Here is a 41,942-nt window from a genome sequence, read left to right as displayed (position 1 = left end):
GTGTTCTTATGTAAAGTTAGCAACAACTCTATTCACGGCTTTTGCACATCGTGAGGTTCCGGGTAACAGCTCGAATGCTCCCCCAACCGACTCCTGACCTGCGCTTATCCTGCTCAGACCGCCGCAGGGCGACGTGCCGTGCGTGACGCGAATGGCGTCTGAACCACCATGTCCATTCGGCTTCTGGCCTGGACTTCTCCGGCGATGATTGCGCTGCACGCAATCTGTGTGCAAGGACCGCAACCGATGTCCGCGGCCTGAGGACAGTCGCATGGACCATGACGGCCACAACGTGCTGTTCGTTCCATTGGGTGGGCAAGCCCCCCATTCGGAGACCTTCCTGGCCAGTGTCTAGGACGGAGGACCCCTCAGCAGTGATCGAAGGACTTCTCGCCGGCGACGATCCTCACCCGGCGCGATTTCGTAACGACCCTCGTGGACTTCCCCTGAAACGCCGACTGCCCCTATGACCTGCGAACACCGTAAATCCGAATTACGCATTTCCCGATCAGAGGACACCACTCGCCCCTGTAACCGGTGTGCACGAACTGACCAGAGCCTGCACAGCAGCACCATTGCACCTCGACCGTGCCCGCCCAGCGGGCCAGTCAGATCGAATGTCGCCGATGGTGCGGCAGTTGGTTCCGGATGAATCCATAGTGGAATTACCGATGCAGGCCTTTTTGACTTATTGTGTCAGCGACTTTGTTGGCCAAATATTCAACGAACTTACCACGGAAGTATTCTACGTCGTCATACGACCCAGTGGACCATTCCGCGACGAAATCACTATCAACCCACGACACTTTGGTCAGCCCATATCCCCAGTAAACATAAGCGCCGCTCAAAACATTAAACAGCATTTCATCGAATAAGTGCTCGTAGTCCACAGGTTTTTCTTTGGGACGAGCGTTTGTCATGCCCGGCGCTAACAAGTAACCTTCTCCCCAAATTTCCACACTGGTCAAGTTATAGTACTTCTGCTCCGGCTGGAACAGTTCCAGTTTATTAAGGATTCCTCTATATTTTGGTTCCGAGTACCGAAAACTTATGGGAACACTAGCAGCACGCAATGCAGCAAATGCCTTCATGCCGATCTGGCGCAATCTAGCCTTGGCGATGGGCATCTGGGACTTGACCCACCGAACTCTGGCAGCTTCATTCTCCCGAACCTGCCGAGCCGCATCAGACATTTCGGTCTGCTTGCGCTTAACCAGGTCATCAAAGTCGCTCACATTTCACCACTCCTAAATTTTGAAAGTTTCAAGATACCGATAGCTAGCACAATCCCCGGGCCCGATGTGTCTTAGGTATGAACAAATCCAGTGACTGTGAGGATCTGTCTTTTCACAAGCGATCATAGGCGAGTAGTTTTCCGGGGCGTGTCATGGAATCCGGGTAGAGGCCAAGGCCTTCAGTATGGGGGGTGCCGGATCCAGCCGTCCTCGAAAGGAAGAATGGAGGGCGTTGCCCCTCCAGCTCCTTGGTCAGGCCAATAAGCAGGTCCGACTCGGAACGTATCGGGGAAAACTAACTAGCTCCCACCACGACACCAGCCTTTCACCGCGCAATACGTGCGAGGATCGTCGCGCGATGACATTGGTTATTTCCCCTGCTTCCGCTGGTGATGCAGCCGCCCGGCGTACCCGTCCTTGAGTCGCTCGACGAAGTCGATGCGTGTCTCAAAGCCGTTTATATCCATGTGCTCCATATACAACCCGGTGTCGTCCAGCTCCACGCGGTCCGGCAACCTATCGAGCAACCTCTCTCCCAACACCATGAGCTCCATGTCTCCGGGCGGATACTTTTTGTTACCCACATGGTCGACTTTCCACATCCAGCCCATGAGGTCAACTGCAACTCCGGGGACCACTTCCCAGCCGCGGCTACAGTAATCTTTTTTCGTGCCTTTGGGGAACACGGGGAAGTTACCTTCCAGCGGTGGATTATATTTGTAAAAGTTGTGGGGCTCGACGCCGGCGTCGATCAGTACATGACTGGCTTCTACGGCGATCTTTCGGACATTCTGGATTGCGCGCTGCACGGCAGCGGTACGGGCTGCTTGCTTGGTTGCCCGCTGTCTTGACTCACGGTCAGCATTTTCGTCCCAGGTGCGGATTCTGGCCAGCAGTTCGTCTTCAACCCCCACAGTTCTCTCCTTAGGCTCGTTGCAGCTGAGTCTATATGTGCATCTGCACACGAAGAAGGGTGACGCTGCGCAGCGCTACCGTGCCACCACCCGGTTACGGGAATTGGGGGTCAACGCTCGACGGCCGTGGCCACGTCCGGCTACTACTCATCGATCGTCTTGCGGTCCTCGTCGATGGTCGTCCCGGAACTGTGGAGGTCGACCAGCTGGACCGAGAACGAACCGGGCCAGTAGCCCTCCTCACCGCGGCGGTGGTGACCCAGTGCGGGACCTCGAGCGATACGTCCTGGACGGTCGCCGGTCCGTAGACCTGTGGCCGGTCGAACTCGTCGGCGGCTCGCCGGAGCCTGGAGAACGCCCGATCCAAGCGGGTCTGGTTGTGCTTGCCAGCCACCCTGAACACCCCAACTACACTCCCGATTCTGAAGAGCCGCCGAACATGCCCCGGGACGGGCAGTAGATGCCAGCGGTAACCGCACCACCCGCCTGGGGAGTGGGGCACGGTGATCCACCGTTGGGGATGCACACCGGGACTGCCCCGGGTTTCCTAGACTCCTTGCAATGGCTCTGCCGCCGACCCCAACCGAGATCCCGCTGGTCGAGGCGGTGGAGCGCTACCTGGAGACCTGCCGGAACAAGGTGCTGATCCGGCGACTGTCCGCGGCCACCGCGCACAACTACACGGTGGACCTGCACCGGCTCCTCGAACTCCTCCCGCAAGCCGGGGAGCACACCACCGAGTCGGTCACCGGCGCCCACGTCGATACGGAATAGGGCCAACGGCCGTCGCTACGCCCCCAAAAGAGGTGGACTATGCGTGGTGTACCATCGTAAACCCCAAGGACTGGTACGTTTCTGCTAAATCCGTGGGGGAATGAAGTGGGGAGGACGTCCGGTGTCGGATCAACCAGTCATGCCACACCAGGAGTTTGACGTGCCAACGTCAGAGTTCGAGCCGAGCAGCGGGGCGACAGCGGAGCCGCTACTCGAACCCAACCTTGAGCCGGCGGTGGTCCTGCCCTGGGAGGGCGAGAAGGCCGCTGAAACTGAACCAGCGGTTCCTGAGATCGAGGAAGAACGTCTTCAGAGCGCGCCTGAGCCCGCCGCACCAGCGTTCGCAGCGTCCATCGATCGGCTCACCGATGAGCTGCGGAAGCATCATGAACGAGCATCGCATCGTGAGAGAGTAATTGACTCTCTCCACACGGAAGTTGAGTCGCTGAGGCGAGGCGAGCGTCGCTCTCTGCTGCGGCCGATACTGACGGCGACGGCTCGCCTTCACGATGATCTCGTCCGTCAAGCCGAGTCTCTCCCTGAAAACTTCGATGCTCGCAGAGCCGCAAACCTGCTCCAGAGCTTCGCGGACTCGGTTGAGTTGATGCTTGATGACCACGGAGTGCGCATCGACGTTCCCGAACTCGGGAGCGACTTTGACGCGAGACGGCACAGGACGATCGGCAAGACGGGTACCCCGGAAGCAGGTTACGCCAGCAAGATCGCTGAGGTTCGACGCGGAAGCTACGTTGACAGCGAGACTGGCTCGATTCTGTCTCACGCCGAGGTCGTCGTCTTTGTCTATGAGCCAGAGGTAGCAGAGCCGGACGCTAACCCGACCGCAAACACCGCGGAAAAGCAACCGGCCATAGCAAGCGCTGAGGTACCACCCACGCCATACCCGAACGGAGTAGCTGAGTGACCGAGAGCAAATCAGGCGTATTTGGCATCGACCTGGGGACGACGTACTCCGCCATCGCCTATATCGATGAGAGCGGCAAGCCAATCGTTGTACACAGCGCGCTGCAGGGCACAGATACGACGCCATCAGTCGTGCTGTTCGAGAGCGAGACCAACACTGTGGTTGGTTCGACCGCCAAGGAGTCCGCTGAGCTCTACCCCAACCAGGTGGTATCGCTGGTGAAACGTGAGATGGGTAACGCCGACTTCTCTAGAGAGTTTTTCGGTAAGACTTACAGCGCACCGGCTATTTCCGCTTTCATCCTCAAGGCGCTGGCCCAGGATGCGGAGATGGAGACGGGTCGAAAAGTTGACAAAGTCGTCATCACAGTCCCTGCATACTTTGGAACCCTAGAGAAGACTGCAACGAGACAAGCGGGCGAAATCGCAGGTCTGGATGTCGTAGGGATCGTGCCCGAGCCTGTCGCCGCAGCTATTGCCTACGGTGTTGCTACTGAGCCAGGTGAGCGCACTTTGCTGGTGTATGACCTCGGCGGCGGCACCTTTGATGTCACCGTGATTCAGCTTACGGATGATTCGGTCGACACCGTTGCGGTGAGGGGCGACCACAAGCTGGGTGGGGCCGACTGGGACGCTGTTCTGTTCGAGCACCTCTCGCAGAGCGCGACAGAACAACTGGGCAGTGACTCGATCCTCGAAGACGCTCACTTTGTTCAGGACCTTTGGAAGCAGGCCGAGGAAGTCAAGAAGCGCCTCAGCCAGTCCGAGTCGCGTCCGATTTTGCTGCGCGCCGAAGGCGGCACAGCGAAGGTTACGGTGACTCGCGCGGAGCTCGAGGAGCGGACAGCTCACCTGGTTCAGGCGACCGTGGACATCACGAGGAAAGCGCTTGAGGATGCTGAAGGCGAGTCACCGGGGATCTCATCCAAGATCGATGATGTCATCCTCGTCGGTGGCGCCAGCCTCATGCCAGTCATTGCCGCAACGCTGCAGCGTGAGTTCGGGTGGAACCCCAGGCTCTCCGATCCCCACCTTGCCGTCGCCAAGGGGGCTGCCCTGTATGCAGCAGGTGCTTTGGTGCGAGAATTTGTCGACAAGAACTCCGCTAAGCAGCCCGCCGAGGCAGATGCATCTGGTACCGCTACCTCGGCAGGCGACCTTTCGACGGAAGCCGAGGTTGAGGCTGCGGCCGAAGAGGTCGCAGCGCAGGTGGGGATCGACGCCGATCGCCTCTTGGGCATCGCCAAGAAAGCCAGCACCCGAAACCGACTCCCGATGGCCATCGGGGTGGAGCTTGCCGACAAGACCGTGCCGGGCTGGCGCGAGATGGACCCGGTTCCCACGTACGTGGAGCACACGATCTCTGCACAAGCGGAACTCCCCTATGACGCCGCCGCTCTCGATGAGGTCTTCACCGCCGGTACTATCGCGGATCAACAAGAGGTAATTCGCATTGCCATCTACGAGCAGGCGAGCCCTGAACCCAGCAGAGAGCTTTCATCGAATCGCTACCTCTCAGCGGGCGAAATTACGGGGCTCTCCTCGTACAACCTGCCCGCAGGATCACCAATCCACCTCTATTTCCATGTCTCCGACGAAGGACATGTCACACTTCGCGCGGTCGAGCCCACCAGCGGCAAAGACCTTGAGGTGAAGGCACGCATCTCGCTGCTTAGCGAGGCTGAAGTCGAGCAGGCCAAGGCGACTTTCAACGGCATAACGGTGAGCATGTAGGGATGGCCTTCGACCCAGCCAGGTATCGTGAGGCGTATTTACTACCCAAGGCGCGTCTGAAGCTCACATCCCTTCCAGACGATCTGCTGGAGCGCTACGCGATCTCACTTCCTACGACTGACGCGGACATCGCTTCGACGGTGCGCGCAGTACGGGCTTCGTGGTCTTCTCAGCAGGCCGGGTCTCTGACAGCCAAGTTTGCCAAGCTGTGCATCGGTGCCGACCATGACTTGAAGTCCACCCATGGCGACCGGATGCTGTCCGCCAAGTGGTGGGAAGAACAAGCCGCAAAGCAGCAAAAGGCCGCAAGCCAGGCCGTCACCCAGCTCGCCGAACTCCTCAAGGAAAGTCATGGGGTGTTCGGCTATCTCACTCAGAGCTACCTTGACGGCTGCGCGACCACCCTGGGGATCGGGACCGAGCAAGCAGTACAAGCAGCAAGCCAAGCTGGGCTTGAGGTTCTGCCTAGCGATCTGCTCCCAGTCAAGGCTCCAATATCCGATGCCCAGTACGCCACCCTAGAGGGCCAGATGGCAATGGCAGGAGCATTTACTCTTGTCCACCTGCTACACCCCGAGGCTAAGAACTTCTCGATCGTTCGCGGCTTCTCGGTGCCCAGTAAAGCTGATGCGCGGCTCGACGGCGATGCTGTGGGCACCCAACTGGTGCGTGCGGAGAAGCTTCAGGTGTCTCCTGCGAACGATGCACGACGCGAGGCGCTTCGCTTCCTCAAGTCAGTGGCCAAAGACAAACACCTGCACCAATTGGCTCTACACAATCTCGCCCAGCTCGCCCGACGCAGCAGCAACCTTGGCATAGCAGGCGTTCGCCAGCAGCTCGTCAAGGTGGGACTAACGGCTACTGACGCTGCGGCTCTCGCCGTGCTGACCAGCGGAGCAGGTCCGTCGGACGCCGTGATTGGCCCCGCGCGCATTGAAACTCTGCTCGCCGAAGGTCGGCTCCGTGAAGCGACTCAAGCCGCGAACGAACTCCCGAGCACGTTCAAGGACGAGAGGGCTCGACTGATTGCTCGCGTAGAGACCGCCCGCGCTTGCTACGACCAGCTCATAAAGGAAGCTCTTGAGCTGCTCGCCATACCCGATGAGGTCACAGCACTGTCTCGTGTTCGGGACGCCGCAGCCATCAGCGCCGACGAGGCCGAGCAGGTACTAGCTACTATTCCGCTAGCGCCGCCGAGCGCTCCCATCGCCGGTGTCGAAGAAAACACTGCGCACATCCACTGGAAGCCCAACCTTGGTCATTCCGAAGACACGACCTATGTCGTGCGACGCGGCGAGAACGTCGCGCCCACGAGCGTTGTTGAGGGCATCGGAGTCTTCACAGGCAAATCGCACGAAGCCAGCGACCAGCAAGTTGCGGTCGCCCGTGTGCTCTACTACAGCGTCTTCGCAACGGCCCCCGGGCGCCCTGCGTCTCGCTCAGCCACAACCACGCTCATCGTCGCACCGCCAGTCGTGGATCTAAAGGCCGATATCGGGCCAGATCACGTCACATTCCGCTGGAGCGGGCATCCCCACGTCTACCGCTTCATCGCCACACAAAGACTCGCAGATGGTCAGCGATCCACCCGCGATGTCATCAACAACTCGGTGCGCCTCGTCGGTCTCCCGGAAGGGCAGCCAGTCTCCATCGAGGTTATCGCTGAGTATCAGGCCCCCGACGGCCGGCCCCTGCGTTCTGAGCCACGAGACATCTCAGCGATACCCCGATCTCGCGCCCGACCAATAGAAGCCATTCGCGCACGTCCCGCTGCCAGCGGTGGAGACTCCAACGTGGCGATCAATTGGGCGAGGGTTGACAACTCTGACGTCCGAATTCGGCGTTCTAAGTCGCCGAGTCCTTGGCCCCCTGGAACCTGGATCGAGTCGGATGATTTCACAGGCTTCGGTTGCGAGGTGTCCGGACGGATCACAAACCGCGGCAATGACGTCACGCTCGAAGCCTCGGTACCAGAGGGGCAAATCCACCACATCGTAGCTTTCTCGATCGGTGGAACCGGCATTGTGGTCGGAAGATCCACAGTTATAGGTGTCACAGAGCCCGTGAAGAGACTGGGAGTCCAGCAGTTCTCGGGCTATGCCAAGCTCACATGGATCTGGCCCGATGGATCCACCCTCGCCGAGGTGACTTGGGAGAGCGACGGCTCAGATAAAGACGCCGTTGGAGTCGAGAAGGTGAAGCTGTCAGAGTACGACCGGAACGGGGGCTTCAACGTTCCGCTCGGCCAAGGGGATACCGTGGTCGAGGTCCGATCCCTCATGGTTGTCGGCGACAGCGCCATCGGTTCGTCTCCTGTACAAGTTGTGGTAAAGGCTAGTCGGGCCTCGAAGGTTCAGTACTCCGTGGAGTCGTCCCCACGGCTTGGCCCACTTGGTGGGCGGACAAAGCGGTTCATTTTCGAGGCGGATACACCGATCACCGGAGCACGGCTACGAATCGTGGCTACCCAAGGACTCGTGATGCCGTCATCCGAGGATGGCTCAACGCTTCTGACGGAAATTGAACTCGCACTCCGCCCCGGCACAAAGCACGTCGAGACAGTCAGCATTCCGAAGTACATCGGACGGCCCTACTGGGTGCGCTGCTTCGCAGCCGATGACCGTCTCGAACTCCTTGATCCGCCCATCAACGCCCTGAAGGAGACGTAATGCCGATCGCCGCGTGTCCGTTCTGCTTCACTCGAGTCGATACCGCACGCCTTGCGTACCAATGCACCAACCGAGGCACTCAGCAGTGCTCTCAGGAGAAGGACGACAAGCGCATTGCGATGACCGGAAGCAGCGCGCTGTCGTATCCCACCTTCGAGGCGAGCCCGGATCGAGGTAAAGACGCAATGTGCCCGACTTGCGCCGGACCCGCCCGACGCCGGGCGTGTCCTACCTGTCACACCGCTGTCCCGGCCGACTTCATTGATTCGGATAGTCCGATGATCGCCATCGTCGGCTCCAAGGGCAGCGGGAAGACCGTGCTGATGACAACGCTGGGCAAGCGCCTCCGTGAGAACGTCAGCCAGAGGTTCCACGCATCCGTTCGAATCGCTGCTGATAATCCGGATAAGTTTGAGCGCCTGGATGACTACATTGCCGAACGGGAGAACCCTCTTTTCAAGCAGGGACAACTCCCGATGTATACCCAGTCGGCAGAGAGTGAGCGCCGTCGACCAGTGATGCTCCTGTGGCAGGGACAGAAGAAGCGGCTCTTCGGAGGCATGGCACCCTATTCGGCCGTCTTGTCTTTTGTGGACACCGCCGGTGAGGATCTAAATAATATCGAGTCGGCGTTCACCCTGCGATACCTCACGGTCTGCGACGGCCTGATTGTTGCCCTTGACCCGTTCGCACTTGCTGGAGCCCGTGACACGATCAAGTTGCCATCGGTGGCTGTCCAAAACGTGAATCCGATGGATGTGCTCGGGCGAGTCACAGACATCCTGCGAACAGAGCTGGGCCTCAAACGAGGCAAGAAGATCAAACTTCCGATCGCCATAGTTTTCACCAAGATCGACGCCTTCTTCCCGACGCTCCAGCCAGGAAATCCCATCCGCGCTACGCCGCGCGAGCAGGCAGCATACGACGAGCAAGATGGGCAGGCTGTGCACGAACACATGCGATCGCTCTTGCACTCGTGGGGAGCGGGTGAAATTGACACGCACCTCGACCTCAACTACAGCAATTTCCGGTTTTTCGGCGTCTCGGCGCTTGGCGCTGAGCCCGACTATGTAACTTCGACGATCGCAGCCGGTGGAGTGCGCCCGCATCGCGTCGAGGACCCGATGCTGTGGCTCCTCGCCAAAGATGGGGCGGTCGATTCAGTGTGACTGACATCAACTTCGGCAGACTCCTGTACACGGACTGCCGGGCGGGAGAAGGACTGGGTGGAGGCGGTGGCCTGCAAATACAGGCAAAGTCGGCCAATGTGGAACCAGCCCAAGCCAGAATGGCAGTCAGTTCACTGACCTATTCGATCCAGTCGAGTTGGTTTGCGGAGGGGAGATCCGTTGAGCAGTATCCTTTGGGGTTCGCACATTCCGCGGAGGTTGGCTTCGGCACCGCCGAGAGTCGTTACCTCGGTGCAGGAGTCAATGACCCCCGCCCAGGAAATCACCTCGCCGATTGCCTCTTGACGACCCATCCCGAAAGTTACGGCAGCATTCGGCCCGCTCAGCTTTGGCTCTCCGATGTGTGGCGGGACACGCCCTGGCCCACTACTGAAGCGCCCGTCTTCGACGACTTACTCGACACTGGCCCGCTGGACAATGACTTGCTTGCCGAGTGGGTTGTTGCCATCCCCCAACGCGCTGAAGTCCTTCTGAGCCTTCTCACAGTACTTGAGAACGCGGACGGCCCCCAGGTTTTAATACGGAGCGCATCCCCCGAAGCTGCACTTAGGTGGATTGCTGCAGCAACAATCTTGCTTCCGATGAAGCAAGCCTTGGGCATCTCGTTCCGCGTCTTCAACAACAGTCGCAACGAGGCACGTTTCCGGATACTCGGACTGCCTGCTGACCTCGTTCCTCCCTTTACCCCAGGCAGCCGTCCCGGCGTGTTCTTACTCGACGACGAGACACTAATAGCAGACGCCGTACCTGCCTCAGACCGGGCGCGGTTTTGGGTCGACCTGCTTGTTCGGGCCGAAGAGCCCTACGACGTTGTTTCTGCCGTTGACATCGCTGACGCTTTGATTCCCGCTGGCCTCTCGGACCCGTACAAGCTTGCTGACGCACGAGTTGTCGCATGGAGCATCTCAGATCCCGACGGGGAAGCAATCGACGCTGACGCCCTCGTGCGGTGGCTCCACACAGCCAGCAAGACTGCAATAGACGACTACGGTGCATTGGTTGCAGGCAAACTCCTCGCGGACGAGAGCGCTAAAGCCAAAAACATCAGCCTAGTCGATGCGCTCGTGTCTGCCGGAAGAATCAGTTTCGCCGGGAGCCAGGTACGTCTTGCCCTGATCAAAGCCGAAGTCAGGGAGGCATCGGCTTTGGCTGCCCCACTCACGAACCGGCTGATGGGGTCTCCTCTGAGCGATGCCGACACCAGTGAAGCACAGGCACTCATCTCCTCGGCGATGGTCTTGGGATCTGACCGGGAAATTGGAAGGCTGTTTGGTGTCGTAAGGCGACACCGGCTGAAGATGTCACCCATCTCACCCGCCCTCGCATCACGAATCCACGAGTTTGTCGCGCACTGGATCGAGTCCCCGCGATCCTTTGATTACCCCGCATTCAACTTGCCAGACTCGTTTCTTGCCGACGAGATTCACGCTCAACTGGTAGAGCTTCTACGGAACGGGAATCGGCAAAGTTTCTCAACAGCGCTACCCGTATTCGCCGACGCACTTTCGGGAGTCGGCGGCGACCCTGAAGATGAATTTTCCTGGCAACTTGAAGCCTGCCTCACGAAAGAACTTTCACCCGATCAGCGCTTGCGCCGAGTGCAAGATGTCTTGGCAGGGCGGCGACTGGCTGGTTTTGCGGAAAGCGCGAGGTTGTCTGCGTACCAAGCGGCACTCGTCGAGTGGCGGGCATTGGACGAGGAATCGCTCCTTGAGTTGGTCGCCACGTTGCCGCCCATGTTCGAGATCGCGCCAAGCATCCTCGCAGCAGCGCTGAAGATAGTCGGCGCACGAGCCGACATCCCGACGCCGAGCGTCCTGCGTGCTGTCGTGGCGTTGGAACGCCGTGGGGCGCTCGGTGCCTCGGGTGGACAGCTCGGTCGACTCGCGCGCTCGGTAACTGCGATGGACACGCTGATCAGAAACATCAGTCCGACCACTGCTTCGGCACCAAACCAGCGCTTGCTTCGGAAATCGCTCAGCACGCTCTCACGAGTACCGGCCGACATCGTTGCGGCTTTCCTCCCTCAGCTCACTGCTGCCGCGTTAGGCGACAGATACGCCCTAACTGGTCCAGGGATCCTGAAGCATCTCTCACCGCAAGCCATGCGGTGCTTCACCGATCACTGGATCAAGACACAGCTTGGCTCGCCACAGCCCGCGCAGCTCGGACAGACACTTGCTTTGATTCAAGACACCGGGGTACCCGAAGCGCTACGTGCAGAGTTCCTAGAGTCCCTCGTCACAGCGCTGATGGTGATACCAGAAGCCGAGCGCACGAAGTCGCTGGACCAGATTGCTGCTGTGGCAGAAAAGTCGTGGCCCGAGGCGTGGGGTTGGCTGAAGGACGCACTGGAGCCGTCCAAGAAACGGGGCTCTTGGAGACGGGGACGCAACCAATGACCTTCTACTATCAGTCGATTCCGGCATACCTGGCCGTGGCCCTTTCATTGGCCGTTCTCGGTGGATTTGTCCTTGCGGTCTCCGCGCACGTCTATTCCGTCGTTGTCGGACTTGCGCGCCGCCCCAATTGCATCACGCCACAGAAGTATCAGGAGGAGTCTCCCCAGAACGGCCCCAACGGGAAAGATCCAGGATGGCCGACCTACATTCACCGGCAGCTTGGCGCCGATTTGAAGTCCCTGAATGACTGTTCCTGGGGTGCATATAAATCCCTCTGGCGACGCGCCCACCATCGCTACAACACCGAGGTCGGCGTCACGAAGCGTGCATGGTGGTTCCTGTTCTTCCCACTGCCGGCGATGACGTTCCTCATCCTTCTCGCAGCTTGGCCCTTCATGATCGCGCAGACGCTCATATTCCTGGTGGCGTTTGCTCTTGTACTGCTGATCGCCGCACCTACGTACTGGATTCTCGCCCTTATCGCACGCATCTTCGACGACCTATGGCGCACAGCGCGCGGTGGCCGGTCCTCGTGTCCTGAGTGCTACGCGGTTATGCCCTACCCCGCATTCCGACACTCAGGATGCGGCGCAGTTCACCATGACGTCCGCTCGGCCAGCGAAGGCATACTGCATCGTCGTTGCCGGTGCGGAAAACTGCTACCGATCACCGTGGTCCGCGCAGCGTGGCGTCTCGACGCATGTTGCCAGCGATGCGGCGCCTTCATGCCACGGGGCTCGTCAGCTCTTCGTGATTTGAGAGTTTCCGTCTTCGGTGACGTGAACGCCGGGAAGACCCGATTTACATTCGCCGCGCTGGACAACTTGGACGCCTGGGCCACGACCGGCGGGCTGGCCTTTCTCTATGCAGACAAGCTCTCCGCAGAGGCAGCAGACTCCGCTCGAACAACGATTCGCAATGTTGGAACCACGGCAAAAACCAGTGATGCACTGCCCCGAGCAGTTTCGTGCCAGGTGGGCGGCGCACTCGCGGGGTCTCTCGTGCACGTCTTTGATACAGCGGGCGAGCGGTTCCACGACGCCAGCACGCATGATGATCTTCACTACCTCGGAGACGCCCACGGCCTGGTGTTCGTTGTAGACCCATTCTCCCTGACGCCCGTCCGCCGTGACCTCCGGCAACGAGGACTCGTTCAGTTGCTAGAGGAGCACCCCGCACAAGGTGAACCGGAAGAGCTGTACGGTGCGGTGGTGTCCCGGATCCGCGCCGCTGGCACACGCCAACGAGGACAAAAACTCGCTGTCGTCGTGACCAAGGCGGACATCCTGGCGCATGTAGGAATCTCGATTCCGTCGTCTCACCCTGAGATCTCGAACTGGCTGCACGAGCGTGGTCAGCACAACATGGTGGTGGCTGCAGAACGCGAGTTCTCCCGGGTGCGATACTTCGCTTCCTCGTCATCGGCCCCTAACAAGAACTCGGACCAGCTTGACCCTTCAGCACCGCTTCGCTGGCTACTGAACTCGCGCCGGTACACCAGTGAACTGAATAGCAGAGGGGCAACCAGTTGAAGCAGAAATCGCCCATCAGTTTCACACTGTTCCGAACGCTCATCGTGCTTCTCGCAGGATTGCCACTAGCCGTCCTTGTACTTGCGCTATTCGGCACTGGCCCCGCGGGAGATTCCCTAGAACAGCCACTTGTTCTCATCAAGAATTGGTTCTACTCGCAAACCGGCTGGGAGATCCCATGACCACAAATGTCATCGGCATTGACCTGGGTACCACGAACTCAGTCGTAGCAACAATCACTTCTACCGGAGAGGTGGTTGTACTCCCGAACGCAATTGGCGACGAGACTACACCGTCCGTCGTATATTTCCAAGGCACTGATGCCATCGTAGGAGCCGAGGCACGGGAACTGGCTGCTGTTGACCCCGAGAGTGGCGTCGCGCTCGTAAAGCGACATATGGGGTCGGATTTTCCGATCCACGTTGCCTCCCAGATCCACACACCTGAATCAATATCTGCGATAGTCCTGCATCAACTTGTTCATGCGGCAACTCGATCGCCCTCTCCGCGCGCGGTGGTGACAGTTCCTGCGTATTTCGGAACAGCAGAGCGGGAAGCGACCTTCCAGGCGGGTCGTATCGCAGGGCTGGACATCATTGAGCTGCTTGATGAGCCGGTTGCGGCGGCAATGCACTACGGGCTTTCAACGAGCGTCGACCGAACAATTCTTGTCTACGACCTTGGCGGGGGAACATTCGACACCACCGTACTCAGTGTGCAGAGCGGCAATGTAACGGTTCTCGCCACGGACGGCCACAATCGTCTTGGAGGCGCCGACATCGACGAACGCCTCATGGAACTGGTACTGGCTCGCATAGAAAGGGACATCCCTACCGAAGCCTTCGATGCGTTCTCGGAGAACCCGAATTCCCTTGGCGAACTTCGCGTTGACATCGAGCAGGCCAAAAAGTCCCTGAGCCAGAGCATGTCGCGGGAACTTCGAGTGAGAACCCCCGCGGGACAGCTTGTTTTGTCGTTGACCCGTGACGACTTGGCTGATGCCTGCACAGACCTTTTCTCCACCACCTTGGAAATAATTGACCGCGTCCGCGTGGCTGCAAAAAACAAAGGGGTTGCGGCGCTTGATGAAGTCATCATGGTTGGGGGGTCAAGCAGGATTCCGCTCCTGCTCGACTCACTTGAAGGGTCACTCGGCGTCCGTCCTCGCCTCGTCGAACCAGACCTTGCCGTAGCCAAAGGTTCGGCGATTCGTGCACACCAGCTCGTCGGCACAACCGAGTACGCGAGCTGGGCGAATCAAAAAGCTTTCAGCGTCGGAGTGCTCCCGTGGCAGCCTTCAACCGTCACTACAGTGTCTCCCCGAGCAATTGGGGTCATGGTTGATGACAGTTTCGACCCGGCGGGAGAACGACAGTTCGTTGACCACTTGATCGTGGCAAACACGGCCCTGCCTACCGCGGTCACCCGGGACTTTGCGACAATCGTCGATGGTCAGGAGACGGTACGAATCCAGGTATACGAGCAAGCCGGAGCCATGCAGTCGGATGAGCTTGAGCACAATCGGCTGGTCGTTGATGGGGAACTGTCGGGGCTCGATGGGCTACCAGCCGGCTCGCCAATCAGAGTGACGCTCACAGTTGCCGCCGGCGGGCGGATCTCTCTCGAAGCGACAGAGCAGGTAACTGGTAAGCGCCTCAGCCTGGAGGCTTTCGTGGCGGGCGTTGTCGATTCAACGGACACCGCATCTCTGGCGTCGAGCATCGGCTTACTTCGGATTAGAGGCTGACATGGCGACTTGGACTGGCCGACAATTCACGGCGCTTGGGATCACTCAGCACCCAGTCGGCCCGCACCTCGAGACGTTGCAGAGACGGTTCGGCGGCGTTGCCATGCTCATGATTGATGTATCCGGGTCTATGGATGGCACACCCATACTCAACGCTGCTGAGGGAGCCCAGACCTTTGTGCAGGAGGCAGTGGCTGCCCACTACAAGGTGGGAGTCATGCTTTGGAACACTCGCGTCATCGCGCTAGCCGAACCCACCACTGACGGTACGTCTGCTCTCACCATCCTGTCGACGCTCAACAGGGCATCAGGCGGTAACGCGCTCGACGGTCCTCTCAAGGAGTGCCATCGAGTGCTGACGCCGTTCTCCGGTGATCGGGTGGTGGCGCTATTCGGGGACGGAGATCTGACACCTAAATTTCAGGTTCTTGCACTGGTCTCAATGATGAAGGCCGACAACATCCGGTTCATCACACGAGGCTTGGGCGCCCTTGCTACGAGTGAGTTTGCGGAGATCTCGGATGAGGCCCCTGAAGCAGTGCGAATTGAGTCGGTTGACCAGCTCGCCTCGGGGATCGCCAGCATGGCCAGCACTCTCAAGTCATCTGGCATCGTCGAGCGAGGCCGCTGAAGGAGGCGATATGGGAATCGGGTGGGATATGACTCGCGGGTTGTTCGGCGCAGCGAACTCCGCCGGTCAGACGATGGCCAACTCGGCAGCTCGCGGCGTGGCTGAGCGTCAAGCGTCTCAGGGCACGCGAGCTGCCCGGCGAGGGCTAGTTGGCCCCTGGGACGCCGTTCCTGCCAACGCAGGGGACTTCCTCGACTACTCTGGCGTGGCCACCCCTGGGGACATGGAAGTTCCCAGGTGGGTGTTCCCCCTCGGACGATACATCCTTCCAAAGTCCGGCTTTCTTAGAGATGAGTGGAAAGCTGATCAAGAAATAGGAATATCCGAAAAAATCGCAAATCGACACAGCGTTGTATACGCACCCACGCAGAGCGGCAAGACCACATCAGTCATAGCTCCGTGGATATACTCCGCGCTTGGTCAGGGGTACCTGGTTGTCACCCTCGATCTGAAAGGCAACAGCGACCTTCTGAACAAAGTTCAGTCATACGCGGCCGCGTATGAGCCCTTGCCCGATATTGCAATCACGAACTTCGACTACACACACCCTGCGCAATCGGCAAGTTGGAACTGGATCGCCGACTTGGAGTCAGACTCTGCAATCGAGGCAGCGGCAGAAGCGATAGTAGGACGGGATCGAGAGAATGACCCCAATCGAGAGTTCCGCTTGCGAGATCTGAAATGGATGCGCGGACTTTTAGAGTTCGCACATGACAGCAACCTTCCTTGGACAGTCGAAACACTACTAAGACTTCTTGATGACCACCCAAGATTCGCACGACTAATCGCACACGGGGCTCCGCCCCGAGCAAGAACGCGCCTAAGCGACCTCGTCTTTTTACCCGAAGACGAATACTACACCAAGGTGCAGTTCCTGACTGCGTACCTGGAGCCCCTCAACACAAGCGGTTTCAATAGGGTCACGACCCATCGAGGCATAAGTATGGAGGCGTTAGATGACGAACCGGGGCTTGTTCTCGTAACAGCACCGCTTGCGGACGGCAAGCTTTCAGAAGCTGTATCAAGCCTTTTCCTTGCCCAGTTCCTAAGCCTACAACTTCGAAAGTTCAACACGTCGAGCCGCCCAGTATTGTTGGTTCTTGATGAAGCCCCACGACTGAAAGACCGGCTAAACCTCCCCCGGCTCATGGCGACTTCCGCAAGCTCGGGAATGAGCGTTCTTTTGGCAATTCAGGAGGTTAGCGACTTCGACGATGGAGAACGTAAGACCATTCTTGCCAACTGCGCAACCCACATTCTGATGGGCGGCGCTGGTCCCGATACTACGGACTATTTTAGCGCCCGCCTGGGAAAACGAGTCGTTGCCCGACAGACTCAATCCACTTCGTACACAGCGCGCGACGGACGTTCTTTTCAGACAGGCGTACAGAACTCACAGGCGGACGTGCTGGGGCGAAGCGAACTTGCAAGCCCTCCTGGAGGGTCGTTCGCCGCAATCGTGCACTGCTACGAAGTCTCTCGGAAGCCGATTCTTGTAGACCTAGGGCGACAGGACCTTCTGAGAAACGCCTAAGCCGCTACGAGCGATCGCGGCTTGGCGTTCTAGATTCCTCACGTGCGGCCTCGGTAGCCGTATGTCCAAGAGCCCGCGTAATCCGATCCTGGCGCGTAGCCTCGGGGGACTGCACCTGCCGGGAGGTTGCGAGAGCACCGAGCGCTCGCTCAGCCCGATCCCTGTCCGGCGTTGTGCGGTCGAGCTGCGGCTGCGGCTCAAATTCCGGGCTTTTACGTCGAGACATCCCCGCTTCGAACGACACGCTTCCTCCTCCACCCGAAGTCACACGCTCGGTAGAGCGTGTCGGCGCGACGACGTGATGCCGTTCATCAAGACCACGCTGGATCTCAACGATAGCGGGATCATCTCTCGCCAGGCCAGACTCCAGTTCGGTCGTCACTCGTGCGAGCACCTCATCGCTTCTCGCTCGGACATGCACAGGGACGTATGGAATACCTTCGCGCTGAGCCATGTCCACGCGATGCCGACCCCTTGTTACGACAAGTTCCCCATCCACGTAGTCAGCTTCGATGCGTCCGTCCCTACCCGCCGGTGCGAAGAGGTAATAATAGGTGTCTGAAAGCTCTCGGCCGACGGTAGCCGTACCTGCCGCACGAGTGGCCTCGAACTGCGCCGGGGACATGCCGCTGCGCAGGTGCGCATAAATCTGGGGCACATTCCTGACGTAGCTGCGCAGTTGCCCCGACGAAGCTTTGTCGGTGGGCGCCAGCTCCTCGGTAATGCGGAGCCGACTGACCGGAACCGCTTGGAAACGACTAGGCCATGTCAATATTCGTCACCAAAACTAATCCAGTAAACAGATGCCCAATGACGCGTGCGCCTGCCCCATCCGCCGACCGACGACGACGTTCCTCAATTGCAACCCCGTCGTACTTTCCCACCGGCTACTTCACGTCCCAGCCGCAGTACGGGCACTTATACGGCCCGCCGGGGTGCATCTGGTCCTTGTAGACCTTGTGGCCCTTTTCGCAAGTGGCGGGGAGCAACCAGTTGCCAGTGATTGTCCGCGATGCTTCCGTCTTGAACACAGAGACCCCTTCTATATCTGACCCTCCTCCATCATGCTGCGGATAGCTGCTCCCTGTCGAGCTTCGACGCCGGGGCCTCTCCGGGTCGTGCGTTGTCTCTGCCCCAAAGCCCTCCGTTACCTTCTTCGTAGCTCGTCCGTCCAGCAGAATGGAGGGGTGCTGACCGGCCGGTCCTCGGCATGATCATTTGACCCCAGTCATCCATGATCCGGGGGTGTTGTCACCGAGGGTTGGTCCGGTGGTCACGGATCGCTGATAGGGCCTCTGTGTCAAGAGAGGGGCGGTGGGATGGCGGCGATGTCCTTGAGCATGGTGCGGTAGATGACGTTGCTCAGCCGGCGTTTGAGGGCCCTGCGGGCCTCACGGGGCGTCTTGCCCTCTTGGATCTTCTTCAGGTAGTACTCCTGGCCCGGCCCGCCGTGCTGAACCTGGCACACGGCCATGACGTGCAGCACCGAATTCAGTCGACGGTTGCCACCAGGGTTCAGACGCTGTCGCATGTTCTCCCCACTGGAGGTGTCCAAGGGCGCGACCCCGGTGTAGCTGGCGAAGTGGCCGGCCGAGCGGAACCGGCGTACGTCCCCGACCTCGCCCAGGATCTTCCCGGCGTGCAACGTGCCGATGCCTTGGAGTTCCGTTAAGGAGCTGCCGGTGGCCTGAAGCTCCTCCGCGATCTTCTGCTCGTAGTCGTCCATGAGCTTCTCCAGCCGGGCGACCTCACCGACCAGATCGCGGGCCAGGTCGCGGCGGCACTGCTCGATGGCCGTGCTCGCCCGCAGTCCGCGCAACGCCGCCCGCGCCCGGGTCAAGGTCAAACCCCGCGGCACACCCCCGGGGATCAGATTCCGGAGCAGATCGTGCAAACGGTTCAGCGCCCTGGTCCGCTCTCCCTTGAGGCCGTCGCGGGCGTGGGTGAGCAGGTTCAGAATCTCGGCGTGGTCCTCGGCGGCCACCGGCCGCAGGCCTTCATGGTGCTGTGCGGCCCAGCCGACGGCCCGGGCGTCGGCGGCATCGGTCTTCCGCCCGCCCCCGGTGTGCAGCACCCGGGCCTTCGTCGACAGGGGGGAGGAACGTCGAGCACCTCGTGGCCCTGGGTGAGCAGGTACTGGGCGATGCCCCGGCCCATGCCTTTGGCGCCTTCCACGGCGAAGAGGATGTCCTCGAACTGGGATGCCCAGGCCAGCACGGCCGGGCCGGTGCCCTTGGTCACGGCAAAACGCCGTGTGGCTCTCACGGTGCCATCAGCGGCCAATGCGGCGGCGGTGAGCGATGACTTGTGCGGGTCGATCCCGATGACGGTCATGACGGGCGGCTTCCACTCGTAGGGATATGAAGCTCCCTCGGTGGGCACTCTGACTTCAATCCACCTGCACGCTTCTGTCGAACCACACCCAGGGCAGGTGGCGGCCGGCCGGGCACCCTATCAGTGAGCCAACCCCTTTCCAGGGGTGGCAATAAGCAAGCGGACCAGCGCCGACCGCCACCATCAACACTACGAAGCTGCAGACTCCCCAGTGCTGGCCACCTCCCATTCAAAACAAGTCAGAGGCGAGATCGCCTTTGGAGGGGGCCTGACTTTGGTTGGGACTGATGCAGGGATCGGTGACACCTTCACCTGAGCGTGGTGCAGTCCCCCTCAACTCCTACATGTCGCGTTGGGATCTGAGGCCAGCCAATGACGGGCGGCCCGCAACTAATTTTCAGCATCGACCTCTCGAAGGTACTTTGCCACTCTCCGGAGGGTACTAACCCCTTCATCCCCATCCGCCCTTAAATTCACCTTAATAAGGTATTTAACGGCACCTAGAAATGCAGCAACCCCTGCAAGCAAGAAAACAATACCATACAAATTCTCCTGCATTCCAAAGGAAATTATTCCTAGAATGAATATACCAAGTCCAAACAGGCAACTGGCACAGCCCAACAAGTTCTGACTTTCGGAAAATACAGCTGTCCCCGCCAACAAGAACGCAACTCCCAACAACAAAAATATCGCTCCAGCTAACCATTCACCTTCACGAATGACAGCGAAACCGAACAACAATCCGGCGACCCCCATAGCCAGTTCCCCTGTCCCAAACATCCTCGCATTTTTCCGAAAGATTGCCATTCCGATGAGGGTTATAGAAAATGCCAGTAACAAGTAGGTAAATCCGAACAGCGCATTGCCTGCACGTATTAAATCTATACCCATAAGCACGCCGGCTACCCCGGCCAGTGTCCCGCCTAATCCATAAAATGCTTGACTCCTTAGAGCAAGCGTTCTCCCCAGCACTAGCACGGCAATTGCTACAAATGTGATCGCCGCCCCAAGCAGTACAAAAGCTGTGCCGAATGAACGATTGTCTTCAAGTATAAAGTTTGCCCCTCCAAGCACACCGGCCAGCCCGAGGAGGAAAAGCGTAATACCAAATCCGAGTTCAAAAACTCCTAGCCCAATTCTCATGGTGCGCCAGTTGACGACTGCTACTGCGGTAGTAAAAATTAGGATAGGAACGAACATGGACCAAAAATTTGTTCCTAAACTTTCAACCACCCACCAACTTCCCACTATGTATGGGAATACTAACCCGACGCTAAGCCAACGTGCCCACCGCTCTCGACCTAGCCGGTTTGGGGCAAGTGGTTGCCCTGGCATGACGAGAATAATAAAAGCGACAGCCATCCCAACCGCAACGTTTATCCCAACAAGGATATCTTCCGTCAGTTGAGCTATCACCGCACCCACAAGGGCTGATAGAAGGCTCTGCAAGGTTCGCCCAACAGTTCCGCCGGAAGGGGGTCCCTTCTCTATCTTCTGCGATTCATCTACCATGGCGTCCTTGCTTTTTAAGTGCCATGAGCCATGCGCTTTTTGGTGAGGGTAAAGCCATGGGGACTCATCGAACTGTCATTTCGCAAAACCATAACCGGGATGCACTGTCTCGAGGGACTCATGGCTTAGAAATTAGGTAATGAATCGTTGAAGATGAACACCCACCCCAGGAAGACAGCGATCATGATCCATCCTACGGAAATCCAAACTCCGAACAGTGCCATCAAACGGCCCCTTCCTCCCAGGAAGTAACTGCGTTGCAGACCCATAATGCTGAACACTAGCCCTGCGGGTGGAAAACTAAGGCTGGCTATCAAACCTAACAACGCCCAGAGGTTGAAAGGAACGGTTCGCGACATGGGAGAGGACATAAGGTTCTTCCCTCGGCTGGTGGGGACCCACGCCGGCAGAACCGTCGGTGGTCGGTGACGACCTGAACGAAGTGAGGCCCAATATGTCCTACCTATGGGGCTCTGGCAAGGGTAGGCTCCGACATGACCTGCACGACTGGACCCACCCCCGTCGAGGTGCCCGGATGAAGAACGCGGTGAAGCGCACCACCCGCTGGACCGGGAACCTTGTGAAATGGGTGGTCCGTGGGATCAATCCAGCGGACGGGCGCATGGACCGCAGCCCTGTCTACCGCGGGGCTCAGTGGTGCGGGATCGTAGCCTCCCTCATCATTTTCCCGGGTCTCATTGCACTTATAATCTTGTTTGTTATTCCCCTAGTTTTTTCGATTATTGCCCCGTTCCTTGTACTGTGGGTAGCCTGGCTCGTCTTCCGTATCTTTTTTTTCGGCAACAGTACTGACCATCGCAGTGCCGCGATGTTGTCTGGTCAGCAAGGCAACTATGAGGCGAATAAGCAGAAATGGCAGAATCGCCGTTAGACGCATCGAGCCGGAACATCGTTGACGCTGCCCAGGATAAGCACACCTGGGACCCTTGTCCCTAGGGGGTGATGGCTAGGCACATTGCCTGTCGTTATCCCAATGATTTGCTGGTTTCTCCGTCTGCAGTGTCCCGTGCGGTGGTTTTGCCGACGCCGTGGTGGGTGGCTCGGCGTCGGCTTTTCATCCCGCGTGCGCGTCCAAGCCCCGGATGGGGGATTTCCGCACTCTGGCCGGCTGACCAGGCTTCGCCCGCAGGTACCGAAACTCTCGCCACACCCATGCTGGAGTCAGCCGTTCCTGTGGCAGGAGATACTCCCAAGAAGGACCAGGCACCGGAAAGCTGGCGGGCCAGGCGCGGCTGGGTGTGGGCGACGAAGACCACATCCTCGTCGCGATCGCCGACGCGATCAAGGCCGCATGAGCTGCCGCCGCGCTCGGTGAAGCCTAGGCCGCGAGTCGACTGGAATGCCGGTGGGGCGGCCTGCACAAGTTCTTGAGGCAAAACGGGACCTCGTGCGTAAGGGCCAGCGCATGCGCAGCGACACCTGCTGATCGGTCCTCACCTGCTGTGCGCGTAGCGGCAGATACGGCGCCGATGGCGTAACCCCCTGGATAATCCGCCGCTAACCGGACCTTATGTAAAGTCATTAGGACAAAGTGCCCCGGCACCCGGTGTCCATTTCGGACCAATGCCGGGCCAGCGCCATGAGCGAGTCATAGCAGGCACTATTTGGTCGTAGGGCAGCCCCCCTTCCCCCAGAGTCACGCCCTCTTCGCGGGTCCGCGCCACGCGCACGACGTCGTCACGGAACTATTGGGGACAGGGAGCGGACACAGCATTTCCCTTCCAGGCCGCCCTGCGGACAAGGTCAAGACGTCACCTGATCGTGCGACAGTCCCACCTTCTCGATTTCGGACTGGTCGATCCAGCGGGCCAGCAGGCTGAACGCCGCTAACTGTTCGAGAGCAAGTTGCTCTTCACCTCCGTCGCTCTGCGGCGGCATGTGCATCCCGGGATTGCGGATTGCCGTATAAAGCCCGTCAGCGAACGCTCGAGCGCCCCGGTGAAGATTTTGGTAGGTTTTCCCGCCGTCGTCCTTCATGAGTCTGAGCCGCGGCGCGCCATCCTTCGGATCGTCCAACGAGAACGCCTCATTGAAGAGGGCCGTCTCGGACACGTCCATGCGTCCCAACTTTGCCTGTGTCTCGGCGTTGATCCGGATCGCGGCCTGCATCACGGCTTGGTGGAAGTGGCCGGTGTTCCAGTAAGACTTGCCGTTCTCCCATGCCCACGGGTGCAAATTGGCTGCATCCATGTCCGGAGCATTGTCCCCTAAATTTTCAGCAAGCTCTGCGGATCGTTGCAATGAGGCCTTGGCTCGCGACGCCTGGTCACGAAGCCAGTCGTATTCACTGTCTTTTTCCGGCCGGTCCCTTCTCCAGGCTGGTAGCACCCGATCCAGAATCTGCTCCACGACGTGCGCACGCTGAGACGCTTCTGTCTCCGAACCGCGCATGTGCGTTCCGAAGACAACAACGCCACCGCCACTGTTGTCAAAGCCGACCTGATCAGTCGCGTGTAGAAACATATCAATTTCGCTGATTGCCCATTCATGATTTAACTTCACCATGGGGCCATCTTGCCCTGCAGTCCTGACAGCGTAACGTCAATTCGAGTCCCTGGGCCCGCATACGCCTCCGGGGCGCATATTCCACGACGGCGCGCTCATCGGCCTCTCTGGATGTCCTGTATGAGGAACCCCTACTGCAACGCCGATCTCGCGGAAGTGGCCGGTATCCGGCCATATGTAAAGCGGGAAGGGCAGAACCGTTCTCGGTTTCAGCGGTGGCTTAATTCTTGGGAGAGTCGGTGGGCCTCTGCGAGTAGGGCTCGGCCCAGGCGCTGTTGACGGTCGTCACCGAACCGGGACTCGACTCCTGTGAGGCTCAGCGCGTAGACGGGTGCCCCGGTCGCGTCGAAGACTGCTGCTGCCATTCCCCAGCTTCCCTTCACGATCAGCCCCGGGTTCACGGCGAAGCCACGTCGGCGCACGTCGGTAATCAGTTCCCGGATTCGTTCGGGGGTGTGCCGGTGTCCCCAGATGCTACGCACATCCGCCGTGGCGGTGATAATCCGTTCCACATCGGCGTCTGAGAGGTGGGCCAGAATCGCCAACCCTGCTGAGGCCACGCCTAGCGGCAGCCGCAGTCCTTCGTAGAGGACGTGGGACCGGATGGGGAAGGCGCCCTCGACCCGGGCCAGGCACACTGTCTCCAGCCCGCGGCGGGCTGACAAAAAAGCGCTCTCGCCCGTGGCTTCCGCTAGGCGTCGCAGGGCCGGCGCGGCTAGCTCCCGGATTGGGTAGCGGTGGGCGGCGATCGAGGTGCAGGGAAAACTCTCGGCTCTGTTGGATACTCTCGCGACCGACAGCAGCGACAACGACAGCGAGCGATGACCGACGCCGCGATCACCGAGCTGACCCCCGTGGTGGGCGTCAAGGACGCCTGCGCGGCGGTGGGCCGCCCCCGTGCGACCCACTACCGCCGGCACCGCAAGTCACCGGCCCCGGCACGGCCAGCACGACAGCCCCGGCCGCAGCCACGGGCGCTGTCGGGCCCGGAGCGGGCCGAGGTCCTGGCGGTGCTTCACGAGGAACGGTTCGTGGACCTGGCCCCGGCCGAAGTGCACGCGATCCTGCTCGACGAGGGCCGCTACCTGTGCTCGGAGTCCACGATGTACCGGCTGCTGCGTGACACCCACGGGCAGGTCCGGGAGAGGCGCCGGCAGGCTGTCCATCCGCCGCGGGTCAAGCCCGAACTCGTCGCCCACGCCCCGAACGAGTGCTGGTCGTGGGACATCACCAAGCTGACCGGCCCGGCGAAGTGGACCTACTACTACCTGTACTCGATCATCGACATCTACTCCCGCTACACCGTCGGGTGGATGCTCGCCACCCGGGAGTCCAAGGAGCTGGCCGAGCGGTTGCTCGCCGCCACGATAGCCAAGCAGGACATCGACCGTGATCAGCTGACCATCCACGCCGATAGGGGCTCGTCGATGGCCTCCAAACCGGTGGCGTTCCTACTGGCCGACCTCGGGGTCACCAAGTCCCACTCGCGCCCGCATTGTTCCAATGACAACCCGTTCTCCGAAGCCCAGTTCAAGACGCTGAAGTACCGCCCCGACTTCCCCGAGCGGTTCGGCTGCCTCGAGGACGCCCGGGCGTTCTGCGCGGCCTTCTACCGCTGGTACAACCACGACCACCGCCATTCCGGGATCGGGATGCACACCCCGTCCGACGTCCATCACGGGCACGCCGGCACCGTCCGGGCGGCCCGCGCGGCGACCCTGGCCACCGCCTACGCGGCCGCCCCGGAGAGGTTCGTCCGCAAGCGTCCTGAGCCCCCGAGCCTGCCCGGCACCGCCTGGATCAACCGACCCGAACCGGACCCACTAACCCGACCTACGACGTGACCCAAAACGGTTGACAGGTTCCGCCGTGCACGGGCTGATCCGCCGCCACACAAGACATCACCGGGTGCAGGGACTACGTCTCGTGGGTCGCACTAACACGGTTGTGAGCCGCCGAACCCGGGGAAGGGTCCACGGCCCGCAGGCGATAGGTCTGCTCAGCCATCGAAGCGTGCGCCTTCGGGTTTCGGGGGCAAAGCGAAGAGCACGAGCAGCACGATCGCACCCACGATCGGGATGAGACTGATCAGCTGCAACCACCCGGAGCGGTTGGTGTCGTGCAGGCGCCGGGCGCCCAGGGCGAGGTTCGGTACGAGGTGGCTCAAGGAGAAGATCCAGTTCACCACCGAGAGCAGGTTCCCGATCCCATTGGGCTCCCCCCACGTGTTGGTTCCGACGGTGGCATCGAGAACGGTGATGACCGTGGAAATGATGGTCACGTAGAGGGCCACCCACCAGAACTCGGAGCGGCTGGCGCGCCCGGAGAACTGGGCGTACTTGGAGTAGAAGCGTTTGATCGCTTCGCCGAATCCGACGTGCACCCCGGGCTGGGAGCCGTAGTGACCCATGTTCTGCTGGTGGTCACCGTATGGACCTGCCGGGGGCTGACCGTAGTCCTGGTGACCGCTGTGGTAGGCCGGCGGCTGGCCATAGCCCGGATGCGGCCGCCCCTCGGCGTGCGGATGGTTCGGGTCGTGGCTGCTCATCGGGGTTCTCCTGAATGCCATTGATACCTGATCTCATCGTATGTGCACGTGCACAACGACCATGGGGGCGGTTCGACGGTGACCGGCTGGGTCTTTCGCCGGCCACCACCTTCCAGCAGTCCTTGACCACCCTGCCCGCCTACCTCGACACGGTCAGGTGCTGTGCATGGCAAAAGAGCGTTCCACCGCGTCGTGAGGGGCCAAGGCATCAACTCCGAACTCGGTCGTCGGGGCCGCAAACGATAATCCCCTTCCGCAACGTCGTTGACTGATATCTGGCCTCAGGACTGCGGTTCGGGTTCACGGCCACCCGAATAACCTGCGATGCGCTGTCGGATTTCTTCTACCAGTCGACGCGGTTGATCTGTGGAGACCAGCACCGCCGTCGGTTTAGTGTCTATGCGCACTGTGGGACCGCCGACCAGGTACCCGGTGATCCCTGAGATCGACACTGAACTCCACCCGGCGATAAAGCCCCTGGTCGGGCTTTCCCGCACCTCGAGGATCTGGTCGTACGGGACCCGGCGGCCGAAAATCCCGCCGTACCGGATCGCCACGGCCTCCGCTTCCAGGTCCACGACCGTTTGAAAGAACGCAAGCCACCAGAACGGAGCCGCAATCACGGCTGTGGCCACCACGCCGACCATTCCCACGTTTCCGGCGATCACGGGCACCAGCCCAACGATGGTCACGGCAACTGCCAGCAGACGCAGCATCACGCGGTGACGAGCCGGGAAACGGGTGCGGAATTCCAGCACTGGTGCGCGATCTGCCATACCCCCATCGTGGTCGAAGCCTCCACCGTGAGGCCATCCGGCAAGCCAGGCTGTAAGACCCGGTCCACGTCAACGGAACTTGTCACTGCAGCGTGCACACCTGCGACGGCGCCCAATGGCGCGTCGGCTGCGCCCAAGGACCAACGCCCTCTGGACCGTCGAGGGCCCGGGCCTGCCCGCGGCCGCGCAGGCACCCGTCTCCCTAGCGGTGGTCTGCGCCGGTGGTGTCATGGCCGCGAAGAACAGGGACAGCGCCGGCGTCCCGGATAGCCAGGACGGCCCCACCGAGCAACCCAGCCACCAATCCGTAGGGAGTGAGGACGAGGACGTAGAGGAACCACACGGGGTCGACCACCACGTTCAGCACCAGGAAGGGCAGCATCAGCGCCGCCCCGGCGACGGTCATCAGCCCGATGCGGACCCCGGCGCTCAACCCGTAGTCGGCGCTGGCCTGCCAGCACGGGCCCCACACCAGCTGGGTCCACACCAGCCCCATCCCGGTCAGCACCGCCCAGCTCAGCAACCAGGTCGACCAGCCGGTGCCGTCCATCGACAAGACGGCGGCGTAGCCCAGGGCCAGGACCGGGGCGAGGGCTTGGAACACCAGATAAGTGCTCAGCCGATGCACGTGCAGGGCTCGTCTCACCAGATCACGCCTCTCCGCTCGATATTTCCCACCGTATGTCGCGCACCCGCGCAGATACGCAAAGACCCCGCTCAGGGCCGCCACCCAGGAAGGGCTTCGGAGCACAGCTACCCCCTCGATGGTGAGGAACCCGATAGCCGCTGCGCTTGGATGGTAGGAATGTGCAATGGATGTTGATGACCTGGTGGGCGCTTACGACGTGGCGGCGAATGATGCCCACTATGGTGCCGTGGTGGTGCTGGGCGGCATTGTGCTGTTGACCGTTGTGGTGCTGATCGGGTTTCTCCGCCAGGATGCGTCGGTGAAACGTTCCGGCGGGAAGACGAGTTCAACGGGGAAGCTCGCGGTCGTGATCACGTCGGGTTTTCTGCTGCTGGTTGCTTCCATCATTTTCGTCGACATGGAAACGATCGCACGGTCCGTCATGCTGCGTGATGTTGCCTCTCGTGCCAGCGAGTACTACGGGGTGGACGTCTCCCACGAGGTGGTGTGGTCGGCATGGGAAAAATACGATCGTGAAATGGTGATGTTCCGGGCAGATCATGACGGATCGCCAAAATCGTTGGGAGTGACCTTCGACAAACACGAGACAGAGCTGGTGGTGTACGACGGCGACATGGAATTGCAGCCTGCGACATAGCCTTCGAACCCAACCTCCGGTCATGTTCGCGATTTCACTACTGAGCTTTCACTAAATGGTGCGCCCAGACTGAGCGCCGGCATCAGGAACTACCCCGGCAAGCGCGGCGGCCGACTCAGCAACTGAACGACCACAGCCCCAACCCCTACCGCACCGCCGTTGCCCCGGACCGGGTCTCGAGACTGGCACTGCGGTTCACAAGGCTGTTCGTCCGACTCCGATTGTTGAACGACGTCAGCAACCGGGACACGGTGGCGTGGGCGCCACCGTCAGCAGCGTCATCTGGCTAGGTTGGAGTGATGAAGGCCGTCGAGCTCGTCCGCCCGGACCGGGCGATCCCTGCCCGGACTCGTGTACTGGGCGCGGCGGTGGCTGTCTCAGCAGGGTGGGCTCTGATCGGGATCGCACTGAGCTGGTGGATGATCCTGCACACCTCGACCGCGACCGCGGAGTGGCTCATCCTGATCTGGGTGCTCATCATCGCGGGAACACGACTGGCGATGGTCTGGTGGGCGCACCGGCGCCCACGGGCGCCCTGGTCCGGCGCACTCGTAGCGGCTGAGGCCCGGGGGCACAGTCTGCGCACTCATGCGCTACCTGAGGACCCGAGACTGCGTGTGGCCGCGGCCGCGGACTCCTGCCGCCGGATCGAAGCGGCGACGGAGTCCCTGGTCCCGCTGGCAGGAATACTGATGTGGTCGGTGGTCCTGCCGTTGTCCTGGGTGGCCGGTCCCTCGATCATCTGGGCGGTGGGCCAGGCGGTCCTCACCGTCCGAGCGGTGCGGTCCTGGCGCTACCTGGGCATGCTCGAAGCCCGAAAGGACTCCGCCCTCCGCCCCCGATGAGCCGTCCCCCTGGGCTCGCCCTGGCACTGGTGCACGGCCGGACCCGGCAGCACCATCGAAGGCTGTGATCGACCGTCGTCGACAGCCGTGACTTGTCCAAAGCGTGGCCGGTGAGGAACCCCTACTGCAGAGCTGTGGTGTTCAGGCCAGGCCGGCTGGTCGGGTGTCGGTGGCCCGGTGTCCTGAGCGGGCGGCCTGCACGGTGGCGGCCAGGGCGTACATGCCGGCCTCCCGGGCCGGGGTGTCCAGGGAGTAGGGCAGGCGCAGGTGGCGTTCGAAGGCCCCGCCCACCCCGAAGCGGGGTCCGGCGGCCAGGTGCAGACCGTGCTGCGGGGCCAGCGCAGCGAGGGTGGAGCTGATCGGGTGCGGCATCGTGGCCCACACCGACAGCCCGCCTACCCCGGGCGTGGCGGTCCAGTCCGGGAAGTGCGCACCGAGCAGGGACAGCAGGTGGGCGCGACCCTGCCGCAGCTCCTCCAGCCGGGTGGGGAGGATCGTGTCGATCTGTCCCAGCAGCGCCACGCAGGCCAGTTGTTCCAGCACCGGGGTGCCCAGGTCGGTGTCGGCCCGTGCCTGGGCCAGGCGCTGGATCAGGGCGGGGTCGGCCCGGATCCAGCCGATGCGCAGCCCGCCCCAGAAGGTCTTGGACACCGATCCGACACTGATCACCCCTGGGTGGTAGGCGGCCAGGGGCACGGGTGTCTCCACGTCGAGGGCGAGCTCGGCCATGGTCTCGTCTACCACGGTGGGGCACCCCAGCCGGAGCCGTTCCCGCTCGGTGGGGGCCAGGCAGAGCCCGGTGGGGTTGTGGAAGTCCGGCAGCAGATACGCCAGGTCCGCCCCGTGCGTGGCGGTAGCGAGGGCGGGCAGGTCCCAGCCGGTGTCGGTCAGGGCCACCGGGGTGATCCGCGCCCGGGTGGTGCGCAGCAGGTGCAGGGCGTGCGGGTAGCTGGGGTGATCCACCACGACCCGGGCCCGGGGGCGCAGCAGGGTGCGCACCAGCAGGTGCAGCCCGTGCTGGGCCCCGGTGGTGATCAGGATCTGCTCCGGGTCCGTGGCCAGCCCGCGGGCCCGGTACCGGGCCGCCACCGCCGCCCGCAGCTCGGGCAACCCGATCTGGGCGTAGCCGTGGCGGGGCAGGTGCCGCGGCAGCTGCTCCAGCGCCCATGTGTAGGCCCGGTGCAGGGCCGCCCCCGGGGCCGGTGGGGAGGCGTGGGAGAAGTCGATCAGCTGTCCGTCCACGAACTCGGTGGCGTGGTGGCCGGTACTCGTGCGGCCGGGCGGGACGGTGGTGGTGCTGCGGGTTCGCTGCCGGGTGGTGAGGTAGCCGGTCTCACGCAGGGTCGTGTAGGCGGTGGCCACCGTGGTGCGGCTGATCCCCAACCGGGCGGCCAGATCCCGCTCCCCCGGCACCGTGGTCCCCAGCGGCAGGCGCCCGTCGAGGATCAGCAGTCGGATCCGCTCGGTGAGCTTCCGGTGCGCCGGACCGGTCCCCGCCGCCCAGTCCCCCAGCAGACGGTCCAGGGTCGGGGCGGTGGTGTGCACCAGGCCAGGATCCGGGCTCTGGCCCTTTTTCTCAAGTCCAGACACCCCCGAGGATGAACACCGTGCCCAGAACCGCAGCGACACCGCCACTCCTCACCGAAGGACCCCCATGCCCGCATCCCCGACCACTCCACTCACCGACCAACCACTGGTGGCGCGGCGGATGAGCGCCGGCGAGCAGCTGCGGGCGGAGTGCAAGCTCCGTCGGTTGATCCAGCTGCTGGCTGGGCTGATCGGGTACGGCACCGCCCTGGCCCTGCTGATCGGCTCCGGGCTGGGGGCCTCGAGCTGGAATGTGCTGGCCGAAGGCCTCGCCCACCGCACCGGGCTGTCCTTCGGGATGGCCACGAACCTGATCGCGCTGGCCGTGCTGGTGTTCTGGATTCCGCTGCGCGAACTGCCCGGGCTCGGCACCGTCCTGAACGTGCTGCTGGTCGGGGCCGCCGCCGATGCCGCCGCCCACCTCCTGCCCGCCCCGGACACACTGGCCGAGCAGCTGGCCCACTACAGCCTCGGACTGGTCCTGTTCGCCTTCTGCGACGCCCTCTACCTCGGGGCTCGCTTCGGCGCCGGACCCCGCGACGGGCTGATGACCGGGGCTGTCCGGGTCACCGGCCAGCCACTGTGGACGGTGCGCACCGGCATCGAAGCCCTCGTGCTGGTCACCGGCTGGTCTCTCGGCGGCACCGTGGGGGCGGGCACCCTCATCTTGGCCGTGGCAGCCGGACCCCTGGTGCAGACCTTCCTGCGCCACACCACCGTCCCGCTGCAGGCGGACAATCCGACCGGGTCAACGGCCCGTTGAGCGCCCCTCGTGCCCATGGACGATGGAGCGCTCTGCTAGGGATGCCGACGGTGGTCCTGGCGGCAAGGTCTTCTCCAGCAGGGTGGCGCTGTACCAGGGCCCGTCGAAGTCCCGCCGGCCTACCTTCTGGAACCCCTGCTGCTGGTAGAAGGTGCGCAGAGCTGTGTTCGACTCCACGCAATCCAGCCGGATGACCTCTGCTCCTTCAGCCCGGCCACGCTCCGCAGCCTCCTCGAGGATGAAGGCCCCCAGGCCACGGCCGGCCGCACCGCGGTGGACCATCAGTCCGTGGACATAGACCGCCGGGGTGTCATCGGTACCCCAGACCTCGGGATCGGCCCACAGCAGCCGTACGGCCGCGGCAACTCCCATGGCGGGATCTCGGACCAGATACCACTGGCCAGCCTGGATCTGCTCGGTGATGTCCTGCCGGCTCACATGGCCGTGGCCCCACTGCTCGATGCCCTGTTCGCCCAGCCAGTCCTCGATCAGGCGCCGAAGCTCGTGCAAGGCCGTCACATCCTCAAGAACAGCCTGTTCTACGGGGCCGAGCCGGGAACTGATCATGCTCACCACGGTAGGACACCGCCGCCCCTCGCCACGGTGACCAGGGACGCACCGCAGCCCCTGCTGCACTTGGTGCCCGGGGTAACGACGGCACGAGGTCACGAGCGCGGGGCGGGGTTCAGCCGCACCCGTACGGCCAGGCCAGCGCAGAGGATGACGGCCAGGCCCCCGATGAGCGTGATGGCGGTGAGGTGCTCGCCGAGCAGCAGCCCGGCCCAGAGGATGCTCAGCACTGGTTGGGCGAGCTGGATCTGGCTGACCTGGGCCATGGGGCCCAGCCCCAGGCCGCGGTACCAAGCGAAGAAGCCCAGGAACATGCTGATCACCCCGAGGTAGGCAAACGCCGCCCACTGCACCGGGGTGCCGGCCGGGGGCTGCTGGAGCACCGAGACCAGGGTCAGGGCCGCCATCACCGGGAAGGCAAGCACCAGGGCCCAGGAGATGGTCTGCCAGGCGCCGAGCTCACGGGCCAGCAGCCCGCCCTCGGCGTAACCGATGGCCGCGGCGGCGACCGCCCCCAACAGCAGCACATCGGCCCCGTGCAGCTGCCCGAGACTGCCCGAGGACACCGAGGCGAAGACGATCGCCACGACCGCCCCGACCCCGGTGATCACCCAGAACGCGCGGGCGGGGCGCTCACGGGTGCGCAGCACGGCCATCACCGCCGTGGCGGCCGGCAGCAGGGCGATCACCACCGCACCGTGACTGGCCGGGGTGGTGGTCAGGGCGTAGGAGGTCAGCAACGGGAAACCGGCCACGACCCCGCCGGCGATCACGGCCAGCCGCGTCCACTGGGACCGGCGCGGGAGGCGTTGACGGGTCAGCACCAGCGCGGCGGCGGCCAGCACCGCGGCCACGACCGCCCGGGCCGCGCCGATGAACAACGGGTCCAGGCCCTCGACCGCCACCCGGGTGAAAGGCACCGTGAAGGAGAACGCGGTGACACCCAGCAGCCCCCACCACACCCCCGTGACGGGTCGGGCGGATATCGGCTCGGACAAAACGACAGTAGCGCTACTCTTGGCCTCCATGGACAACGATAACAGCACCCGGATTCTCGAGGGGCTCCGGGCGTGGATCGCCGGTGCGACCCCGGGGGCGCGCCTGCCCTCCACCCGGGTACTGGTGGCCCAGTACCAGGCCAGCCCGGTCACCGTGCAGAAAGCACTGCGGGCCCTGGCCACCCAGGGGCTGGTCGAGACCCGGCCCGGGGTCGGGACCTTCGTGCGCGCGGTCCGTGCCACCCGCCCGGCCGACTACAGCTGGCAGACCGGAGCGTTGCGGGCCCCCCAGGCCCCGGCCCGGTCGGTGTCCACCGCGCTGCGCAGCACCCCCAACGATGTCATCGCCTTCCACTCCGGCTACCCCGACCGGGAACTGCTGCCCGAACGGCTGGTGCGGACCGCGCTGAGCCGGGCCGCACGCACGGAAGCAGCCCTGTCCCGCCCACCGGTCGCGGGTCTGCCCGAGCTGCAGTCCTGGTTCGCCCACGAACTGCGCGCCTCCACCCCCGACGGGGTCAGCCCGCCCACACCCCGGGATGTGATCGTGCTGCCGGGCACCCAGAGCGGGCTGAGCTCGATCTTCCGCGCCCTGGCCGGGGCCGGACACCCGGTGCTGCTGGAATCCCCCACCTACTGGGGGGCCATCCAGGCCGCCACCCAGGCCGGGGTGCGCATCGTCCCGGTCCCGACCGGCCCCACCGGGCCCGACCCGGCCGACCTCGCCCGGGCCTTCGCCGAGACCGGCGCCCGGGTTTTCTACGCCCAACCCCACTACGCCAACCCCACCGGCGCCCACTGGTCACCGACGGTGGGCGAGCAGGTGCTTCAGGTGGTGGCCGAGCACGGGGCCTTCCTGATCGAGGACGACTGGGCCCACGACTTCGGCATCACCACCGCCCCCACCCCCCTGGCCGCCCGGGAGGACTCCGGGCACGTCGTCTACCTGCGGTCTCTGACCAAGAGCGTCTCCCCCGCCCTCCGTGTCGGGGCGGTCATCGCCCGCGGCCCCGCCCACGAGCGCATCCTCGCCGACCGCGCCGCCGAATCCATCTACGTCTCCGGGCTGCTGCAGGCCGCGGCCCTGGACGTCGTCACCCACCCCGGGTGGCAGACCCACCTGCGCGGAGTCCGCCACCAGCTCCAGGGACGCAGGGACTTGCTGCTGACCAGCCTCACCGAACACGCCCCGCAGGCCCACATCGAGCACGTGCCCACCGGCGGGCTGAACCTCTGGGCACGCCTGCCCGACGACACCGACCTCCCCCGCCTGATCCGCGACTGCGAAGCGGACGGAGTCATCATCGCCGCCGGCACCGAATGGTTCCCCGCCGAACCCACCGGCCCCTACATCCGCCTCAACTACGCCGGACCCAACCCCGCAGCCTTCCCCGACGGCGCCCGCCGCCTCGGCCAGGCCATCGAAACCAACCACGATTAGGGAAAGAGCCGGCATCCACGAGCGACTCAATAGGGTCGTTGTCGCTCCATCTCCACAGCGTGCCAGGCCTGGCCGTCCACCTCGGTGCTGCGCACCCGGCCGGTCTCCCGGAACCCCAGGTCCTCGTAGACGCGCCGAGCCGAGACGTTGTGCGCGTACACACCCAGCTTCATGGTCGGCAGCTCCGTGGCTTCGAAGCCTGTACGCACCGCCGTGCTGATCAGCTCCCGCCCCAAACCACGCCCTCGAGCTGCCGGATCGAGGAGGATGCAACCCAGCCGCATCATGGCCGCGTCATCGTCGACGAGCAGGGAAGCGTGACCGACCGGATTCCCCGACTCCGGGTCCAACCCGGTCCAGTACCGACGTTGGTCATTCTGCAGGTAGCTCTCCAGCTGCCCACGATCCAGCGGCCAGGTGAAGGTGCGCCCGGACCAGAGCACCATGTCCGCCTCGCACGGCACCCAGCTCAAGAGGATGTCCAGGTCGGCTGGGACCGTCTCTCGCAGGCGCATGTCCCCATGCTAGGGATGCCACCACCCGGGCCGGTCCAGCTACTGGTCAAGCCGCACGATCGACGAGGAACCCCAACCGCAACTGCAGGAGGTCGTCAAGCTCACGCTTGGACGCCTGTCAGAACACATCGGGCCTCACCTCCCTACGATGACCCGGGAGCTTGCCGAGAAGCACCTCCGGAATCTGGTCCACGTCATGTGCCCGCCCCGCCGCGCCCTGTCCTGGGTGCCGTGGCGGGGCGTGTGAGAGTCTGGCCTCGTCCCCGCCACTCTCCCCTGGAGTTCCCTTGAGCGTTGCCGTGCCCTCCCCTGCCGTCGAGAACGTTCCGGTCGTCGACTCTTTCGCCGTCGCCGCCCAGATCCGCATGACCACCACCGGTGCTCGCGCGAGCCTGGCGGTCGCTGTGCCGCAGGACGCACAGGTCAGCCCGCACACGCTGATCTCCGCGCTGCTCACCCTGGGTCGGCAGGTGCTGGAGGAATATCGACTCACCGGCCAGGAGCTGCCTGAGGTGGAGGTCACCGTGGTGGAGCGCGTCGAGACCGTCCCGGCGACCGCGGCGGCCACCGGGTTCACCGTCGGAGTCACCAACGACCTGGCAGCCCAGCGCTCCACGCTCGTGCTGGACTCGGATTTCCTGCTGGGCAACGACGGCGGGGTGCTGCTGGCCGCCGCCACGCTGCTGGCCGGCGCCGAGCACCTGCTCGACCCGGAGCCAGCTGACCACTCTCGTCGCGCCGGGCGCACACACCAGCCGTCCCCGCCCAGCCGCCGCCGCTCAGGCGGCCGAGGCCGCGGCCGCCGCTAAACCTTCCGGGGTCCTCACACCGCCCCGAGATGGGAACCCCTACCGCAGCACGGCCCGCCGCTAACCGACCATCTGTGAAGCGACTGCTTAGCCTCGATTCCGGATTGGGTGAGCCGCGCAGAGTGTTCTCCTGATCAGGTCTCGAGCATGGTCTGTCGGTGCTGGGCGGCTGCCCGCTCACGTTGCAACAGGATCACCACGGCGCCCAGGGCCATCAGCCCCGCCAGGACGTGGGCGGTGACCACCGCAGGCCGCGGCTGGATCCCCAGTTCAAAATGCAGCAGCACACCAGACCACAGCAGCACCCCGACGGGAAAGGTGAGACGGGAAAGCAGTCCCATGACTCCCGACCGGCGGGCTGCTGAGGTCACGACCCCCAGCACCACCCCAGCCAGCACCGAGACGGTACCCCACAGCACCAGCTCCCCCGTGGCCCCAGCCATGAGCTCAACCCAGGACGCGTCCAAGTAGCCAAGATCGCCTCCCGGCACGGGGTAGGCCGGAGGCTCCATGGTGCGCAGGCGCACCAGGCTCCAGACCGCTTCCACGCTGTAGTAGGCCACCGACGCCGCCAAGAGAAACACTGCCGCCGCCGCGGCACTGACCGGCCACCGGCCGTAGCGACGCCCGATCACATACGCCCAACCCCACCCTGCGCCCGCCCATCCGGCCGCACCACCAACGACCGCAGCCACCCCGGTCAGCGGCCCCCACGAGGCCATGTTCAAGGCCACGGTGACAGCGCCGAAGGCGCCGCCGGCGCAGGCCGAGACCAGCAGGCAGCGAAGAAGCAGCGCGGGCAGAGTGGCATGCCTGCCCACGGCATGAGGGGCGGGGATCGTCATGACGTCCACGGTACGGCGCATCATGCCCACGCATGGAAGCGAGGCGACACGCGAAAGTCCCCGCGCACCCGCGCCTATGGGAAACGGGAGCATCCCCGTCGCATAGGAACCCCAACTGCACCTGTGGATGCTCGGCTTCCGTGCGCTATTCCACGGCAAGGGCCCGTGTCCACCCGGACAGGCTGGACAACTCCCGCGTCAGCGAATCTTTCTCCCGCCGCCCTCGGACTCTTGCCCCTGCGGTCGGTAGGTGAACCAGCTAATGGCTCCGATGACCGCTGCAGCAATCACCGTGACGGGAAGGATGGACCAGGACACCCCTTCCCCCCGGACGACTTCGGGCAGAAGCATGGCCAGGATCGCCCCCAGCACGAAGACCGCCGTGTAGATCACCCGCTGCGTCTTCGGCGATTTCGACCCCCAGGCGAGCCGTCGCCCCGGCAGGGCAAACAGCAGAGCCAGAATGATGAAGCCAATGGGGACCAGAGACCAGGCAAAGTCCGGGGACTCGACGACCGTAAGCACGATCAGCAGAAGGCCGAACACACCGATGATCAACCGGGCTATCCCATTCGACGACATCTGCGCTTGCTCCGTTCTGCTGGTCTGCTACCGCTCATGGCGCAGGTAGTCGTATCCTCACACGCCAGTTCCGCTCTGCTCGATCCCCTCTTGTGTGCCAGAGAGACCACAGATGCTCTTCCGAGCTCCCGTAGAGGCGCCCAGACCCAACCCCTACTGGATCACAGCGGTGGGTCGAGGGGTTCGTCGACGGTGTGGATCTCGTTGGTGAGGCTGGTGCCCTCGGTGCCGTCCAGCGGGGTGAGGTCCACAACGATGCCGGTGCCCGCGTCCAGGTGCACCTGGTACACCGTGGCCAGGTCATCGGTCAGGGTCGGGTCCTCGGGCCCGTATTCGTAGATCCGGGCGGCCGGGCTGTCCAGCAACGGGCAGCACCCGCAGCGTGGGACGTAACCACCCACCCAGTCCTCGCCCTGACCGGCCAGCGGCCGGCAGGTGGCCGCCCAAGTCACCCGCCCCCGCAGTACGGTCGCGGTGACATCGCTGATCTCCACGCCCTGGTCCAGCTCCACCGGGTCGAGCATCGCCGTCCACCGGTAGTCCTGCCACATCGGGTCGCCGTGGTCGAGGTGCCAGTCCTCCGGCCGCTGGGCGAGCAGCCCGTCCGGGCGCAGCTCCACTCCGGCCTGGGGCGGAAATGACTCAGAGTCCGTCCTGCTCCCGGCCCCGCCGTAGGGCGCGCCCTCGGCGACCTCGACCCTCTCAGCGGTGCGCACGACCACCCGGTGCCGGGATCGGTCGAGCCAGGCCTCCACTGGGCCGCCCGCGGCGGTGGCCCCACCGTCGCCCTGCCTCCGGTGGGTGAAATGCACCGTGGTGAACCGCCACGGCGAGCTGGCGGCCAGGGCCCGGAAGTCCACCCCGTCGGGCATGTCGGGCAGGGACGTTCCGTTCATGCCCCCGAGTAGAGCACATCCGCACCGCCCCCAAGGAACCCCAACTGCAACGCCGTTCTCATGGGAAATGGCCGGTAGCCGGCTTGATGTAAAGACGGTGTCTGCAAAGCTTTTTTGGTCGTGATCTTGGGAAACTGCCGCACCTCTGCGGGCCGCTCCAGAGGCATGCCGGGTCAGATGATGCTTGATGGTGCAACAGCCCCGTCTTTCCCTGGGTGGGGCAGGTTTGTTCTCCCTTGGCGGGCTGGGTCGATATCAGTTTGGTGCCCTCACTGGGTCGGGTTCATTTCTCCATCGCTTGCCCCGAGGGCATCTTCGTCCGGAGGTGTCGGCGTTGTTGTGGTATGGGTGCTGCGGCGTGGAATGACCTCCCACATGGTGGGCGCGGGACCGGGGGATTGGCCGAGTGCGATTTGTGCGCAGTGCGCTCCTTGGGTACGCAGGTCTTGGTGCACGGTGGTCAGTCCCATGGGGGCGGCAGCGTCGGTGTCGTCCCAGCCGGTGATGGCGATCTGTTCGGGGACAGCCACACCGGCTTGGTGAAGGGCACGTAGAGCACCTAGGGCTAGTTCGTCGCTCATCGCGGCTACCGCATCGATCTCTTGACCGTCGCTGGCGCCGATCAGCTCGGTGATGGCTGCGGAGCCTTCGGTGGCGGTGTTGGTGGCGCACACGGCGACCTGGACCTGCGACCAGTTCCCGCCCGTGTCCTCCCACGCCTGCTTGAAACCCATCAGTCGGTGCCTGGTGACCGGGAAGGTAGCCATCTGAGGATCCGGTCCTGTGAGGATGCGGGAGCGCCGGGTCCGGTCCAGTGGAAAGCTGAGGACCACTGGACTTTGTGCTGCGGTGAAGGCGAGACGACCGATGGCGCGGGCGGCCGCCTGATCGTCAATGCCGATGCTGGGCAGTCCGGGCCGGGAGGGATTGCCGTGCACGACAGCAGGCAGCCTGGTGGCCACGACCGCATCGAGCACGGGGTCGTCTTCTGCCGTGGTCCACACCACGAAGCCGTCCACAGCGGCTTGGGTGACGCGAGCGGCGTCTTGTCCGTCCCCGGTGATCGGCACCAGGGTCAGTCCGATCGAGTGCTCGGCGCAGACATCGGCCACCCCTGCCAGGAACCGGGTGGCCTGCGGGTCTTCGAAGGCATAGGTCAGATGCTCGCCCAGGACGACGCCCAGTGTCCCGCTCCGCCCGCGACGCAATGACCGCGCTCCGGGGTGAGGACCGGGATAACCCAGTTGCGCAGCGGCCTGTCGCACCTTGGCCACAGCCTCGACTGAGACTCGACCAGGTTCGTTGTAGGTGTAGGAGACCGTCATCGGGGACACTCCGGCCGCTTGGGCCACCTGCGCCATGGTCACCCGACGCTTCTCACTCGACATGACGCCAGCCTACTTGTGTATCGTCACACACTCGTGTGTATCGTTACACTTCATGAGCTGGAATCCCCGGTCCAACGTTGCGGCATATCTGGCCTTCGCCATCTTCGGCGCGTTCTGGGGTACCTGGGGGGCCTCCATCCCAGCGGTACGCGCTCAGACAGGGATCAGTGACGGGCGGTTGGGGGCGGCGTTGCTGTTCATCGGGGCCGGGGCGCTGCCAGCCATGCTGGTAGCAGGTTGTGTGGTGGATCGGTGGGGACACCGCACCGCGGCGGTAACGCTCGTTGCTCTGGGAATCGCCGGGATCATCGTTGCCGTGAGCGCCCGGGATGTGCTCACCTTATCGATCGGGCTGGCGATTGTAGGGGCCACCTCGGGAGCCGCCGATGTGGCGATCAACGCCCTGGCCGGATCAGCCCAGCAGGCCACCGGGCGCCCGGTGATCTCCAGGGCCCACGCCATCTTCTCCGCCGCCGTGGTCGCCACCAGCCTCAGCACCGGGGTGTCCCTCGGAGCCGGAGCGCCGTTGCCCGTGATCTACGGTGCCTTGGCCGTCGTCGCGACACTGGGGGCGACCGTCGTGGTCCGGGCCTCCCCTGCGGTGGTGTCACCTCCTGGCCCAGCAACGGGCTCTGCGGCCTTGACCACGAACTGGACCATGATGCGCCTGCTGTTGGCCCTCGGCGGGCTGGGCGCACTCGTTTTCGCCGTAGAGAACGGTCATGAAAATTGGAGTGCGCTGTACTACCAAGATGTGCTGGGGGCCGGCCCCGCGATAGCTGCCCTTGGGCCGGCGATTTTCGCCGCGGTCGTGGCTATCACCCGGGTGACGACCGCTGAACTCAGCACCCGCTACCCGATCACCGTCCTGACCTCCGGCTCACTCACCGCCGCGGTCGGCACCACCCTGGTCGGTGTGGCCACCTCACTGACGGTGGGCCTCCTCGGACTAGGTTTGGCGGCTGCCGGCACCGCCGTACTTTTACCGGTCCTGTTGAGCGTTCTCGCCGCTCACGTACCTGAACGATCTCGTGGCGCGGCGACCTCAATTTTCACCACCATCGCCTACCTCGGGTTCCTGATCGGTCCGGTCTATTTCGGCTATTGGTCCGAAGCCGCAGGGCTACCCGGGGCCATGCTTGCTCTGGCCGGCCTCGCAACGACACTGGTCATCCTCAGCCCGCTCACCCGATGGCTCCGGCCATCTTCCGTACCCGCGCCCGAGTGCACGACCAGCAAGGAACCAGCGCAGACCCTGCCCGGCCCCCACACGACAGCCAGGCAGGACCTCGACATACCAGAGCCGTGAATCACCCTGGATTCGGCACGGGACTGATGCACGGTCAGGTCAACTGGACTGCCCTGCTCGTCGGGCGGCCCGGAGGAACGTAGCAGGAACCCCAACTGCACCACATCCTCTGTGGGTCCAGGGGCTGCTGTGCTTCTGAATATGTTGCACGACTGCCGGAACCTACCGGGGTGCTTCCGAGCCTGCCGGAGGTGCTCGATCCACCACCCCGAGGGCGGGCGAAGCCCCGGGTGGGCCGCGGTGTGGGAGGCTGGCCGGCGTGGGAACCCAACCCGGCTACGACGAACTGGCCGAACAGTACGAGCTCACCTTCCCGGACCCGTTCCAGACACCGTTGGAACGGCATGCGGTCGCTGCCTTCACGGACATGGTCCTGCAGCTCCACAGCGAGGGCACCGTGGCGGACATCGGGTGCGGGACCGGGCACGTCACCGCCGACCTCGCCCACCGCGACCTCCCCGTCGTGGGCATCGACCCGTCCGAAGCCATGCTGGACATCGCCCGGCGCTCTCACCCCGAGGTCGAGTTCTGCCGCGGTCAGGCAAATTTGAACGCCTCACCGGAGTCGACCGATCAGCTGGTTCCGCTGCGGGGTGTCCTGGCTCGGTTCAGCCTGATTCACGTCGATCCCCACCTGATCGGCGGGGTGCTCGCTTCCTGGGCGCGGCGCATGCCGTCCGGTGGCGTGGTGCTCCTGGCCTTCCAGAGCACCGACAGCGACGAGCAGCCAGTGGTGCCGTTCGATCACGCGGTGGCACCGGCCTGGCGCTGGCATCCTCAGGAGATGAGCGCACGGCTTGCCCGAGCCGGGTTCGACGAGGCCTGGCGCACGATGAGCCGGCCTGACCCGCTGCACCGCTTCCCCGAGTGCCACCTGGCCGCCGTACGCCGCCCCTGACCACACCCCTGCTGCCACCGGCGCTACAGGCGATGAGAGGTGCTTCCCCGGTCAGGACGGGGGATGCCGTCAAGACATGTCCCTCAGGGCCTGGCGTAACACGGTGATCCACTCCCCGGGGGCGTCCAGGTGGGCGTCATGGGTCCCGGAGGGCAGATCGACCCGTCGGGTTCCCGCCCGGGCAGCGACGAAGGCGTCCTGGCGTGCGGGGGTGAACATCGAGTCCGCGGC

General features: G+C 63.2%; 35 protein-coding genes and 1 pseudogene. 19 read left to right on the top strand and 17 right to left on the bottom strand.

Annotation, left to right across the window (positions count from 1 at the left end):
* Window positions 1–665: 665 nt before the first annotated feature.
* Window positions 666–1,235 carry a hypothetical protein gene (locus tag E7Z53_RS18400; RefSeq protein ID WP_176338555.1) on the bottom strand — a complete coding sequence of 190 codons (570 nt, stop codon included), beginning with the start codon at window positions 1,233–1,235 and terminating at the stop codon, window positions 666–668.
* Between the two features lie 368 nt (window positions 1,236–1,603).
* On the bottom strand, window positions 1,604–2,149 hold the full coding sequence (locus E7Z53_RS18395) for a hypothetical protein (RefSeq protein ID WP_176338554.1): 546 nt from the start codon (window positions 2,147–2,149) through the stop codon (window positions 1,604–1,606).
* 561 nt (window positions 2,150–2,710) lie between these two features.
* Between E7Z53_RS18395 and E7Z53_RS18390 the strand changes: the two genes are divergently transcribed.
* The 10 genes from E7Z53_RS18390 (at window position 2,711) to E7Z53_RS20930 (ending at window position 17,283) form a co-directional block, all read left to right on the top strand.
* On the top strand, window positions 2,711–2,923 hold the full coding sequence (locus tag E7Z53_RS18390) for a hypothetical protein (protein ID WP_176338553.1): 213 nt from the start codon (window positions 2,711–2,713) through the stop codon (window positions 2,921–2,923).
* Window positions 2,924–3,062: 139 nt separating this feature from the next.
* Window positions 3,063–3,845: a hypothetical protein gene (locus E7Z53_RS18385; RefSeq protein ID WP_176338552.1), complete on the top strand. Its 783-nt coding sequence runs from the start codon at window positions 3,063–3,065 to the stop codon at window positions 3,843–3,845.
* On the top strand, window positions 3,842–5,578 hold the full coding sequence (locus E7Z53_RS18380; protein ID WP_176338551.1) for an Hsp70 family protein: 1,737 nt from the start codon (window positions 3,842–3,844) through the stop codon (window positions 5,576–5,578). Before E7Z53_RS18385 ends, E7Z53_RS18380 begins: the two co-directional genes overlap by 4 nt.
* A gap of 2 nt (window positions 5,579–5,580) precedes the next feature.
* On the top strand, window positions 5,581–8,247 hold the full coding sequence (locus E7Z53_RS18375; RefSeq protein WP_176338550.1) for a hypothetical protein: 2,667 nt from the start codon (window positions 5,581–5,583) through the stop codon (window positions 8,245–8,247).
* 278 nt (window positions 8,248–8,525) lie between these two features.
* A complete protein-coding gene (locus E7Z53_RS18370; protein WP_176338549.1) occupies window positions 8,526–9,416 on the top strand; it encodes a zinc ribbon domain-containing protein in 891 nt (296 codons plus the stop codon).
* Entirely contained in the window at window positions 9,413–11,839 is a 2,427-nt protein-coding gene (locus tag E7Z53_RS18365) for a GAP1-N2 domain-containing protein (protein ID WP_176338548.1), read from the top strand. The genes E7Z53_RS18370 and E7Z53_RS18365 overlap by 4 nt, the downstream gene beginning before the upstream one ends.
* Window positions 11,836–13,371 carry a TRAFAC clade GTPase domain-containing protein gene (locus E7Z53_RS18360; protein WP_176338547.1) on the top strand — a complete coding sequence of 512 codons (1,536 nt, stop codon included), beginning with the start codon at window positions 11,836–11,838 and terminating at the stop codon, window positions 13,369–13,371. The genes E7Z53_RS18365 and E7Z53_RS18360 overlap by 4 nt, the downstream gene beginning before the upstream one ends.
* A gap of 178 nt (window positions 13,372–13,549) precedes the next feature.
* Window positions 13,550–15,118 carry an Hsp70 family protein gene (locus tag E7Z53_RS18355; RefSeq protein ID WP_176338546.1) on the top strand — a complete coding sequence of 523 codons (1,569 nt, stop codon included), beginning with the start codon at window positions 13,550–13,552 and terminating at the stop codon, window positions 15,116–15,118.
* A gap of 1 nt (window position 15,119) precedes the next feature.
* Window positions 15,120–15,749: a vWA domain-containing protein gene (locus E7Z53_RS18350; RefSeq protein ID WP_176338545.1), complete on the top strand. Its 630-nt coding sequence runs from the start codon at window positions 15,120–15,122 to the stop codon at window positions 15,747–15,749.
* A 205-nt stretch (window positions 15,750–15,954) separates the two neighbouring features.
* Entirely contained in the window at window positions 15,955–17,283 is a 1,329-nt protein-coding gene (locus tag E7Z53_RS20930; protein ID WP_176338544.1) for a type IV secretory system conjugative DNA transfer family protein, read from the top strand.
* Window positions 17,284–18,583: 1,300 nt separating this feature from the next.
* On the opposite strand, the gene E7Z53_RS18340 is transcribed toward E7Z53_RS20930, so the two are convergent.
* Both E7Z53_RS18340 and E7Z53_RS18335 read right to left on the bottom strand, forming a co-directional pair.
* Window positions 18,584–19,357 carry a transposase gene (locus E7Z53_RS18340; protein ID WP_217905950.1) on the bottom strand — a complete coding sequence of 258 codons (774 nt, stop codon included), beginning with the start codon at window positions 19,355–19,357 and terminating at the stop codon, window positions 18,584–18,586.
* A gap of 650 nt (window positions 19,358–20,007) precedes the next feature.
* Window positions 20,008–21,129 carry a hypothetical protein gene (locus tag E7Z53_RS18335; RefSeq protein WP_176338543.1) on the bottom strand — a complete coding sequence of 374 codons (1,122 nt, stop codon included), beginning with the start codon at window positions 21,127–21,129 and terminating at the stop codon, window positions 20,008–20,010.
* 535 nt (window positions 21,130–21,664) lie between these two features.
* On the opposite strand from E7Z53_RS18335, the gene E7Z53_RS18330 reads away from it, so the two are divergent.
* The gene (locus E7Z53_RS18330) at window positions 21,665–22,021 is read left to right on the top strand and encodes a hypothetical protein (protein ID WP_176338542.1); all 357 of its coding nucleotides are present in this window, start codon (window positions 21,665–21,667) and stop codon (window positions 22,019–22,021) included.
* Window positions 22,022–22,893: 872 nt separating this feature from the next.
* Here the strand turns inward: E7Z53_RS18330 and E7Z53_RS18325 are convergent.
* Both E7Z53_RS18325 and E7Z53_RS18320 read right to left on the bottom strand, forming a co-directional pair.
* The gene (locus E7Z53_RS18325) at window positions 22,894–23,655 is read right to left on the bottom strand and encodes a TIGR02391 family protein (RefSeq protein ID WP_176338541.1); all 762 of its coding nucleotides are present in this window, start codon (window positions 23,653–23,655) and stop codon (window positions 22,894–22,896) included.
* Between the two features lie 209 nt (window positions 23,656–23,864).
* Window positions 23,865–24,404: pseudogene (locus tag E7Z53_RS18320) on the bottom strand (IclR family transcriptional regulator); the annotation flags it as partial.
* Between the two features lie 72 nt (window positions 24,405–24,476).
* Here E7Z53_RS18320 and E7Z53_RS18315 point away from each other — a divergent pair.
* Window positions 24,477–25,499: an IS3 family transposase gene (locus E7Z53_RS18315; RefSeq protein WP_176338540.1), complete on the top strand. Its 1,023-nt coding sequence runs from the start codon at window positions 24,477–24,479 to the stop codon at window positions 25,497–25,499.
* Between the two features lie 155 nt (window positions 25,500–25,654).
* Here E7Z53_RS18315 and E7Z53_RS18310 read toward each other — a convergent pair whose 3' ends face one another.
* The 3 genes from E7Z53_RS18310 to E7Z53_RS18300 form a co-directional block, all read right to left on the bottom strand.
* Window positions 25,655–26,203 carry a DUF805 domain-containing protein gene (locus E7Z53_RS18310; RefSeq protein ID WP_217905949.1) on the bottom strand — a complete coding sequence of 183 codons (549 nt, stop codon included), beginning with the start codon at window positions 26,201–26,203 and terminating at the stop codon, window positions 25,655–25,657.
* A gap of 281 nt (window positions 26,204–26,484) precedes the next feature.
* Window positions 26,485–26,979 carry a hypothetical protein gene (locus tag E7Z53_RS18305; RefSeq protein ID WP_176338539.1) on the bottom strand — a complete coding sequence of 165 codons (495 nt, stop codon included), beginning with the start codon at window positions 26,977–26,979 and terminating at the stop codon, window positions 26,485–26,487.
* Between the two features lie 202 nt (window positions 26,980–27,181).
* A complete protein-coding gene (locus E7Z53_RS18300) occupies window positions 27,182–27,625 on the bottom strand; it encodes a hypothetical protein (protein ID WP_176338538.1) in 444 nt (147 codons plus the stop codon).
* 166 nt (window positions 27,626–27,791) lie between these two features.
* Here E7Z53_RS18300 and E7Z53_RS18295 point away from each other — a divergent pair, with 166 nt between their 5' ends.
* Entirely contained in the window at window positions 27,792–28,265 is a 474-nt protein-coding gene (locus tag E7Z53_RS18295) for a hypothetical protein (protein ID WP_176338537.1), read from the top strand.
* Between the two features lie 299 nt (window positions 28,266–28,564).
* A complete protein-coding gene (locus tag E7Z53_RS18290; protein WP_176338536.1) occupies window positions 28,565–29,110 on the top strand; it encodes a hypothetical protein in 546 nt (181 codons plus the stop codon).
* A 141-nt stretch (window positions 29,111–29,251) separates the two neighbouring features.
* On the opposite strand, the gene yczR is transcribed toward E7Z53_RS18290, so the two are convergent.
* Window positions 29,252–30,655, bottom strand: a complete 1,404-nt coding sequence (yczR, locus tag E7Z53_RS18285; RefSeq protein ID WP_217905948.1) for a MocR-like transcription factor YczR — start codon at window positions 30,653–30,655, stop codon at window positions 29,252–29,254.
* Between the two features lie 109 nt (window positions 30,656–30,764).
* Here yczR and yczE point away from each other — a divergent pair, with 109 nt between their 5' ends.
* Window positions 30,765–31,460, top strand: a complete 696-nt coding sequence (gene yczE / locus E7Z53_RS18280) for a membrane protein YczE (RefSeq protein ID WP_255219683.1) — start codon at window positions 30,765–30,767, stop codon at window positions 31,458–31,460.
* On the opposite strand, the gene E7Z53_RS18275 is transcribed toward yczE, so the two are convergent.
* The gene (locus E7Z53_RS18275; RefSeq protein WP_176338534.1) at window positions 31,446–32,027 is read right to left on the bottom strand and encodes a GNAT family N-acetyltransferase; all 582 of its coding nucleotides are present in this window, start codon (window positions 32,025–32,027) and stop codon (window positions 31,446–31,448) included. The two genes, yczE and E7Z53_RS18275, sit on opposite strands and share 15 nt — an antisense overlap.
* A gap of 98 nt (window positions 32,028–32,125) precedes the next feature.
* Window positions 32,126–33,058, bottom strand: a complete 933-nt coding sequence (locus E7Z53_RS18270; RefSeq protein ID WP_176338533.1) for a DMT family transporter — start codon at window positions 33,056–33,058, stop codon at window positions 32,126–32,128.
* On the opposite strand from E7Z53_RS18270, the gene E7Z53_RS18265 reads away from it, so the two are divergent.
* Complete coding sequence (locus tag E7Z53_RS18265) at window positions 33,057–34,469, top strand: aminotransferase-like domain-containing protein (protein ID WP_176338532.1); 1,413 nt, start codon at window positions 33,057–33,059, stop codon at window positions 34,467–34,469. The two genes, E7Z53_RS18270 and E7Z53_RS18265, sit on opposite strands and share 2 nt — an antisense overlap.
* A gap of 26 nt (window positions 34,470–34,495) precedes the next feature.
* Here E7Z53_RS18265 and E7Z53_RS18260 read toward each other — a convergent pair whose 3' ends face one another.
* A complete protein-coding gene (locus E7Z53_RS18260) occupies window positions 34,496–34,984 on the bottom strand; it encodes a GNAT family N-acetyltransferase (protein ID WP_176338531.1) in 489 nt (162 codons plus the stop codon).
* A 287-nt stretch (window positions 34,985–35,271) separates the two neighbouring features.
* On the opposite strand from E7Z53_RS18260, the gene E7Z53_RS18255 reads away from it, so the two are divergent.
* On the top strand, window positions 35,272–35,793 hold the full coding sequence (locus E7Z53_RS18255; protein ID WP_176338530.1) for a hypothetical protein: 522 nt from the start codon (window positions 35,272–35,274) through the stop codon (window positions 35,791–35,793).
* Window positions 35,794–35,927: 134 nt separating this feature from the next.
* Here E7Z53_RS18255 and E7Z53_RS18250 read toward each other — a convergent pair whose 3' ends face one another.
* The 4 genes from E7Z53_RS18250 to E7Z53_RS18235 form a co-directional block, all read right to left on the bottom strand.
* On the bottom strand, window positions 35,928–36,638 hold the full coding sequence (locus E7Z53_RS18250) for a hypothetical protein (protein ID WP_176338529.1): 711 nt from the start codon (window positions 36,636–36,638) through the stop codon (window positions 35,928–35,930).
* A 198-nt stretch (window positions 36,639–36,836) separates the two neighbouring features.
* Complete coding sequence (locus E7Z53_RS18245; RefSeq protein WP_176338528.1) at window positions 36,837–37,196, bottom strand: hypothetical protein; 360 nt, start codon at window positions 37,194–37,196, stop codon at window positions 36,837–36,839.
* Window positions 37,197–37,381: 185 nt separating this feature from the next.
* Window positions 37,382–38,116, bottom strand: a complete 735-nt coding sequence (locus E7Z53_RS18240; RefSeq protein ID WP_176338527.1) for a hypothetical protein — start codon at window positions 38,114–38,116, stop codon at window positions 37,382–37,384.
* A 269-nt stretch (window positions 38,117–38,385) separates the two neighbouring features.
* On the bottom strand, window positions 38,386–39,504 hold the full coding sequence (locus tag E7Z53_RS18235) for a LacI family DNA-binding transcriptional regulator (protein WP_176338526.1): 1,119 nt from the start codon (window positions 39,502–39,504) through the stop codon (window positions 38,386–38,388).
* Window positions 39,505–39,556: 52 nt separating this feature from the next.
* Here E7Z53_RS18235 and E7Z53_RS18230 point away from each other — a divergent pair, with 52 nt between their 5' ends.
* Window positions 39,557–40,813, top strand: a complete 1,257-nt coding sequence (locus E7Z53_RS18230) for an MFS transporter (protein ID WP_176338525.1) — start codon at window positions 39,557–39,559, stop codon at window positions 40,811–40,813.
* A 259-nt stretch (window positions 40,814–41,072) separates the two neighbouring features.
* Complete coding sequence (locus E7Z53_RS18225; protein ID WP_176338524.1) at window positions 41,073–41,711, top strand: class I SAM-dependent methyltransferase; 639 nt, start codon at window positions 41,073–41,075, stop codon at window positions 41,709–41,711.
* Window positions 41,712–41,942: the final 231 nt, after the last annotated feature.

Source organism: Kocuria salina, from assembly GCF_013368965.1.
In the GTDB taxonomy this organism is placed as follows: Bacteria; Actinomycetota; Actinomycetes; order Actinomycetales; family Micrococcaceae; genus Kocuria; species Kocuria rosea.
The sequence above is the reverse complement of the archived record's forward strand: the minus strand, read 5'-3'. Positions and strand labels throughout refer to the sequence as shown.

Coding starts and splice junctions, on each gene's coding strand:
- E7Z53_RS18390 (WP_176338553.1), top strand. CDS start 2,711: ATGGCTCTGCCGCCGACCCCAACCGAGATCCCGCTGGTCGAGGCGGTG.
- E7Z53_RS18385 (WP_176338552.1), top strand. CDS start 3,063: ATGCCACACCAGGAGTTTGACGTGCCAACGTCAGAGTTCGAGCCGAGC.
- E7Z53_RS18375 (WP_176338550.1), top strand. CDS start 5,581: ATGGCCTTCGACCCAGCCAGGTATCGTGAGGCGTATTTACTACCCAAG.
- E7Z53_RS18370 (WP_176338549.1), top strand. CDS start 8,526: ATGATCGCCATCGTCGGCTCCAAGGGCAGCGGGAAGACCGTGCTGATG.
- E7Z53_RS18360 (WP_176338547.1), top strand. CDS start 11,836: ATGACCTTCTACTATCAGTCGATTCCGGCATACCTGGCCGTGGCCCTT.
- E7Z53_RS18355 (WP_176338546.1), top strand. CDS start 13,550: ATGACCACAAATGTCATCGGCATTGACCTGGGTACCACGAACTCAGTC.
- E7Z53_RS18350 (WP_176338545.1), top strand. CDS start 15,120: ATGGCGACTTGGACTGGCCGACAATTCACGGCGCTTGGGATCACTCAG.
- E7Z53_RS18335 (WP_176338543.1), bottom strand. CDS start 21,129: ATGGTAGATGAATCGCAGAAGATAGAGAAGGGACCCCCTTCCGGCGGA.
- E7Z53_RS18330 (WP_176338542.1), top strand. CDS start 21,665: ATGAAGAACGCGGTGAAGCGCACCACCCGCTGGACCGGGAACCTTGTG.
- E7Z53_RS18325 (WP_176338541.1), bottom strand. CDS start 23,655: ATGGTGAAGTTAAATCATGAATGGGCAATCAGCGAAATTGATATGTTT.
- E7Z53_RS18315 (WP_176338540.1), top strand. CDS start 24,477: ATGACCGACGCCGCGATCACCGAGCTGACCCCCGTGGTGGGCGTCAAG.
- E7Z53_RS18310 (WP_217905949.1), bottom strand. CDS start 26,203: ATGAGCAGCCACGACCCGAACCATCCGCACGCCGAGGGGCGGCCGCAT.
- E7Z53_RS18305 (WP_176338539.1), bottom strand. CDS start 26,979: ATGGCAGATCGCGCACCAGTGCTGGAATTCCGCACCCGTTTCCCGGCT.
- E7Z53_RS18295 (WP_176338537.1), top strand. CDS start 27,792: ATGGATGTTGATGACCTGGTGGGCGCTTACGACGTGGCGGCGAATGAT.
- E7Z53_RS18290 (WP_176338536.1), top strand. CDS start 28,565: ATGAAGGCCGTCGAGCTCGTCCGCCCGGACCGGGCGATCCCTGCCCGG.
- yczE (WP_255219683.1), top strand. CDS start 30,765: ATGCCCGCATCCCCGACCACTCCACTCACCGACCAACCACTGGTGGCG.
- E7Z53_RS18275 (WP_176338534.1), bottom strand. CDS start 32,027: ATGATCAGTTCCCGGCTCGGCCCCGTAGAACAGGCTGTTCTTGAGGAT.
- E7Z53_RS18265 (WP_176338532.1), top strand. CDS start 33,057: ATGGACAACGATAACAGCACCCGGATTCTCGAGGGGCTCCGGGCGTGG.
- E7Z53_RS18270 (WP_176338533.1), bottom strand. CDS start 33,058: ATGGAGGCCAAGAGTAGCGCTACTGTCGTTTTGTCCGAGCCGATATCC.
- E7Z53_RS18260 (WP_176338531.1), bottom strand. CDS start 34,984: ATGCGCCTGCGAGAGACGGTCCCAGCCGACCTGGACATCCTCTTGAGC.
- E7Z53_RS18250 (WP_176338529.1), bottom strand. CDS start 36,638: ATGACGATCCCCGCCCCTCATGCCGTGGGCAGGCATGCCACTCTGCCC.
- E7Z53_RS18240 (WP_176338527.1), bottom strand. CDS start 38,116: ATGAACGGAACGTCCCTGCCCGACATGCCCGACGGGGTGGACTTCCGG.
- E7Z53_RS18235 (WP_176338526.1), bottom strand. CDS start 39,504: ATGTCGAGTGAGAAGCGTCGGGTGACCATGGCGCAGGTGGCCCAAGCG.
- E7Z53_RS18230 (WP_176338525.1), top strand. CDS start 39,557: ATGAGCTGGAATCCCCGGTCCAACGTTGCGGCATATCTGGCCTTCGCC.